Annotated in this window: 48 protein-coding genes (1 of these 48 only partly in view); 33 read left to right on the top strand and 15 right to left on the bottom strand. The window is 73.3% G+C overall.

The genetic code is table 11. The features are described from left to right. Positions 1-401 precede the first annotated feature (401 nt). The 3 genes from HCN08_RS22655 (at position 402) to HCN08_RS22665 (ending at position 6215) form a co-directional block, all read left to right on the top strand. Entirely contained in the window at positions 402-1001 is a 600-nt protein-coding gene (locus HCN08_RS22655) for a TetR/AcrR family transcriptional regulator (RefSeq protein WP_167985046.1), read from the top strand. Positions 1002-1193: 192 nt separating this feature from the next. Continuing rightward, a complete protein-coding gene (locus tag HCN08_RS22660; RefSeq protein ID WP_167985047.1) occupies positions 1194-3398 on the top strand; it encodes an MMPL family transporter in 2205 nt (734 codons plus the stop codon). A 219-nt stretch (positions 3399-3617) separates the two neighbouring features. Further along, on the top strand, positions 3618-6215 hold the full coding sequence (locus tag HCN08_RS22665) for a YfhO family protein (RefSeq protein ID WP_240970350.1): 2598 nt from the start codon (positions 3618-3620) through the stop codon (positions 6213-6215). Positions 6216-6281: 66 nt separating this feature from the next. On the opposite strand, the gene HCN08_RS22670 is transcribed toward HCN08_RS22665, so the two are convergent. The 5 genes from HCN08_RS22670 to HCN08_RS22690 form a co-directional block, all read right to left on the bottom strand. Further along, positions 6282-6827, bottom strand: coding sequence for a methylated-DNA--[protein]-cysteine S-methyltransferase (locus HCN08_RS22670; RefSeq protein WP_167985049.1), 546 nt, complete (start codon positions 6825-6827; stop codon positions 6282-6284). Beyond that, on the bottom strand, positions 6824-8323 hold the full coding sequence (locus HCN08_RS22675) for an AlkA N-terminal domain-containing protein (RefSeq protein ID WP_167985050.1): 1500 nt from the start codon (positions 8321-8323) through the stop codon (positions 6824-6826). The genes HCN08_RS22670 and HCN08_RS22675 overlap by 4 nt, the downstream gene beginning before the upstream one ends. Before the next feature lie 105 nt (positions 8324-8428). Then, on the bottom strand, positions 8429-8761 hold the full coding sequence (locus HCN08_RS22680; RefSeq protein WP_322974619.1) for a GNAT family N-acetyltransferase: 333 nt from the start codon (positions 8759-8761) through the stop codon (positions 8429-8431). Beyond that, positions 8758-9024 (bottom strand): DUF2630 family protein, encoded by a 267-nt coding sequence (locus HCN08_RS22685; protein WP_322974620.1) that lies wholly within the window; start codon positions 9022-9024, stop codon positions 8758-8760. The genes HCN08_RS22680 and HCN08_RS22685 overlap by 4 nt, the downstream gene beginning before the upstream one ends. Positions 9025-9102: 78 nt before the next feature. Next, positions 9103-9969 (bottom strand): MerR family transcriptional regulator, encoded by an 867-nt coding sequence (locus tag HCN08_RS22690; protein WP_407648862.1) that lies wholly within the window; start codon positions 9967-9969, stop codon positions 9103-9105. A gap of 339 nt (positions 9970-10308) precedes the next feature. Here HCN08_RS22690 and HCN08_RS22695 point away from each other — a divergent pair, with 339 nt between their 5' ends. The 4 genes from HCN08_RS22695 (at position 10309) to HCN08_RS22710 (ending at position 14054) form a co-directional block, all read left to right on the top strand. Continuing rightward, positions 10309-11838: a flavin-containing monooxygenase gene (locus HCN08_RS22695; protein ID WP_167985051.1), complete on the top strand. Its 1530-nt coding sequence runs from the start codon at positions 10309-10311 to the stop codon at positions 11836-11838. Then, positions 11835-12806: an alpha/beta fold hydrolase gene (locus HCN08_RS22700; protein ID WP_167985052.1), complete on the top strand. Its 972-nt coding sequence runs from the start codon at positions 11835-11837 to the stop codon at positions 12804-12806. The genes HCN08_RS22695 and HCN08_RS22700 overlap by 4 nt, the downstream gene beginning before the upstream one ends. Then, on the top strand, positions 12803-13705 hold the full coding sequence (locus HCN08_RS22705) for an SDR family oxidoreductase (protein ID WP_167985053.1): 903 nt from the start codon (positions 12803-12805) through the stop codon (positions 13703-13705). Before HCN08_RS22700 ends, HCN08_RS22705 begins: the two co-directional genes overlap by 4 nt. Before the next feature lie 127 nt (positions 13706-13832). Further along, on the top strand, positions 13833-14054 hold the full coding sequence (locus HCN08_RS22710; protein ID WP_167985054.1) for a hypothetical protein: 222 nt from the start codon (positions 13833-13835) through the stop codon (positions 14052-14054). A 125-nt stretch (positions 14055-14179) separates the two neighbouring features. Here HCN08_RS22710 and HCN08_RS22715 read toward each other — a convergent pair whose 3' ends face one another. Further along, positions 14180-14884 carry an endonuclease V gene (locus HCN08_RS22715; protein WP_167985055.1) on the bottom strand — a complete coding sequence of 235 codons (705 nt, stop codon included), beginning with the start codon at positions 14882-14884 and terminating at the stop codon, positions 14180-14182. Positions 14885-14952: 68 nt separating this feature from the next. Next, positions 14953-18570, bottom strand: coding sequence for a S41 family peptidase (locus HCN08_RS22720; RefSeq protein WP_206319127.1), 3618 nt, complete (start codon positions 18568-18570; stop codon positions 14953-14955). A gap of 240 nt (positions 18571-18810) precedes the next feature. Between HCN08_RS22720 and HCN08_RS22725 the strand changes: the two genes are divergently transcribed. From HCN08_RS22725 to HCN08_RS22750, 6 genes are all read left to right on the top strand, one after another. After that, a complete protein-coding gene (locus tag HCN08_RS22725; protein ID WP_322974621.1) occupies positions 18811-19308 on the top strand; it encodes a GNAT family N-acetyltransferase in 498 nt (165 codons plus the stop codon). Positions 19309-19524: 216 nt separating this feature from the next. Beyond that, positions 19525-21213 carry an FAD-binding dehydrogenase gene (locus HCN08_RS22730; RefSeq protein WP_167985057.1) on the top strand — a complete coding sequence of 563 codons (1689 nt, stop codon included), beginning with the start codon at positions 19525-19527 and terminating at the stop codon, positions 21211-21213. A 589-nt stretch (positions 21214-21802) separates the two neighbouring features. Further along, a complete protein-coding gene (locus tag HCN08_RS22735) occupies positions 21803-23608 on the top strand; it encodes a glycoside hydrolase family 6 protein (protein ID WP_206319117.1) in 1806 nt (601 codons plus the stop codon). 182 nt (positions 23609-23790) lie between these two features. After that, positions 23791-24966 carry a serine hydrolase domain-containing protein gene (locus HCN08_RS22740; RefSeq protein ID WP_167985058.1) on the top strand — a complete coding sequence of 392 codons (1176 nt, stop codon included), beginning with the start codon at positions 23791-23793 and terminating at the stop codon, positions 24964-24966. Between the two features lie 4 nt (positions 24967-24970). Then, positions 24971-25780 carry an SDR family NAD(P)-dependent oxidoreductase gene (locus tag HCN08_RS22745; protein WP_167985059.1) on the top strand — a complete coding sequence of 270 codons (810 nt, stop codon included), beginning with the start codon at positions 24971-24973 and terminating at the stop codon, positions 25778-25780. Between the two features lie 258 nt (positions 25781-26038). After that, positions 26039-27151 carry an NAD(P)/FAD-dependent oxidoreductase gene (locus HCN08_RS22750; RefSeq protein WP_167985060.1) on the top strand — a complete coding sequence of 371 codons (1113 nt, stop codon included), beginning with the start codon at positions 26039-26041 and terminating at the stop codon, positions 27149-27151. A gap of 109 nt (positions 27152-27260) precedes the next feature. Here the strand turns inward: HCN08_RS22750 and HCN08_RS22755 are convergent, their stop codons facing one another. Beyond that, positions 27261-27719, bottom strand: a complete 459-nt coding sequence (locus HCN08_RS22755; protein ID WP_167985168.1) for a MarR family winged helix-turn-helix transcriptional regulator — start codon at positions 27717-27719, stop codon at positions 27261-27263. Between the two features lie 681 nt (positions 27720-28400). Here HCN08_RS22755 and HCN08_RS22760 point away from each other — a divergent pair. From HCN08_RS22760 to HCN08_RS22785, 6 genes are read left to right on the top strand one after another with little or no spacing between them, the layout of a single operon-like run. Then, complete coding sequence (locus tag HCN08_RS22760) at positions 28401-29996, top strand: ATP-binding protein (protein ID WP_167985061.1); 1596 nt, start codon at positions 28401-28403, stop codon at positions 29994-29996. Further along, the gene (locus HCN08_RS22765; RefSeq protein ID WP_167985062.1) at positions 29993-30430 is read left to right on the top strand and encodes a roadblock/LC7 domain-containing protein; all 438 of its coding nucleotides are present in this window, start codon (positions 29993-29995) and stop codon (positions 30428-30430) included. The genes HCN08_RS22760 and HCN08_RS22765 overlap by 4 nt, the downstream gene beginning before the upstream one ends. Then, positions 30427-30786 carry a DUF742 domain-containing protein gene (locus HCN08_RS22770; protein ID WP_167985063.1) on the top strand — a complete coding sequence of 120 codons (360 nt, stop codon included), beginning with the start codon at positions 30427-30429 and terminating at the stop codon, positions 30784-30786. Before HCN08_RS22765 ends, HCN08_RS22770 begins: the two co-directional genes overlap by 4 nt. Beyond that, on the top strand, positions 30764-31435 hold the full coding sequence (locus tag HCN08_RS22775; protein WP_167985064.1) for a GTP-binding protein: 672 nt from the start codon (positions 30764-30766) through the stop codon (positions 31433-31435). Before HCN08_RS22770 ends, HCN08_RS22775 begins: the two co-directional genes overlap by 23 nt. A gap of 6 nt (positions 31436-31441) precedes the next feature. After that, positions 31442-32917, top strand: a complete 1476-nt coding sequence (locus tag HCN08_RS22780; protein WP_240970351.1) for a cytochrome P450 — start codon at positions 31442-31444, stop codon at positions 32915-32917. A gap of 41 nt (positions 32918-32958) precedes the next feature. Further along, positions 32959-34011, top strand: coding sequence for a cytochrome P450 family protein (locus tag HCN08_RS22785; protein WP_322974630.1), 1053 nt, complete (start codon positions 32959-32961; stop codon positions 34009-34011). A gap of 102 nt (positions 34012-34113) precedes the next feature. Here HCN08_RS22785 and HCN08_RS36690 read toward each other — a convergent pair whose 3' ends face one another. Then, entirely contained in the window at positions 34114-35772 is a 1659-nt protein-coding gene (locus HCN08_RS36690) for a penicillin-binding transpeptidase domain-containing protein (RefSeq protein ID WP_167985066.1), read from the bottom strand. A 98-nt stretch (positions 35773-35870) separates the two neighbouring features. Then, positions 35871-37592, bottom strand: coding sequence for a dolichyl-phosphate-mannose--protein mannosyltransferase (locus HCN08_RS22795; protein ID WP_167985169.1), 1722 nt, complete (start codon positions 37590-37592; stop codon positions 35871-35873). Positions 37593-37678: 86 nt separating this feature from the next. Here HCN08_RS22795 and rsmI point away from each other — a divergent pair, with 86 nt between their 5' ends. From rsmI to HCN08_RS22855, 12 genes are all read left to right on the top strand, one after another. Beyond that, positions 37679-38542, top strand: coding sequence for a 16S rRNA (cytidine(1402)-2'-O)-methyltransferase (gene rsmI, locus HCN08_RS22800; protein ID WP_167985067.1), 864 nt, complete (start codon positions 37679-37681; stop codon positions 38540-38542). Between the two features lie 29 nt (positions 38543-38571). Beyond that, a complete protein-coding gene (locus HCN08_RS22805) occupies positions 38572-39417 on the top strand; it encodes a TatD family hydrolase (protein ID WP_167985068.1) in 846 nt (281 codons plus the stop codon). 57 nt (positions 39418-39474) lie between these two features. After that, entirely contained in the window at positions 39475-40608 is a 1134-nt protein-coding gene (locus HCN08_RS22810; RefSeq protein WP_322974622.1) for a ubiquitin-like domain-containing protein, read from the top strand. Between the two features lie 61 nt (positions 40609-40669). Beyond that, positions 40670-41524, top strand: a complete 855-nt coding sequence (rsmA, locus tag HCN08_RS22815; protein ID WP_167985069.1) for a 16S rRNA (adenine(1518)-N(6)/adenine(1519)-N(6))-dimethyltransferase RsmA — start codon at positions 40670-40672, stop codon at positions 41522-41524. A gap of 33 nt (positions 41525-41557) precedes the next feature. Then, positions 41558-42502 (top strand): 4-(cytidine 5'-diphospho)-2-C-methyl-D-erythritol kinase, encoded by a 945-nt coding sequence (locus HCN08_RS22820; RefSeq protein WP_167985171.1) that lies wholly within the window; start codon positions 41558-41560, stop codon positions 42500-42502. Positions 42503-43028: 526 nt separating this feature from the next. Then, positions 43029-44834 (top strand): ABC-F family ATP-binding cassette domain-containing protein, encoded by a 1806-nt coding sequence (locus HCN08_RS22825; protein WP_167985070.1) that lies wholly within the window; start codon positions 43029-43031, stop codon positions 44832-44834. 148 nt (positions 44835-44982) lie between these two features. After that, positions 44983-46764 carry a PQQ-binding-like beta-propeller repeat protein gene (locus HCN08_RS22830; protein WP_167985071.1) on the top strand — a complete coding sequence of 594 codons (1782 nt, stop codon included), beginning with the start codon at positions 44983-44985 and terminating at the stop codon, positions 46762-46764. A 259-nt stretch (positions 46765-47023) separates the two neighbouring features. Next, positions 47024-47701: a helix-turn-helix transcriptional regulator gene (locus HCN08_RS22835; RefSeq protein WP_167985072.1), complete on the top strand. Its 678-nt coding sequence runs from the start codon at positions 47024-47026 to the stop codon at positions 47699-47701. Positions 47702-47987: 286 nt separating this feature from the next. Then, positions 47988-49052 (top strand): galactose-1-phosphate uridylyltransferase, encoded by a 1065-nt coding sequence (gene galT / locus HCN08_RS22840; RefSeq protein WP_167985073.1) that lies wholly within the window; start codon positions 47988-47990, stop codon positions 49050-49052. Further along, positions 49049-50038, top strand: a complete 990-nt coding sequence (galE, locus tag HCN08_RS22845) for a UDP-glucose 4-epimerase GalE (RefSeq protein WP_167985074.1) — start codon at positions 49049-49051, stop codon at positions 50036-50038. The genes galT and galE overlap by 4 nt, the downstream gene beginning before the upstream one ends. Beyond that, the gene (gene galK, locus HCN08_RS22850) at positions 50035-51192 is read left to right on the top strand and encodes a galactokinase (protein WP_167985075.1); all 1158 of its coding nucleotides are present in this window, start codon (positions 50035-50037) and stop codon (positions 51190-51192) included. The genes galE and galK overlap by 4 nt, the downstream gene beginning before the upstream one ends. A 274-nt stretch (positions 51193-51466) precedes the next feature. Then, positions 51467-52267: a LuxR C-terminal-related transcriptional regulator gene (locus tag HCN08_RS22855; protein ID WP_167985172.1), complete on the top strand. Its 801-nt coding sequence runs from the start codon at positions 51467-51469 to the stop codon at positions 52265-52267. Here HCN08_RS22855 and HCN08_RS22860 read toward each other — a convergent pair. Continuing rightward, positions 52226-52723 carry a MarR family winged helix-turn-helix transcriptional regulator gene (locus HCN08_RS22860; protein WP_167985076.1) on the bottom strand — a complete coding sequence of 166 codons (498 nt, stop codon included), beginning with the start codon at positions 52721-52723 and terminating at the stop codon, positions 52226-52228. The two genes, HCN08_RS22855 and HCN08_RS22860, sit on opposite strands and share 42 nt — an antisense overlap. Positions 52724-52916: 193 nt before the next feature. Between HCN08_RS22860 and HCN08_RS22865 the strand changes: the two genes are divergently transcribed. Together HCN08_RS22865 and HCN08_RS22870 are read left to right on the top strand one after the other, a co-directional pair. After that, a complete protein-coding gene (locus tag HCN08_RS22865) occupies positions 52917-53747 on the top strand; it encodes a trans-aconitate 2-methyltransferase (RefSeq protein ID WP_167985077.1) in 831 nt (276 codons plus the stop codon). 108 nt (positions 53748-53855) lie between these two features. Further along, complete coding sequence (locus HCN08_RS22870) at positions 53856-54350, top strand: hypothetical protein (protein ID WP_206319119.1); 495 nt, start codon at positions 53856-53858, stop codon at positions 54348-54350. 47 nt (positions 54351-54397) lie between these two features. Here HCN08_RS22870 and pth read toward each other — a convergent pair whose 3' ends face one another. From pth to glmU, 4 genes are all read right to left on the bottom strand, one after another. Next, complete coding sequence (pth, locus tag HCN08_RS22875) at positions 54398-54991, bottom strand: aminoacyl-tRNA hydrolase (protein ID WP_167985078.1); 594 nt, start codon at positions 54989-54991, stop codon at positions 54398-54400. A 141-nt stretch (positions 54992-55132) separates the two neighbouring features. Then, a complete protein-coding gene (locus HCN08_RS22880) occupies positions 55133-55756 on the bottom strand; it encodes a 50S ribosomal protein L25/general stress protein Ctc (RefSeq protein WP_167985079.1) in 624 nt (207 codons plus the stop codon). A gap of 248 nt (positions 55757-56004) precedes the next feature. Then, on the bottom strand, positions 56005-56982 hold the full coding sequence (locus HCN08_RS22885) for a ribose-phosphate diphosphokinase (RefSeq protein WP_167985080.1): 978 nt from the start codon (positions 56980-56982) through the stop codon (positions 56005-56007). 144 nt (positions 56983-57126) lie between these two features. Further along, positions 57127-57390, bottom strand: the 3' portion of a protein-coding gene (gene glmU, locus HCN08_RS22890) for a bifunctional UDP-N-acetylglucosamine diphosphorylase/glucosamine-1-phosphate N-acetyltransferase GlmU (protein WP_167985081.1). 1188 nt of this gene lie beyond the right edge of the window; 264 of the gene's 1452 nt are visible here — the last part of the coding sequence; the start codon falls outside the window, past its right edge; it ends in the stop codon at positions 57127-57129.

Here is a 57390-nt window from a genome sequence, read left to right on the forward strand (position 1 = left end):
ACAAGGCGCGGCAGCTGGCCGCCCTCGGCACGGAGGTGACCGAGCGGGTGCCGACCGGGGTGCATGTGTCCGACGCGAACGTCCGCTATCTGCGCGCCAAGGTCGAGCACACCGGCCACACTCTTGCGCTGCCGGCCTGAGCCGGCCGTGTGAGCGCGATGTGCGCGGGACCGGCGGGCGGCTGGGCAATATGCGCAGGAAAACGGGCGGTCCCGCCCATGGCCGAGTTCCCGCGCGGCGAGTGATACGACCCACGATCGAAACGGTGGCGTTTCGATCGTGGGTCGTCTACGCTCTAGGTGTACGACATCGTTTCGATGACGGTGGCCGCGCGGTCGCTGCGATACGGAACGAGGCCGTACGCTATGGCGGCCCGTACCAGAGGATTCGGAGGACAGGACATGACAGCTCAGGCATCCGCCGGGCGTCGTACCCGCCTGACCCCCGAACGCGAGCGGGAGCTGTTCGAGGCGGTCGTCGAGCTGCTGCGCGAGGTCGGCTACGAGGCGCTGACCATGGACGCGGTCGCTGCCCGTACGCGGTCCAGCAAGGCCACCCTCTACCGCCAGTGGAACGGCAAGCCCGAGATGGTCGCCACCGCGCTGCGCCACCTCAAGCCGGTGTCCCCCTCGGACATCGACACCGGGTCGCTCGCCGGTGACCTGCACGAGCTCGTGCGGTGCCACGACGAGGACGAGTCCAAGCGCGACCAGGAGCTCATGCGCGGCCTCGCGCATGCCGCCTTCCGGAACGAGGACCTTTTCCGCGCCCTGCGGGAACTGCTCATCGAGCCGGAACTGGACAGCTTCCGTGTCCTGGTGCAGCGGGCCGTCGACCGCGGTGAGCTGTCGGCCGACAACCCGGCGGGGCACTTCATCCCGCACATGCTCTTCGGCGGCGCAATGGCGCGTCCGATTCTCGAGGGCCTCGACGCCGACCCCGAGTACAGCCACAGATACATCGACGCCGTGGTGATCCCCGCACTCGGCCTGTCGTCATAAGTCGTCACACGAGGTAAGCCGATCATCGCCTGAGCCGATCGTCAGGTCGGGCAGCCATGCCCTGACACCGTCGTTCACCCGTCCCAGTCACCCACCGATACGCCCCACCCTTTCCACCTGACACGCCGCTCTCGTCGTCGGGCTGGTTCCTTACGCCCTTTTTCCATATTTCCTGACGGGAGCCCTGCCCCCATGGCCACGTTCCTCTACAAACTGGGCCGGTTCGCCTTCCGGCGACGGCGCTACGTCGTCCTTGTCTGGATCGCGCTGCTGGCCCTCGCGGGAGTCGGCGCGGCGACCGCGCCGACCGCGCCCGCCGACAACTTCACCGTCCCGGGGACCGAGGCGCAGAAGGCGTTCGACCTGCTGCACGAGCGTTTCCCCGGCAGCAACGCCGACGGCGCGAGCACCCGCATGGTGTTCAAGGCGCCCGGCGGGCAGAAGGTCACCGCGGGTGAGAACAAGGCCGCCGTGGAAAAGGTCGTCGGCGAACTGCGGCACACACCGCAACGTGCGACGGTCGCCGACCCGTACACCGCGGGCACCGTGAGCAAGGACGGATCGACCGCTTATACGACGGTCACTTTCCAGGTGAAATCAACGGAGATCACCGACGCCACCCACACGGCGATCGAGACCGCCGCCCAGCACGGCCGCGACGCGGGACTGGACGTCGAAGCCGGCGGCACCGCCCTGCAGGCCTCGCCGTCGACGGGCAACAGCGAGGCAATAGGCATCGGCATCGCCGCCGTCGTCCTTCTGCTGACGTTCGGCTCGCTCGTCGCCGCGGGGCTGCCGCTGCTGACCGCGATCATGGGGGTGGGCGTCGGCATCGCGTCGATCACCGCGCTCGCGAGCACGCTCGGCCTGTCCAGCACGTCGTCGACACTCGCGTCGATGATCGGACTGGCGGTCGGCATCGACTACGCGCTGTTCATCGTCTCGCGCCACCGGCACGAACTCATGGAGGGCCGCGACGGCGAGGAAGCAGCCGGCCGCGCCGTCGGCACCGCGGGCTCGGCCGTCGTCTTCGCCGGGCTCACGGTGCTCATCGCGCTCGCCGGCCTGTCGGTCGTCAACATCCCGATGCTCACCAAGATGGGCCTGGCCGCAGCCGCCACCGTGGCGGTCGCCGTGCTGATCGCGCTCACGCTCATCCCGGCGCTCCTCGGCTTCGCCGGCCCCAAGGTCCTCACCCGCAAGGTGCGCAAGGGCCGGGCCGCAGCGCACGGGAAACCCTCCATGGGGACGCGGTGGGCGCGCCTGGTAGTGCGGCGGCGGGTTCCGTTCCTGGTGGCCGCGGTGGTCGCCCTGGGGCTCGCGGCGGTGCCCGTGACGGGCATGCAGCTGGGCCTGCCGGACGACGGCTCGCAGCCGGTCAGCACCACGCAGCGCAAGGCCTACGACATGCTGTCGGACGGCTTCGGGCCGGGCTTCAACGGTCCCCTCATGGTCGTGGTCGACGGCGCCCACAGCGACAGCCCCAAGGCCGCGGCGCAGGAGGTCAAGCAGAAGATCTCCGCCTTCGCCGATGTCAAGACGGTGACCGAGCCGTCGTTCAACGCCACGGCGGACACCGCCACCCTGACCGTCGTGCCGGCCTCCAAGCCGAGCAGTGCGCAGACCGAGGACCTGGTCCACGTCATCCGCGGCCATTCGGGTGACTTCGAGAAGACCACGGGCGCCGAGGTGCTGGTCACCGGCACCACCGCCATGAACATCGACGTCTCCCAGCGGCTCGACGACGCCCTGGTGCCCTACCTGGTGCTGGTCGTCGGGCTCGCCTTCCTGCTGCTGATGGTCGTCTTCCGCTCCGTCCTGGTGCCGCTGAAGGCCGCGCTCGGCTTCCTGCTGTCGGTGCTCGCCGCCCTGGGCGCGGTCGTGGCGGTCTTCCAGTGGGGCTGGCTGTCCGGCCTGCTCGGCGTGGAGCAGACCGGTCCGATCATGAGCATGATGCCGATCTTCCTGATCGGCGTGGTGTTCGGCCTCGCCATGGACTACGAGGTCTTCCTGGTCACCCGGATGCGCGAGGCATACGTCCACGGCGAGACGCCGGGGCAGGCGGTCGTCACCGGCTTCACCCATGGCGCACGGGTGGTGTCGGCGGCGGCGGTCATCATGATCAGTGTCTTCGCCGGATTCATCGGATCGTCGGAATCGATGATCAAGATGATGGGCTTCGGTCTGGCCATCGCGGTGGCATTCGATGCGTTCATCGTCCGTATGACCATCGTGCCCGCGGTGCTCGCACTGCTCGGCCGCTCCGCCTGGTGGCTGCCGCGCCGGCTGGACCGTGCGCTGCCGAACGTCGACGTGGAGGGCGAGCAGCTGCGCAAGAACCTCGCCCCCTCGCCGCGTGCGGCCGACGAGGGGGAACGGGAGCCCGTCGTCGTCTGACCGGTTCCACCCCCTCGAAAGGGTGACTGTCCCGGTCGGCCGGCCGATGCCTCGCGCGTCGGTCGGCCGATCGGGCTTTCTGTTCACCCTATGGCCCGATGGTCGCCATCATTCCGATGCCCGTGTCTGCCTACCATCTGCCGAAAATCACAGGATCGGTCGTGTGTGGGGGTCAAACCGTTGGAAGCCAGGCAGGGCCCCTCAGGTGCTGCGGTCCGATTGCGCGCCGCACTGCTCGGCGCCTTCGCGGCGGCCGTCGCCTTCTGCGCCGGGGACGCCTTCTCGCACACGTATCCCTTCGGGTCGCGCACGCGCAACGTCAATGACCTCGGCAACCAGTTCGTGCCGTTCCACGCCCACCTGTGGGACCTGCTGCACGGCAAGGCCGACGGCGGCATCCTGCTGAACTGGCAGTCCGGGTACGGCACCAGCTTCCTGCCGGACCTGGGCACCTACGTCTCCAGCCCGTTCGCCCTGCTGGTGGCGCTCTTCCCGCGCGACCGCATCGACCTGGCCGTCTACGCCATCACCGTGCTGAAGATCGGCGCCGCCGCCGCGGCCATGGCGTGCCTGCTGCTGATGCTGCGCCCGGGGCGCTGGTGGGGCGCGGGGCTGCTCGGCGCGTCGTACGCGATGTGCGGGTGGACCATCACCACCGCCGAGTACAACACCATGTGGCTGGACGGCCTGATCGCCTTCCCGCTCTTCTGCATGGTCGTGGAATGGGCGCGGACGGGGCGGCGCCCGGTCCTGGCCGTCGTGATCGTCGCACTCGGCTGGACCGCGAACTTCTACACCGCGTACATGGCCACGATCGCCTCGGCCATCGTCCTCGTCGCCCGGCTGCTGATGGAACCGGGCACCACGCGCCGGCAGGCCCTCAAGGCGATGGGGCGGGCGTCCCTGTCGATGGTCCTCGGCATCGGGCTGTCGGCGCCGCTGCTGCTCACCATCGTCAAGGCCACCAAGCTCGCCTATCCCGGCCGTGACGGGGACTTCGCCGCCGCACCCTGGCCGGACGTCTTCGGGCGGCTCCTGCCGGGCACGTTCGGCTCCGCCAGCCCCGCGCTGTACCTCGACTCGGCGGCGCTCCTGCTGGCGCTCCTGCTGCCCTTCCACGGGGTCGTACCGCGCCGTACGCGCGTGGTGTGGACCGGTGCCATGCTGGCCGTCCTGCTGTCGTTCCAGTGGCAGCCGACGCACCTGGCGTGGCACGCGTTCGCGACGCCCAACGGAAGCCCCTACCGCCAGACGTTCGTGCTGAGCGGTGTGATGATCATCGCCGCCTGGTTCGCGCTCGCCCACGGCCTGCCGACGTGGCGTCAGATCGGCTTCGGTGCCGCAGTGATGGCCGCCCTGGCGGCGGTCGCCGCGATCGGGTCGGACGCCGGCGTCACGGGACGCGGCACCTATGCGCTGTTCGCCGTCGGCCTGGGATGCGTGGTCGGCGCCCTGATACTCCTCGGGCGCGCGGAAACGCAGCGCAGCAGGGCGCTGGTCCTGGTCGCCGTCAGCGTGCTGGTCGCGGTGCAGTTCGCGCAGTCGTCGCTGTCCACGGCGTGGGCCGACCGCAAGCGCATCGAGCTCCTCGACGACTACGCCCCCTGGGGCCACCGGGAGAGTTCGCAGGCCGCGGCTGTCGCGTCGGCGGACGACTGGCCCGACTACCGCACCGACCCGGGGCGTGAGCAGACCGTCGGCAACGACCCGCTGATGGTCGGCGGGCAGGGCGCGGCCTATTACAGCAGCCTGACGCCCGAGGTCTGGACGCAGACACTGGCCGCGCTCGGCGGCGGCTGGACGTCGCACGGCCGGTCGTTGCAGAGCCTCGACAACCCCGTGACCGACGTGATCTTCTCCGTCGGCGCACGGTCGCACCAGGCCCTGGACCCGCACCAGCGCGGAAACCCGGCACCAAAGGCGCCGTCGTTCATCACCCGGCAGAAGGTGCCGCCGCTGGTGACCGTTCGCGGCCCCGGCACCACCGGCGCCTACGGCGCCTCGCCGTACCGCAACCAGGAGATGCTGCTCGGCCACCGGGTCTACGACGCGTCCGGACCGATCACCTTGCGGGACGGGAACGGGAAGCAGGTGCTGCCGAGCGGCGACCAGTTCCAGGTGCACGGCGGTGCCACGCTGGCGAACGACGACAAGTACACGCTGGAGACGTCCTGCCCGGCCGGTGACCAGGTGTATCTGAACGCACCGGACCTGAACAGCCGGATCGGGGTGCCGGGCGGGCAGAGCTTCTCCCTCACCGGCGACATGCCGGCCCGCCGCGCCGCAATGGTGCACGTCGCCGACGCACCCGCGGACGGGCGGGTGACGCTGAAGGTACGGGTCTTCGCGACGACGACGCTGGGCACCGACGCCATCGGATGCCTGGACCCGAAGAAGCTCGCCGACGCCGAGCAGCAGCTTGCGGCATCGGCGGCGACCTCCGTGCATGTGGGCGACGACGGATTCTCCGCACAGTTGCCGAGCGGTTCGCGCGGATACGCCGTGTTCGCGGCGCCCGCCATCACCGGGTGGCAGTGCTCGGCAGGTGGCGGCGGCAAGAGCACCGCGCAGTCCTGGCTCGGGCTGCTGGCCGTGAAGCTGCCGGCCGACGGCGCCGCGACCACCGTGTCGTGCTCCTTCACGCCGCCGGGCCTGCGCCAGGGCGAACTCGTCGGCGGCGCGTCGCTGGTGGGGCTCGCCGTGCTGGCCGGTTACGGCTGGTGGCGCAGGCGCCGTACGGACGGCTCGGGAGCTTCCGGCGGCGACGGCGACTCCGGCGCACCGGTGCAGGCGGAGGGGGCGCTGGCCGGGACGTGAGCCGCAGGGCGCCGCAGGGCGCCCCAGGGCTCCGTCGCAGCGGCTTTCCGGCCGGACCGCAGGGTGTCAGCCCAGGACGGGCTGCTGCAGGCCGCGTTCGAAGCCCAGCAGCCAGCGCTTGCGCTCCACTCCGCCGCCGTAGCCGGTCATGCTGCCGTCGGCGCCGACGACGCGGTGGCAGGGCACGATGATGCTGACCGGGTTCTTGCCGTTGGCGAGCCCGACCGCGCGGGAGGCGGTCGGCTGGCCGAGGACGCCGGCGAGCTCGCCGTACGAGACGGTCTCGCCGTACGGGATGTCCCGCAGCGCCGCCCATACGCGGCGTTGGAACGGCGTGCCGGACGTCGACAGGCCGATGTCGAAGGTGGGTGCCTCGCCGGCGAAGTACGCCGCCAATTGCTCGGCGGTGCGGGCGAGGACCGGGTGGCCGGTCACCGTGACGCGCGGGCCGAAGGTCTCCTGCGGCGGGATGTGCCGGTGCTCCGTCATGTAGATGCCCGCGAGGCCACCCTCACGGGTGACAAGCGTCAGTGGGCCGATCGGACTGTCGATCGTCGTATGGGCCGACGTGCCGGCCGCGGTGGCCGTCGCGCGGGTGGTCGTGGTCGTCATCGTGACGTGCCTTCCGGGTGAGGGTGGTCGGTGGGCAGGATGTTGATCGGATGATCGCCCGTCGCCCACAGGTATTGCGTGGCGTACGCACGCCACGGCTGCCAGGCGGCGGCGTGCCGGGTGAGGGCCGCAGGTGTGGCCGGCAGGCCGAGGTCGCGGGCGGCGTGGCGGACGCCGAGGTCGGTCGGCAGGAAGGCGTCGGGGTCGCCGAGCGCCCGCATGGCGATCGTCTCGACCGTCCACGGGCCGAAGCCCGGCAAGGCCCCCAGCCGGGCGCGTGCGCGCTGCCAGTCGCTGCCGACGTCCAGGTCCAGGTCGCCGTCCTCCAGGGCCCGCAGCAGGCCCGCCAGGGTGTCCCTGCGGCTCTGCGGCATCGCCAGCTCCGCCGGGTCGTGCCCGGCCAGCGCGGCGGTGGACGGGAAGAGGTGGGTGAGGCCGCCGCCGGGGTCGTCGACGGTCTCGCCGTATGCCGCGACCAGCCGGCCGGCGTGGGTACGGGCCGCGGCTGTGGAGATCTGCTGGCCGAGGACCGCGCGGACGGCGAACTCCGGGCCGTCGGTGACCCGCGGGACCCGTCGGCCGGGCGACTTGGCGACGAGCGGCGCCAGGAGCGGGTCGGCGGACAGCAGCGCGTCGACCGCCAGCGGGTCGGCGTCCAGGTCGAGCAGCCGCCGGCAGCGGCTGATGGCCTGCGACAGGTCGCGCCAGTCGGTGAGCCACAGCCGGCAGCCGATGTGGTCCGGGTGCGGCCTCAGCTCGACGATGCCGGTGCCGTACGGCAGCCGCAGGGTCCTGCGGTAGGCCCCGTCCCGCCATTCCTCGACCCCCGGGACGGCGGTCGCCGCCAGGTGGCCGAACAGGTTGTCCGGGGTGAGCGGGCGGCGGAAAGGCAGCCGCAGCGCGAGCGAGCCCGGCGTGGCGGCGGGGCGGCCCTTGGCCACCCGCGCGCGCAGTTCTCCCGGCGCGAAGGCGAAGACGTCGCGGACGGTGTCGTTGAAGGTGCGGATACTGGCGAAGCCGGCCGCGAAAGCGACCTCGCCCATCGGCATGGACGTGGTCTCTATGAGCAGCCGCGCGGTCTGGGCGCGCTGCGCGCGGGCCAGGGCGAGCGGTCCCGCGCCGAGTTCCGCGATCAGTTGGCGCTGCACCTGGCGGGTGCTGTAGCCGAGCCGGGCGGCGAGGCCCGGGACACCGTCGCGGTCCACCACGCCGTCGGCGATGAGCCGCATGGCGCGGGCGACCAGGTCGGCGCGCTCGTTCCATTGGGGCGAGCCGGGGCTGGCGTCGGGGCGGCACCTCTTGCAGGCGCGGAACCCCGCCTGCTGCGCGGCGGCGGCGCTCGGGTAGAAGGTCATGTTGACGACCTTCGGCGGGTTGGCGGGGCAACTGGGCCGGCAGTAGATGCGGGTGGTCAGCACCGCGGTGAAGAACCACCCGTCGAACCGGGCGTCCTTGGACCGGACGGCGCGGACGCAAGCGTCGAAGTCCGTATGCACCTGTCCAGCATCGCTCCTCGTCACGGTGCCGGTCCGGCGGAAAAACGACATCAATGTGCGCCGGGCGCCGCGAGCCCCGGGCCGGTCAACCGGACGTGCCGCCGGTCAGTCGGAGACGCTGCTTTCCGGCACGTACTGCAGGTCCGCGTATTCCGGGTGCCGGTCCAGCCACCCGGCGATGAACGGGCAGATGGCCAGGACGCGCAGGCCCTGTGCGCGGGCGTCGTCCATGGCCCTGCGGGCCAGGGTGGACCCGACGCCGCGGCCTTCGTAGGCGTCGCCCACCTCGGTGTGCACGAAGGCGATCATCTCGGGGGTGCGCATATAGGACGCGGTGCCGGCGAGATCGCCGCCGATCCTGGCCTCGTAGCGGCCGGCCTGCGGGGCGTCGACGACGCTGATGTCGGGGGCGCCGCCCTTCGTCGACGAATCGGTCACGACCGGTAACCCTCCACGGTGGAGGAGGGGCGGACCTTGGCGGCGCCCGGGTCCTCGCCGGCCTCCGACAGTGCGCGGCGCTGGCGCAGCAGGTCCCAGCACTGGTCGAGTTCGTGTTCCAGGGCGGTCAGGCGGCCACGCTCCTCGGCGCCGTCCGAGTCGGAGCCGGCGAGCATGTCGCGCAGCGCCTTCTCGTCGGCGACCATCTGGCTGATGCGGCTGAGTATGGCCTGCTCCGCGCCGGCGTCATGGGGCTGTTGCACGGGGGACACCTCCCAATCGGGTCGCTGTTCTCCACTCTTGCAGGTTGCCGGGTCCGGCGCTCGCCCTGCGGGGCGCCCTCACAGGCCCTCTGCGGGCCGCTGAGGGGGCGCCGCGCCGTCCAGGGACTCCTCGCCCGGGGCGGCGGTCCCGGGGGCCGGGGAGGGCTGCCTGCGGCGCAGCCACGCGTCGACCTCGGCGCGGATCCGGCGCTCCATGGCCAGCGACATCTCGGCGTCCACGATGTCCTTGGCCAGCGGGCGCAGGCGCTGCATGGTGTCGGACACCCGCTGCATCTGCTCGGGCGGCAGGTCGTCCAGGGGGCCCAGCACGTGGGTCTTGACCACGTCGGTGAAGAGCGCGGCGAGGGCGTCGACGTGGGTGCGCACCCGGCGGCCGGCTTCGAGGACGGCGGCCAGCGGCACGCCTTCGCGTACCAGTGCGGCCGAGACGTCCAGCAGGCGGCGGCTGGTGTGCAGGGCGTTCTCGCCCGCGACGGAGATGTAGCCGATCTCCAGGGCGGTCGTCAGGTTCTCGGGGCTGACGTCGTCGCCGAAGTAGTCGGCCAGTTCCTGCGGGGTCAGGACCACCGGGGTCTCGTCGGACCAGGAGGCGGCGAGGGTGTCGCTGAGGCCGAGGAGTTCGGCGACGCCGCCGAGGGTGCGGCCCTTTTCCCACGCGGTGATCAGCTCGGCGATGCCGCCGAGGGTGTGGCCGCGCTCCAGCAGCGCGGCGATGGTGCGCAGCCGGGCGAGATGGCTTTCCGAATACCAGGCGATACGACCGTCGCGCCGCGGGGGCGGCAGCAGGCGCCGCTCGCGGTAGAAGCGCAGGGTTCTGACCGGTATGCCGGCGGCCTCCGCGAGTTCCTCCACGCGGTATTCGCGTGCGCGGGGGTGCTCGGCGGGGTGAGCGCCGACGGCACCCGGTGTGCCTGTCTGGTCCACGCGGTCGTTCACCCGCCCAGCCTATGCGGTGGTGTGACGGGCTTCATCCTTGTGCGGCGGTCCTCGGCGGACGTTTCTCGGCCGGGTCGCCGGGCGGGCGTACATTCCCACGTCGGCGGGCTCGGCGGCATCCCTGTGCCGAGGATGCGCCGGCACGGGTGCCGCGGCGTCGTACATCGCCGGGCGAAACGAATCCCGTCCGCCCCCTACCGGTGGTAACCCCGGTGTTCTACAGTCCTGATGGTGCCAGTGATTGATGGCATGGTGTGCTGGCTGCGGTCGGCGGGACCGGTCCACGGCCGCGGCCGTGGACGGGCGGCGGGAAGGAAGGGCGGTGCCATGGGCGACGACAACCGCGAACACGTGCGGGTGGCGGTCATCGGATCCGGATTCGGCGGGCTGGGGGCCGCCGTACGGCTGCGGCGCGAGGGGATCACCGACTTCGTGATCCTGGAGCGCGCCGACGCCGTCGGCGGCACATGGCGCGACAACAGCTACCCGGGGTGCGCCTGCGACGTGCCCTCGCACCTGTACTCGTTCTCCTTCGCGCCGAACCCGGACTGGCCGCGGGCCTTCTCCGGGCAGCAGCACATCCGCGACTACCTGGAACGCGTCACGGACACCTTCGGGCTGCGCCCGCACCTGCGCTTCGGCGCCGAGGTGCTGCAGGCCCGCTGGGACGCCGCCAGGAGGCGCTGGGAGCTCACCACGGCGGCCGGGGAACTGACCGCCGACGTCGTGGTCTCGGCGACCGGCCCGCTGTCCGACCCGAAGGTCCCCGACATCCCCGGCATCGAGGACTTCCCCGGCCGGGTCTTCCACTCCGCGCGGTGGGACCACGACTTCGACCTCGCGGGCAAGCGCGTCGCCATGGTCGGCACGGGGGCGTCGGCGATCCAGATCGTGCCGGCGATCCAGCCCGAGGTCGGCCGGCTCACGGTGATCCAGCGCACGCCGCCGTGGGTGCTGCCTCGGGTGGACCGCCCGGTCAGCGGCGCCGAACGCTGGCTGCACGGCAAAGTGCCGAGCACCGCCAAAGCGCGGCGCGGACTGCTGTGGCTCATCAGGGAGTTCCAGGTCGGCGCCTTCGTCCGGCATCCACGGCTGATGAAGGCCGCCGAGCGGATGGCACGCGGCCATCTGCGCCGGTCGGTCAAGGACCCGGCGCTGCGGGCCCGCCTCACTCCCGACTACACCATCGGGTGCAAGCGGATCCTGCTGTCCAACACCTATTACCCGGCGCTCGCGCAGCCCAACACCGACGTGGTGACCTCCGCCCTCACCGAGGTGCGCGGCTCGTCGGTGGTCACCGCGGACGGCACCGAGCGCGAGGTCGACGCGATCATCTTCGGCACCGGCTTCCACGTCACCGACATGCCGATCGGCGACCGCGTCGTCGGGGCGGACGGGCGCACCCTGAGCGAGCACTGGAAGGGCGGCATGGCGGCGCTGCGCGGCTGCACCGTCGACGGCTTCCCCAACCTGCTGTTCATCATCGGGCCCAACACCGGGCTCGGGAACAGCTCGATGATCCTGATGATCGAATCGTCGCTCAACTACGTCGCCGACTACCTGCGCACCCTCGCCCGCACCGGCGCCGCCGCGCTCGACGCCAAACCCGGCGCGGTGGCCGCGTGGAACGCCGAGGTCCAGCGGCGTGCCGCCCGCACCGTCTGGAACACCGGCGGCTGCAAGAGCTGGTACCTGGACGCCGACGGCCGCAACACGACGGCTTGGCCGGGCACCACGGCGGAGTTCCGGCGGGCGACCAGGCAGCTGATCGTGTCGGAATACGAGCTGATCCCACCCGCGGGTGACCGGGCCGCGGCGGGCGATGATCGCACGGTACGGGCGGAGGTCGCGTCATGACGCTTCCCTACGAGGCGGTGGCCGCGCGGCGCACGCACGACGTCGTGTCGGCGGACGGAACCCGTATCCACGTCGAGGAGTTCGGCCGCCCGGACGGTCCGGCGGTGGTGCTCGCGCACGGCTGGACGTGCTCGATCCTGTTCTGGGCGCCGGTGGTGCGGCTGCTCTCGTCGGATTTCCGGGTCATCGCCTACGACCAGCGCGGTCACGGCCGCAGCGCCGCGCCGGCCACCCGGCGGGGTTACGGCACGGGCGTACTGGCCGATGATCTGGAAGCCGTACTGGAGGCGGTCGTACCGGAGGATGAACGGGCGGTGCTGGTCGGCCACTCCATGGGCGGTATGACCATCATGGCGGCGTCCGGACGGGCAGCGGTCAGCCGGCGGACCGCCGCGGTGCTGCTGGCCAGTACGGGCAGTGGGCGGCTGCTCGGGGCGACCGAGGTGCTGCCGCCGCGGTTGTTGTCGCGGTGGTTGCGCCGGGCGCTGCACCGGCAGTTGCTGGTCTCCCGCCTGCCGCTCGGGCCGGTCACCCGGCTGTCGCGCGCCGCGTTCGCCTACGGCGTGCTGGGGCAGCGGCCGACCCGGGAGCAGGCGGCCTTCACCGCGCGGATCGTGCACGCCTGCAAGGCCCGGCAGCGCGGCGCGTGGGGGCGGGTGCTGTCGGTGCTCGACCTGGACGCGGAGATCGCGGCGCTGACCGCGCCGACCGCCGTCCTCGTCGGCACCCACGACAAGCTCACGCCCAAGGTCCACGCCCGCGGCATGGCGCAGGCGCTGCCGAACTGCGTGGGGCTGACCGAACTGCCGGGGCTCGGCCATATGACGCCGATCGAGGACCCGGCCGCCGTCGAGTCCGTCATACGGTCGCTGGCCGCCGCGCACATGGTGCCGCCCGTCGCGGGTGACGCGGCGGACGGGGCGCAGGGCCGGACGGGTGACCCGCATCTGGAGGAGAAGAGCGCATGAGCCGATCATCGGTGCACGGCAAGGTCGTGGTGGTCACCGGCGCCGCCCGCGGGGTGGGTGAACTGCTGGCCCGCAAACTCGCCGCGCGCGGCGCCCGGTTGGCGCTGGTGGGCCTGGAGCCGGCCGAACTCGACCGGGTGAGGCAGTCGTTGCCCGGTGACGCGGCCTGCTGGACGGCGGACGTCACCGACCGGGCGGCGATGGCCGGCGTCGCGGGCGAGGTGCTGGCGCACTTCGGGCGGATCGACATCGTCGTCGCCAACGCCGGTGTGGCGACCGGCGGTCCGTTCCTGGACGCCGACCCGGACGCCTTCGACCGCGTCATCCACGTCAATCTGCTGGGCAGTATCGCCACTGCCCGCGCCTTCTTGCCGGCGCTGATCGCCTCGCGCGGCTATCTGCTGCAGATCGCCTCGCTGGCCGCGATCACGCCGGCGCCGATGATGGCGGCGTACTGTGCGAGCAAATCGGGGGTGGAGGCGTTCGCGCACTGCCTGCGGGCGGAGGTCGGCAACCAGGGCGTGGCAGTTGGTGTCGGATATCTCAGCTGGACCGACACCGACATGGTGCGCGGCGCCGACGAGGACGACGCCCTGCGGGAGTTGCGGGGACGGCTGCCGTGGCCGGCGAACCGCACGTATCCGCTGGAGCCGGCCGTGGAGCGTCTCGTGGCGGGTATCGGGCGGCGAGCGCCGCACGTCTATGCGCAGTGGTGGCTGCGCGGCATGCAGTCGGTCCGCGGATACCTGCCGGCGGTCATCGGCGGGCCGCTGGGGCGGCGGGAGATGCGCCGCGCGGCGCCGGCGCTGGCCCGCAGCGCCGGGGTACGGCGGGGCCTGGTGGGCAGGGGAGGGGCCGCCGACGAGGCCGCCAGGACCGTCGAACATCACGTTCCGTGACCACAAAACGCCGCTGACCTGGGGCGATTGGCGAATGATCGACCCGGGATGCGCCGGTTGTCCGCCCGTGTAAGTCTGATCGAGGCCGCTTCCCCACACACTCCAGGAGGAGTTCATCATGGGCGGTATGGACGACATCAGGAACAAGGCGGGCGAGTACGCCGACAAGGCCAAGGGGGCCCGCCGCCAGGGTTCCGAGCAGGCCGAGCAGGGCATGCAGCGCCCCGGCCAGGAGGACTCGGAGCGTTCCGGCGGTCGCCGTGACGAGCAGGCCCAGCGGGGCCAGGAGCAGGCTCGCCGGCGCATGGGCGAGGACTCGATGGACGAGCCCCAGGACGACTGGAGCTGACGTCACGCCTTGAGCCGGCGCTGATGCCGTGACCGAGGAAAGGGGTGCCCCGCGGGGCACCCCTTTTCTGTGCTCTGTCCTGGCTCTTTTCCTGCGCCATGTGCCGCGTCGTCGCGACCGCCGGGTCAGGCGCCGCTTGTCGCGCGCAGGCGCTCGCGGCTGAGGTGGTCGGCCAGGCGGGTCGTCTCCGGGAGGCGGTAGCGCGGCGCGAACCGCAACGTATGGGCGCAGGCGTTGTCCAGCCCGATGCCGTGCCCCACGGACACGTACACCGGCCGGACGCCCTTCTGGGTGCGCAGCGCGCGGCCCACCACCTCGCCGTCGTCCGACGTCAGCGGGGATCCGGCGCCGCGCTCCGCACCCGGCGGGCCGCTGCGGAAGACGAACGGCGTCTTGGCGACGCCGAAGCACGGCAGCCCGGTCAGCACGCCCAGGTGCACCGCCAGGCCCGCCCGGCGCGGATGGGCGATGCCGTAGCCGTCGCACACCAGCAGCTGCGGTGTGCGCGTGAGCTTGTCCAAGGCGGCCATCACCGACGGCAGTTCCCGGAAGGCCAGCAGACCGGGGACGTACGGGAAGGTCGCCCGGCCCTCCACCAGGGCGGACTCCACCGGCTCCAACGTCACCGCGTCCAGGACCACCGCCGCCGCGACCAGCGCGTCGCTGCCGGTGGCGTACGAGACGTCCACGCCCGCGACCAGACGTACCGCGCCCGGCGCCGGCCCCGGGGAATCCAGGTCCGCGAGGGCCGCGACGCGTTCCTGCTCGGCCAGCGCCTCGTCCGGCACCCGCGGCCACACCGCGGGCGCCCCGCTGCTGTGAGTGTCCATGGAGCGAGGCTGCCACGCCCCGGGGCGGCCGTGCCCGCGAGGGGGCGGCAACGGCCCTCAGCGGGCCCTCAGGGGCTCATGGCGGGGCTGCGCGGGGGGAGCGGGGGGCGGGAGCGGTCGGGGCGCTCGGAGAGGTCGGGAGGGCAGGCCGCGGGGTGCTGGGACAGCAGCGCCAGCGCGGTGCGCACGGCGACGTCGAGCTGGCCGTGGCGGCCCTCGGCCCAGTCCAGCGGGGTGCGCAGGCACTCGATGTCGGGGGCGACGCCCTGGTTCTCGACCGACCAGCCGTACGCGTCGAACCACGCGGCGTTCATCGGCACGGTGATCACGGTGCCGTCGCCGAGCCGGTGGCGGCCGGTCATGCCGACGACGCCGCCCCAGGTGCGCAGGCCCACCACCGGCCCGATGCCGAGGAGCTTGAACGCGGCGGTGATCATGTCGCCGTCGGAGGACGTCGCCTCGTCGGCGATGGCGACGATCGGGCCGCGCGGGGCGTTGCCGGTGTACGAGACGGGCTGGGCGTTGCGGGTGAGGTCCCAGCCCAGGACGGTGCGGGTCAGTTTCTCGATGACCAGTTCGCTGATGTTGCCGCCGGCGTTGCCGCGGACGTCCACCAGCAGGGCGTCGTAGGCGACCTCGCTGCGCAGGTCGCGGTTGAACTGCGCCCAGCCGGAGCCGCCGAGATCCGGGATGTGCAGATAGCCGCACCGGCCGCCGCTGAGGCGGCGGACGACCTTGCGGCGCCGCGCGACCCAGTGCTGGTAGCGCAACGGCCGGTCGTCGATGAGCGGGACGACGGCGACGCGGCGCGGCGGGCCCCCGCCGGGCGGCCGGAAGGTCAGCTCCACGGTGGTGCCGCCGGCGCCCGCCAGCAGCGGGAACGGCCCCGCCTCGGGATCGACGGGACGGCCGTCGACGTGGGTGAGGACCGCGCCCTCGCGGATGCCGGTGCCGGCCAGCGGGGAGCGGGCCTTGGAGTCCGACGACTCGCCCGGCAGGATGCGGACGACCGTCCATGTGCCGTCCTTGTTGTGCTGGAAGTCGGCACCGAGCAGGCCGATGGGGCGCTGGTAGTGCGGCGGGCCCTCGTTGCGGCGGGCGGCTGCGACATAGGCGTGGGACGTGCCCAGTTCGCCCAGCACTTCGCGCAGCAGGTCGGCGAACTCGTCGGGCGTGGCGACGCGGTCCACGAGCGGCCGGTACTGGTCGAGGACGGCGGTCCAGTCCACGCCGCACATGTCGGGCGCCCAGAAGTAGTCGCGGATCAGCCGGCCCGCCTCGGCATAGGACTGCCGCCATTCGGCACCCGGGTCGACCTCGTGCAGGATGCGCCGCAGGTCGACGTAGACAGTGGTCTCGTCGTCGCCGCGCTCGTTGGACGGCAGGACGGAGAGTTCACCCTCGTCGTAGACCGCCAGCCGCCGGCCGTCGCCGCTGACGGCATACCAGTCCATGTGGCGGACCAGCTCGGTCTTCTTGGACTTGCCGAGGTTGAAGAACTCCAGGGTGGGGCGGGCGGAGGGGTCGGTGGGGTTGACGAACGTCTCGCCCAGGGCGCCGGAGATGGGCCAGCGCAGCCAGACCACGCCGCCTTGTACCGGTTCGAGCGAGGAGTACTTCGACGCCGGTACGGGGAACGGCGTCACTCGGCTGGGCAGGCCCTCGGCCTCGACGACGACGGGGCCGTCGCTGTCGCCGCCGCTCTCGCCGGGGTCCAGGCCGCTGGCGGTGGCGCTGCCGATCGGGCCGCCGTCGATGGGCAGCGCAAAGGGCGACGGCGTCGCCGAGTTGAGCGGGACGAGGTACGGGCGGCAGCCGAGCGGGAACGACAGGTCGCCGGTGTGGACGTCGTACACCGGGTCGAAGCCGCGCCAGGACAGGAACGCCAGGTAGCGGCCGTCACGGGTGAAGACCGGCTGCTCGTCCTCGAAGCGGCCGTTGGTGACGTCGATGATCGTGTGGTCGGACAGCCGGGCGATCTTGATGGAGCGCAGTGAGCGGCCGATGCCGGGGTGCGACCAGGTGAGCCACGCGGAGTCGGGGGAGAAGGCGAGGTCGCGGACGGGGCCGTTGGTGGAGCGGATGAGCTCGGTGACCGTGCCGGGCGGCTGCGGGGGAGCCGGGTCGGCGCCGGTGCCGGCGTCGTCGTACGGGGGCGCGCTCTCGCCGGCGGCCGGGTCGGCGGCGCCGGTGGTCACCAGCAGCAGCCGGCCGTCGTGGGAGGCGACCGCCAGGGTGCCGCCGTCCGGAGACGACACCAGGGCCAGGACGCGGCCGAGGCGGCCGACGGCCAGGCGGGTGACCGTGTCCGGGGCGTCGCCGGGCGGCGGTCCCGCCGAGGCGGCGCCATCGATGCCGGGGACGAGGACGTCGCCGACGTAGGCCATGCGGGTGGAGCCGGTTCTGACGGTACGACCATCGCCCGGCGGAGTGTGATCATCGCCCGCCGGAATACGATGATCGCCCGCATTCGTCGGATCATCGCCGTCCGCCGGCCGTGACCGTACGGCGCCCACCGGCACCGTGTCCGGTGCGGCGTCGGCCGGCTCCGGGGCGGCGTCCAGCGCGGCGAGGGCCTCCGCCGCCGACTCCGGGCCGCGGCTGAGGGCGCGGGAGGCGCGGCCCGGCAGAGGGGCGAGTTCGATGCCGTCCTCGCCCTCGGCGTCGGTGACGTAGCCGACCAGGCCGGTGTCGCCGAGCATCTCCGGGAGCCGGACGCGGGCGCCGGGGGAGTCGGAGACGGTGCGGGCCGGGCCGTCGCGGTGGGTGAGCCAGTACAGGCCGCCGCGGACGCACACCGCGCTGGCGCGGCCGGCGGTGTCGACGGCGATGCCGTCGAGGTTGGTGGCGGCGGGCACCTGGTACGGGCGGCGACCGCTGCGGGCACCGCCGAGGCGGACGTCCAGGCGGCGCGGCTGCGCGCCCGGGGACAGGTCCTCCACGAGCCACAACTCGCCCGCGCAGTGGTAGACGACGCGTTCGCCGTCCGTGGCGGCGTTGCGGGCGTAGAAGTCGGCGTGGTCGGTGTGGCGGCGCAGGTCGGTGCCGTCGGGCAGGCACGAGTACAGGTTGCCGACGCCCTCGTGGTCGGACAGGAAGGCGACGCGGCCCGCGACGAACATGGGCGAGGCGAGGTGGCCGTCGATGTCCTCCACCAGGCGCTCGCCGTGCAGCCACAGCCGGCCGGTGGCGCCGCCGCGGTAGCGCTTCCAGGCGTGCGGCTCGTGCGGTGGCGTGCCGGTCAGCAGCAGGGTGCGGCGCTCGGTGCCGTCGCCGTCGTCGGCGGGCTCGTCGCGCACCGCGATGTCGGAGACCGGCCCCCAGGGCAGCGGGCCGCCGGGGCCGCCCGCGACGGGGACGCTGTACGCCCAGGTGAAGTACGAGAACGCCTGGCCGTGGGACGACACCGCCAGGACGTGGCCGTCGGGCGTCCAGGAGCACACCCGGGTGTCGGAGCTGCCCCAATAGGTCAGGCGGCGGGCGGTGCCGCCGTCGGACGGCACCACGTACACCTCGGGGTCGAGGCTGCGCCATGTGGTGAAGGCGATTGTCGACCCGTCGGGTGAGAAGCGGGGCGGGCCGACGCGGGTGCGGTCGGCGGTCACCCGCCACGCCCGGCCAGGCGGACCGCCGGCCGGGCCCAGCGGGGCGACCCAGATGTCGTCCTCCGCGGCGAAGCAGAGCATGTCGCCGTGCAGATGCGGAAACCGTAGGTACGCGCCGTCGCTCACCTCATCTATGGTTCGGGGCTGCCAGGCGGCCAGCAACTTTTCCCGGGAGTGCGCCCCCGCGGTGCGTCACCGCGCCGGGTGACCGCCGGTCGTACGACCCCGGGGGCGTACGGTCCGGTCGTCGGATGATCCGTGGTCGGGTGGTCGGGTGGTCGGCCTGTCCGACGGTCGGATGGTCGGATGGAGTGACGGGAGGTGGGCGTGGAGGCGGAGGTCATCGTCACGCGGCGGCTGACGCTGCTGCCGTTGGCGCCGCACTATGCGGAGGAAATGGCCGTCGTGCTGGGCGATCCGGCGCTGCACCGGTACATCGGTGGCGCACCGCTGGGCGTCGAGGAGTTGCGGGCGCGGTACGTGCGGCTGGCCGCGGGGTCGGGGCAGGCGGACGTGGCGTGGTGCAACTGGGTCGTGCGGCTGGACGCGGAGGACCGGCTGGCCGGGACGGTGCAGGCGACGGTCACCGGGGCGCGGGCGGAGGTCGCGTGGGTGGTCGGTGCGGCGTGGCAGGGGCGGGGGATCGCGACCGAGGCGGCTCGCGGGATGGTCGGATGGCTGCGCGCGGCCGGGGTGTCGACGGTGGTCGCGCATGTGCACCCCGACCATGGCGCGTCCGCCGCGGTGGCCGCCGCGGTCGGCCTGGTGGCCACGCGGGAGTGGCAGGACGGCGAGGTGAGATGGCGGTCGGGCGGGTGAGCACACTGTCGTACGGGCGGATTGTCGGCCTGGGGCGGCCGGTCGCGCGGCCGGCGCCGTTGGTGCGATCAGCGGACGGTCGGCGGGCCTATCGGCGGGACATCGGATGAACGCCGGGGTTGCGCCCGGGCGCTGACCCGGTGGGGGTGGCTCGCGTACCGTGCATTACCACCGAGTAGGTCGGTGGGTGCGGCACGTGGAGCAGGAGGCGGGCGGATGGCGCTGGACGCGGACGTCGTAGTGGTGGGCGCGGGTCTCGCGGGGCTGGTCGCCACCGCCGAGCTGGCCGACGCCGGGCGGAAGGTGATCCTGGTCGACCAGGAGCCGGAGGCGTCGCTGGGCGGGCAGGCGTTCTGGTCGTTCGGCGGGCTCTTCCTCGTGGACTCCCCCGAGCAGCGCCGGATGCGCATCAAGGACAGCGCGGACCTCGCGCTGCAGGACTGGCTGGGCACGGCCGGGTTCGACCGCCCCGAGGACTACTGGCCGCGCAAATGGGCGCAGGAGTACGTCGCGTTCGCCGCCGGCGAGAAGCGGGCGTGGCTGCACGCGCAGGGGCTGCGCATCTTCCCCGTCGTCGGGTGGGCCGAGCGCGGCGGTTTCCTGGCGACCGGCCCGGGCAATTCGGTGCCGCGCTTCCACATCACGTGGGGCACGGGTCCGGGCGTCGTCGCGCCGTTCGAGCGGCGGGTGCGGGAGGCGGTGGCCCGCGGGCGGGTGGAGCTGCGGTTCCGGCACCGGGTGACGGGCCTGACCACGACCGGCGGCGCGGTGGACGGCGTGACCGGCGAGGTGCTCGTGCCCAGCGACGCCGAGCGCGGCACGGCGAGCTCGCGCGAGGTCGCCGGGGAGTTCGCGCTGCGGGCGCAGGCGGTGGTCGTCACCAGCGGCGGTATCGGCGGCAACCACGACCTGGTGCGCGCGGCGTGGCCGGCCCGGCTCGGTACGCCCCCGAAGAAGCTGCTGTCGGGCGTTCCGGCGCATGTGGACGGCCTGATGCTGGGCGTCACGGAATCGGCGGGCGCCTCGCGCATCAACGGCGACCGCATGTGGCACTACACCGAGGGCATCGAGAACTGGAACCCGATCTGGGCCCGGCACGGCATCCGCATCCTGCCGGGGCCGTCGTCGCTGTGGCTCGACGCGACGGGCCGGCGGCTTCCCGTGCCCTATTTCCCCGGGTTCGACACGCTCGGGACGCTGGAGCACATTATGCGCACCGGGTACGAATACACGTGGTTCGTGCTCACCCAGAAGATCATCGAGAAGGAGTTCGCGCTGTCGGGCTCCGAGCAGAATCCGGACCTGACCGGGCGCAGTGTGCGGCAGGTGCTGAAGCGGGCGCTGCCGGGGGCTCCGGGGCCGGTCGAGGCGTTCAAGCGGAACGGTGCGGATTTCGTGGTGGAGCGCGAGCTGGGGGCTCTTGTGCGGGGGATGAACGCGCTCACCGGGGAGGGCCTGGTCGAGGAGGCGGCGCTGCGGCGGGAGATCGAGGCGCGGGACCGGGAGATCGCGAACACGTACACGAAGGATTTGCAGGTCACGGCGATTCGGGGGGCGCGCAACTATATCGGCGACAAGCTGGTGCGGACGGCGGCGCCGCATCGGTTGCTGGATCCGAAGGCGGGGCCGCTCATTGCTGTGCGGCTGAACATTTTGACCAGGAAGTCGCTCGGGGGGCTGGAGACGGATCTGGAGGGGCGTGTGCTCGTGCCGGCGGGGGTCGGGGCGGCCGGGGGGGTTGGGGGGCGTGGGGGGCCACTGGAGGGGCTTTACGCGGCTGGGGAGGCGGCGGGGTTCGGTGGGGGAGGGGTGCATGGGTATCGGTCGCTGGAGGGGACGTTCTTGGGCGGGTGCATATTTTCCGGGCGTCAGGCGGGGCGGGCGGCTGCGGCGGCCACCGCGTAGGCCTGACGCTCGCGCGGCGCGGGCCAAGTGGGGCGCCGGTGCTTCTGGTGGCGTCCGCGCCTGCGCCCCGGGGGTGCGCCTTCTGTCGGTGGGTGGGGTGGTCGGGGGCGCTCCGGGGGGTACCTCCTCGGACTGCGCACATTGACCTTTTCGCGCATCCGGTGCCGCCCTGTCGTGCGCAGTCCTGCGGGGGCACCCCCCGGATCACCCCCGCCCGTACGTCCGTCGGCGTCTGACCGCCGGGGGGTCAACTGCTGTCCGTTCAAGGAGGGTTGGGTGGGCGGGGTCTCCCGTACGTCGGTTGGCGGCCGTTCGTTCGTCCGGGTTGGGGCGGGCGTCTGTGGGGTGGCTGCCGTTGTTGCGCGGGGAGGGGTTTGACCTGGGGGGAGGGTGGGGGTGGGGGGCAACTCGTGGGGAGGGGCTGGGCCTTGTCGTGCTTCAAGCATTGACAGGAGCAGAAGGGCTCCGCACTATGGGAGCGCTCCCACGTTAAGAGCGTGTAACCGATACAGGAACCACCGCACCACCTCCCATGGCCTTTCGAAGCCGTTTCGACAAGGCCCATCCCCCCTATGGAGGTTGTTCGCACATGGCAGTCCCGATAGTACGACGCAGAACCGCGGCGTTGGCCGCAGGTCTGATGGTCGTGGCGTCCGGCGGAGTCGCCGCCGCGCTCAGTTCCCCGTCCGCCTCGGCGGCCACGGCCGGCTGCTCGGTCAACTACAGCGTGAACCAGTGGGACAGCGGGTTCACCGCGAACGTGACCATCACCAACACCGGCCCCGCGCTGACCAGCTGGAACCTGGGCTGGACCTTCGCCGGCAACCAGAAGGTCACCCAGGGCTGGAACGCCACCATCACCCAGACGGGTGCCTCCGTCTCCGCGGCGAGCCTGTCGTACAACGGGGCGATCGCCACCGGCGGCACGACGAGCTTCGGCTTCAACGGAAGCTACAGCGGCACCAACACCTCGCCGACGTCGTTCACGCTGAACGGCGTGGCCTGTGGCGGCGGCGGCACGTCCGGCGGTTCGACGGGCGGCACCACGCCTCCCACCACCCCGCCGACGACTCCGCCCACCACGCCGCCGACGACCCCGCCGACGACGCCTCCGACCACGCCGCCCACCTCCCCGCCGCCCGGCCAGAAGGTGGACAACCCGTACGTCGGTGCCAAGGGCTACGTCAACTCCGAGTGGTCCGCGGAGGCCGCGGCCGACGGCGGCCAGGCGATCGCCAACTCCTCCACCGCCGTGTGGCTGGACCGGATCGCCGCCATCAACGGCGTCAACGGCGGGATGGGCCTGAAGGCGCACCTGGACGCCGCGGTGCAGCAGGCCGCGGGGCAGCCGCTGACGATCGAGCTCGTGATCTACGACCTGCCGGGTCGTGACTGCGCCGCGCTCGCCTCCAACGGTGAGCTCGGCCCGACGGAGATCGGCCGCTACCAGACCGACTACATCGACCCGATCGCGGCGCTGGAGGGCAACTCCGCCTACTCCAAGCTGCGGATCGTCAACATCATCGAGCCCGACTCGCTGCCGAACCTGGTCACCAACGCCGGCGGCACCGACGGCTCGACGGACGCCTGCGCGACCATGAAGGCCAACGGCAACTACGAGAAGGGCGTCAGCTACGCCCTGTCGAAGCTGGGTGCCCTCGGCAACACGTACAACTACATCGACGCCGGCCACCACGCCTGGCTCGGCTGGGACAGCAACCTCGCCCCCGCCGCGCAGGAGTTCTACAAGGTCGCCACGAGCAACGGCGCCAGCCTGGCGGACGTCCAGGGCTTCATCACCAACACGGCGAACTACAGCGCCACCGTGGAGCCCAACTTCAAGGTCACGGACAACGTCAACGGCACCAGCGTGCGGCAGTCGAAGTGGGTCGACTGGAACAACTACGTGGACGAGCAGTCGTTCGCGCTCGGCCTGCGCAACCAGCTGATCTCCGACGGCTTCCCGTCGAGCATCGGCATGCTGATCGACACCGGCCGCAACGGCTGGGGCGGCAGCTCCCGGCCGACCGGCCCGGGTGCCACCACCAGCGTGGACACCTACGTCGACGGTGGCCGTATCGACCGCCGTATCCACGCCGGCAACTGGTGCAACCAGTCCGGTGCGGGCATCGGAGCGCGGCCGACGGCCGCTCCCTCGGCCAACATCGACGCCTACGTGTGGATCAAGCCGCCGGGTGAGTCCGACGGCGCGAGCCAGGCCATCAGCAACGATGAGGGCAAGGGCTTTGACCAGATGTGCGACCCGACCTACGGCGGCAACGCACGCAACGGCAACAACGCGACGGGCGCACTGCCGAACTCCCCGCTGGCGGGCCACTGGTTCTCGGCCCAGTTCCACCAGCTGATCGCCAACGCATACCCGCCGCTCTCGTAAGCACCAGCAACCGATAGCGGATCCCCCCACCGGGCCCGTAACGGGGCCGCACCCGGGTCGTCAGACCCGGGGTCGCGGTCCCGGGACGGGCCCGCCGCCGTGTTGTCGGACCCCTCGTGCACCATGGAGGAAGGCGAGCCGCGCACGGGCCGGCGGCCTGGTCGGTCAGGAGGCGGTCGGGGATGGGCGGCACCGAGGTGCACGGGGTGGCGGAGCCCGGTTACGAGCCGGTCCGCGCCGCCTTCGCGGGCAACTTCGCCCGCCGCGGGGACCGCGGTGCGGCGGTCGCGGTCTACCGGCACGGCCGCAAGGTCGTCGACCTGTGGGGCGGTACGGCGGCCCCGGACGGCGGCGGCCCGTGGCGCGAGGAGACCGCGCAGACGGTGCGGTCGGCGACCAAGGGCGTGGCCGCGGCCTGCCTGCTGCTGCTCCACCAGCGCGGCCAGCTGGACCTGGACGCGCCCGTCGGCGCCTACTGGCCGCAGTTCAAGGCCCGCGGCAAGGAGCGGGTGACGGTACGGGACGTGCTCGCGCACCGGGCAGGGGTGCCCGCGCTGGACGAGCCGCTCACCCCCGGGCAGGCCCTCGACGGGGTGTCGGGGCCGCGCGCGGTGGCGGCGCAGCAGCCGCTCTTCCCGCCCGGGCAGGCGCACGGCTACCACGCGCAGACCTTCAGCTGGCTCACCGGCGAGCTGGTGCTGCGCGCCTCGGGGCGGACGATCGGGCGGTTCACCGCCGAGGAGATCGCCCGGCCGCTGGGCCTGGACCTGTGGATCGGGCTGCCGGACGGCGAGGCGGGCCGGGTCGGCCGGATCGGTGACGTGGAGGTGCCGGCGCCGGCGGTGTCGGGGGCCTTGCGCAGCCGGCCCAAGCAGGCCGTGCACGAGGCGTACGCGGACGCCGGCTCGCTCACCCGGCGGGCCTTCGCCGCCATCACGCCGCTGCCGGACGAGAACGACCCGGCATATCGCGCCGGGGAGCTGGCGGCCTCCGGCGGCATCGCCACCGCCCGGTCGCTGGCCCGCTTCTACGCCGCGCTCATCGGCGAGGTGGCGGACGGCCCGCGGCTGTTCGCGCCGGCGACGGTGACGGCGGCCAGGACGCCGGAGTCGGACGGGCCGGACCGGGTGCTGGTGGTCGGCACACTGTTCGGGCTCGGCTATATGCTGCACGGTTCGTCCGCCCCGATGCTCGGCCCCGGCTCCTTCGGCCACCCGGGGCGCGGCGGCAGCCTCGCCTTCGCCGACCCGGAGATGGGCGTCGGCTTTGGCTACGTCACCAACGGCATGCAGCGCAACGTCACCGCCGACCCCCGCGCACAGGCTCTGGTCAGGGCGCTTCGGGAGTGCATACGCTGACCCGATGCGAGGACGCTTCGGGTCGTACGGTGTGATCGTCACGGGCGGCGCGCGGGGCATCGGGGAGGCGATCGCGCGGCGGTTCGCCGCCGAAGGCGCCGCCGTACTCATCGCCGACCGGGACGCGGCCGGCGCCGAGGCGACCGCGGCCTCGATCCGCGCCGGCGGCGGGAGCGCCGAGGCGTGCGCCTGCGACGTGGCCGACACCGCGTCGGTGGACGCGGCGGTGGCGCGGGCGGTCGACGCCTTCGGGACGCTGGACGTGCTCGTCAACAACGCCTACCGGTGCGCGGAGGACAAGGGGCGGTTCGCCGCTGAGGACGACGAGGAGTGGCGGCTCGACCTCGACGTCACCCTGGTCGGCGCCATGCGCTGCACACGGGCCGCGCTGCCGCACCTGGCCGCCGCGCCCGGGCGGCGCGGGGCGGTGGTCAACATCGGCTCCGTCAACGGCATCGCGTCCTTCGGCAACCACTCCTACAGCGCCGCCAAGGCCGGCCTGATGTCGCTGACCCGCACGCTCGCGGTGCAGGCCGCGCCGAGCGGGGTGCGGGTCAACCTGGTGGCGCCGGGCACGATCCGCACGCCCGCCTGGGACGGGCGGGAGGCGGCGCTGGAGACGGCGGCGGCCCTCTACCCGCTGGGCAGGGTCGGCGAACCCGCCGACATCGCCGGCGCGGTGACCTTCCTCGCCTCGGCCGACGCGGCCTGGATCACCGGGGTGACGCTCCCGGTGGACGGCGGGATCCTCATCAGCAACCCGGGATTCTCCGCGGCGATGGACGCCGTGCCCGGCTCCGCCGCGCAAGGCTGAGCGGGCGGCCGGGCGGCCGGGCAGTCGGGTGACCCGGCGCCGCGGCCGTAAGCGTGCTGATGTACCGATGAACGGCGGGTGCTGACGGGCGGTCAGCGGTTCCGCTGCACCCTTCTGCTTATTCCCGCTTCTGGGGTGCGGTTCTTCACACGGTAGGACCGGAGATAATCGCCCCTGCATATTGTCGCCGTTCGTAGTGCGAACTAATCTCGTTCGTAGTACGAATGACAATGTCACATCGCATCATGGGGTGGAATCATGAGCAGCACGGTCGTGGTCGTCGGCGGCGGATACGGTGGCGCCGCCGTGGCAAAGGCGCTGGACGTGCGGGACGGGGTGGATGTCGTCCTGGTGGAGCCGAAGGACGCGTTCGTGCACGCGGCCGGGTCGCTGCGGGCGTTGGTACGACCGGAGTGGGCCGGGAACATCTTCTTCCCGTACGACAAGCTGATGGCGCGCGGACGGGTGGTACGCGACCGGGCGGTGGGTGTGGATGCCGGCGGGGTCACCCTTGCGGGTGGCGGGCGGGTCGCGGCGGAGTATGTCGTACTGGCCACCGGGTCGGATTATCCGTTCCCGGCGAAGGCCGACAGTGATGTCGCCGCCGAGGCGCTGGAGCAGCTGCGCCGGGCGCACAAGGAGCTGTCGGCGGCCGTCCGGGTGCTGATCACCGGGGCTGGGCCGGTCGGGCTGGAGCTGGCCGGCGAGATCGCGGCCGTATGGCCGGACAAGCGGATCACCGTACTGGACCCGGCCGCCGAGATCATGCCGTCGTTCACGCCCGAGCTGCGCGCCGAGCTGCACCGGCAGCTGGCCGGCCTCGGCGTGGAGCTGCGGCTCGGCACCGCGCTCGCCGCCGAGCCGGCGGTGCCGGCGGCGACGGCCGGGGCGTTCACCGCGCTCACCGCCACGGGGGAGGAGGTCGGCGGCGACATCTGGTTCCGCTGCCACGGCGTGCGGGTCAACGGCGGTTCCCTCGCCGGGAGCCTGCGCCCGGGGGCGGTGACCGCGCAGGGCCAGGTGCGGGTGGGGGAGACGCTCCAGGTCCGCGGATACGACCGTATGTACGCGCTCGGCGACCTCACCGACCTGGCCGAGGCGAAAATGGCGGGTTATGCGATGAAACACGCGGCGGTCGTCGCCGAGAACATCGCCGCCCAGGTGCGCGGTGAGCGGCCCACCGCGGTCTACACGCCCTCGCCGGTGCCGTCAGTGCTGCTGCCGCTCGGGCCGAACGGCGGGGTCGGGCAGGTCCCGGCGGAGGAGCCCGGCACGCCCCCGACGCTGCTGCCGGCCTCGGCGGTCGCGCAGTACAAGGGCGCGGACCTGTTCGTCGGCCGCTTCACCGAGCTGTTCGGCACCTCCGCCTGACCGGAGCGATGACGCGTGCCGCGCGCCGCCCGCCCGCAGAAGCCGCACCCCGCAGGGGCCGAGCCCCCGCACAGGCCGCGGCCCGTACGGGCCGAAGCCCCGCCGGGCGTCAGCGGCGGGCGGTGCGCGGCGGCGCCTCGTCGGCGTCCATGAAGACCACCGGCACGTCGTTGTCCGTCACGACCCGGCTGAGCAGCAGCGCCATCGCGTCCCGATCGCCCGGCGCCAGCCCCGAGGGCAGCAGCTCCACGCGCCGGCACGTCTCGGCGTAGAAGGCGTCGACCAGCTCCGTGCCCTGCTCGGTGAGCGCGACCCGCACCGCCCGCCCGTCCTCCGGGTCCGGCTCGCGCCGCACCAGGCCGCGCTGCGCGGTGCGGTCGACCAGCCCGGTCAGGCTCGACTTGGCCAGCCCCAGCATCGCCCCGAGGTCGGCCATGCCGTACGGCCGCGGCATCAGCACGCACATGAGCTGGCCCTGCTGCGCGGTGATGCCGTACTCCCGGGCGGTCTCGGCGTAGACGGCGTTGACGAGGAACGAGGCGCGCACCAGCGCGGTGGCGATGCTCATGCGTCCTGCGTCGGCCCTGCCCATGCCGTCCAGCCTACTGAAGCGCCCCGCGAGCCGGACCTGGCCGGCCCGGCCCGGCCCGGCGGCGTTGTCAGACCCCGCCCCTACTGTGTGGGCGACGAAGGGGCAGGTCACGCGCTGCCTCGGGTCCGCCGTGCCGCGGCCGGTGCGTCCCGCCCCTGGAGGGGGGTGGCGGGACCACCGCGCCGCACCGTTCCCGCCAGCCGCCAGCCGCCAGCCGCCAGCCGCCAGCCGCCAGCCGCCAGCCGCCAGCACCCGGCCCCACCCGACTGCGCCCATTGCCGCGCCCCGCCCCCGCCCGGCAGCCGCCCGGCCGGCCCCGCGGCCCCCGCTCGCCGCCGCCCCGGCCGTACCTCCGACCTTCCCCCGACCGTACGACTTTCGTACGTGTGCACGACACACCATGTCATCAGATGACGCCCCCTCAGGGTTTCCCCGTGCAACCTGAGGATTTGTCACAACTCCCTCACCAGTTGGCACTTGAACCCCACGCCCAGTGATTAGGATGATCGGGCAATCCGCCGCCACCGGCGGATGCGGGCATCGGATGTCATCACCGCCGACCACCGCGTGCCCGCCGGCGCGTGCGCCCCCGTGTGCCCCTCGACAAAACCGGTGGGCTGCTCCGGTCCGATCGACCCCCCAGTGCACAAGGATCTGATGAGTACTCACATATCGGGAACGGTGTTCTGGCCTGTCGCCGTCGTCGCGGTCGCCCTGCTCGCCCTGTGGATACGGCAGGCCGTCGTGTCCGCGGCGCTGCGGCGGCGCCTCGCGCAGGCCGTGGAGGACGTACGGGCCAGGGAGGCGGAGCTCGGGCACCTGGTCGACGTCCGGCTGCCGGCCGTGGAGATGGCCGGGCGGCGTCCGCCGCAGGGGCTGCGCGACCAGCGGCTGGCCGGAAGCGCTTACGCCGACCGGCTCGACCAGGTCGTGCACCGCTTCGTCGGGGCCTCGGAGAAGGCCCGGGTCCGGGCCGACCACGCGGCGAAGTCCACCCTGATGGCCGCCATGAAGTCCGTGCAGGCGCTCGCCAACGAGCAGCAGCTGGCGATCACCGAGATGCAGAACCGCCACCACAGTGCGCATGTGCTGCAGGACCTGATGGAGATCGACCACGCCAACTCGCAGTTCGCCCGGCGCGCCCAGGCCGTCGCCGTGCTGTGCGGGTCGTGGCCGGGCCGGCAGCGCGCCGCCTCGCCGCTCATCGACGTGCTGCGCGGCGCGAAGTCCCGCATCCGCGACTACCAGCGGGTCGAGATCTACCCCGGCCCCGAGGTGGACGTCATCAGCCGGGCCGTGGAGCCGGTCGTGCTCACCGTCGCCGAGCTGCTGGACAACGCCACTCGGCACTCGCAGCCCAACACCAGCGTCGAGGTGACGATCCGGCCCGCGCACAACGGGACGACGATCGTGATCGACGACGCGGGCGTCGGCATGGACGAGCTGGAGATCTCCACCGCGGTCGAGCGGCTCACCCGCGGCCAGCACCTGGACATCAACGCCCTCGGCGACCCGCCGCAGTTCGGCTTCGCCGCGGTCGGCGTGCTCGCCGCGCGCTACGGCTTCACCGTCTCGGTGGACACCCAGTCGCCGTACGGCGGTGTCCGCGCGGTGATCTTCCTGCCCAAGGCGCTGCTGGTCGCCGCGGGCCAGGGCGCGGTGCCGGTGGTGGCCCGCGCCGCCGCGCACGACCGGGCCGTGGCGCAGGCCCGGCAGCAGGGCGGCGCCACCCCGATGCCGGTACGCACCCCCGGCGCGGCCCGCCCCACCGCGGCCCCGGACCCGCAGCCGGCCCAGGCCGCGGCCCCGGCAGCCCCCGCGGCCCCCGCGCCCGCAGCGACGCCCCCCGCCGCAGCGCCCGCCGCCGGCCCCGTCCCGCTGCACGCACCGGCGCCCGAACCCGCCCCCGTGCCCGCGCCGCTGCGCCCCCTCACCCCGGTCGCCACCCCCGCCACCCCCACCGCCCCCGCCGACGCCGACCTGCCGGCGCACGAGCGCGACGACGGCTACGAGGTGCCCGAGACCCCCATCACCGGGATAACCGCCGGCGGCCTGCCCAAGCGGCGCCGCCGGGAGATCAGCGAGGAACAGCTCGCGGCACGGTACGCAAGCGCTTCCGGCCCGGCGGTCGGCGAGGACACAGGTCCGGTCCGCACCGCGCAAGAGACCGCATCCCGTATGGGTGCATTCGCCCGTGGTACGCGCTCCGGGCGCGCGGAATCCGCCGACGTCGAAGGGACGGCTCAGCAATGAACGACCATATGGCCAACGAGCTTGGCTGGATGCTCGACGAGGTCCTGAAGGTCCCCGAGGCACGGCACGCGATCCTGCTGTCCGCCGACGGGATGCTGCGCGCCCACTCCCAGGGCGTCGCGCGCGACGAGGCGGAACGCCAGGCCGCCGCGCTGTCGGGGCTGCAGTCCATCAGCCGCAGCACCGCGGAGTTCACCGGCGACCACGCCTCGCCGTGGCAGCAGACCCTGGTGGAGTTCGCCGGCGGCTACGTCTTCCTGGTCGCCGCGGGCGCCGGCGCGTACCTCGCGGTGTCCGCGACGAGCCAGGTGGACATGGAGATGGTGACGTACCGCATGCAGAAGCTGGTCGACCGGCTCGGCAAGGAGCTGACCAGCCCGCCGCGGCGGGACGCCGGCGCCACGCTGCCTGGCGGCACCACCGTACGGTCATGACCCCGGCGCGCAGGCGGGAGCAGGGGCTCGTCCGGGCGTATGTCGTCACCGACGGGCGCGCCCACCCGACGCGCAACACCCTGGACATCGTCACGCTGGTGAACGCCGTGACCAGCCGCCCGCTGACCGGCCTGTCGCCGGAGAAACGCGGCGTGATGGAGCTGTGCAGGGGAGGTGCCCTGTCGGTCGCCGAGGTGGCGGGGCACCTCGGCCTTCCGATCAGCGTCGTCAAGGTGCTGATCAGCGACCTCATCGACAGCGGCCACATCTTCGCCAGGGCCGCCGTCCCCAAGGCCCAACTCCCCGACGTCCAGCTTCTCCAGGAGGTGCTCGATGGGCTCCGCGCCCGCCTCTGACCACGCCCCCGCGCCCTCGTACCCCGCGCCCTCGTACCCCACGGGCGCCCCCAGTTACGTGGCCGACACGGTGCGGACGGCGGCCAAGATCCTGGTCGTCGGGCACTTCGCGGTCGGCAAGACCACCTTCGTCGGGACGCTGTCGGAGATCACCCCGCTGCGCACCGAGGAGCCGCTGTCGCAGGCCGGCGCGCACGTCGACGACCTGGCGGGGGTGCCCGACAAGACCACCACCACCGTCGCCATGGACTTCGGCCGGCTCACCCTCAGCGAGTCGCTCGTGCTGTACCTGTTCGGCGCGCCCGGCCAGAAGCGGTTCGCGCAGCTGTGGACCGACATGCTCCAGGGCGCCCTCGGCGCGGTGATCCTCGCCGACACCCGGCGGCTCGACCAGTCCTTCGACGTCATGGGCCTGCTGGAGGAGTACGGGATGCCGTACGCCGTCGCCGTCAACCAGTTCGACGGCGCCCCGCTCTTCCCCGAGGAGGAGGTGCGCGAGGCCCTCGACCTGCTGCCCGAGACGCCGCTGGTCACCTGCGACGCGCGGGACGCCGCCTCGTCCACCAAGGCGCTCATCGCCCTCGTGGAGTACCTGCAGACCCGCCCCATACCCGACGACGCCTCCGCCGCACCCTCCCAGGAGTCCTGAACCCCCATGACCCCCGCCCCCGACGCCTCCGGCGCCCCCGGCGCGCCCGCGCCCGACGCCTCCGGTCACGGGCCGGCCGCCGTCCCGCCCCCCGGCTGCCCCGCCCACGTCCACGCCTCCGAAGGTACCGGCCGGGTCCGGCTCTACGGCCCCGACTACGCCGCCGACCCCAAGGCGACCTTCGCGTACCTGCGCACCCAGGGCAGCGTCGCCCCGGTGGAGATCGCCCCCGGCGTGGACGCCTGGCTGGCGCTGGGCTACCGCAGCGCGCTGGAGGTGCTGCGCAGCCCCGAGCGCTTCTCCAAGGACCCACGCAACTGGCGGGCGCTGGCCGACGGCACGGTGCCGGCCGACAGCCCGGTGGTGCCGATGATGATGTACCGGCCCAACGCGCTGTGGTCCGACGGCGAGGCGCACGCCCGCTACCGCGGGGTCATCACCGACAGCCTCGGCCAGGTCGACCCGGTCGCGCTGCGCGGCTACGTCGAGGAGAGCGCCGACATCCTCATCGACCGGATCGGCCCGCGCGGCGGCGCCGACCTGCTCGGCGAGTACGGGGCGCTGCTGCCGCTGCTGGTGTTCAACCGGATGTTCGGCTGCCCGGAGGACATCGGCGAGAAGCTCGTCGTCGGCATGTCCGGCATCTTCGACGCCGACGCGGACGCCGAGAAGGCCAACCAGATGCTCACCGAGGGCGTCGCCGAACTCGTCGCGCTCAAGCGGCGCGAGCCCGGCGCGGACGTCACCTCGTGGATGATGGCGCACCCGGCGCAGCTCGCCGACGAGGAGATGATGCACCAGCTCATCCTGCTGATGGGCGCGGGCACCGAGCCGGAGCAGAACCTGATCTGCAACGCGCTGCTCCTGCTGCTGTCCGACGACCGCTTCGCCGGCGACCTGGCCGGCGGCAGCATGCCGGTCGACGACGCGCTGGACGAGGTGCTGTGGTCGGACCCGCCGCTGGCCAACTACGCCGTGCACTACGCGTTGCAGGACGACGAGGTCGAGGGTGTCGCGGTGCCCGCGGGGCAGCCGGTCCTGGTGGGCTTCACCGCCGCCAACACCGACCCCGTGCTCAGCGGCGAGCGCCGCGGCGGCAACCGCGCCCACCTGTCGTGGAGCGCCGGCCCGCACACCTGCCCGGCCAAGAGCCCGGCGCGGCTCATCGCGTCGGTCGCCGTGGAAAAGCTGCTCGACAGGCTCCCGGATATCGAACTCACCACCGGGGTAGATCAGCTGGCGTGGCGTCAGGGACCGTTCCACCGGGCCCTGGTCTCGCTGCCCGTACGTTTCCCGCCGATCACCGTCCAAGGCCCGCCCGCCGCGGACGAGACCACTGGAGCCACCGCATGGAACCCGAAGACGGCCCCCTCGTCATCGACCCCGCAGGACACGACATCCACGGCGAGGCAGCCCGCATCCGCGAGCGCGGCCCCGCGACACTGGTGGAGCTTCCTGGCCAGGTCCAGGCGTGGGCGGTAAGCGACCAGACGCTGCTGAAGGAGCTGCTGACCTCCCCGCGGGTGTCCAAGGACCCGCGGCAGCACTGGTCGGCGTGGGCCAATGGCGAGATCACCCCGGAGTGGCCGCTGTTCACCTGGGTCGCGGTCACCAACATGTTCACCGCGTACGGCGGCGACCACCGGCGGCTGCGCAAGCTGGTGTCGACGGCCTTCACCGCCCGCCGCGTCGAGGCGATGCGGCCGTGGATCGAGCAGCTGGTCACCGACCTGCTGGACGGCCTGGCGGCGCTGCCGGCCGGTGAGCCGGTGGACCTGCGCGAGGCGTACTGCTACCCGATACCGATCCAGGTCATCTCGCAGCTGTTCGGCGTGCAGGACGAGGCGACGGCCAAGGAGCTGCGGCGGCTGGTCGACAACATCTTCAACACCGCCATCAGCGCCGAGGACGCGGTCGCGACCTTCACCGACATGCACCGGGTGCTGTCGGAGCTGGTGGCGCTCAAGCGGGAGCGGCCCGGCGACGACATGACCAGCGTGCTGATCTCCGCGCGGGAGGAGGACGGCTCGCGGCTGACCGAGGGCGAGCTCGTCGACACGCTGCTGCTGATGATCAGCGCGGGCCACGAGACCACCGTCAACCTGCTCGACAACGCTGTCCACGCCCTGCTGACCCACCCCGACCAGCTGGGACTGGTCCGGGAGGGCCGGGCGACCTGGAACGACGTCATCGAGGAGACGCTGCGCGCCGAGGCGCCCGTCGCGAGCCTTCCGCTGCGCTACGCGGTGGACGACATCGAGGCGGGCGAGGTGCGGATCAAGAAGGGCGAGGCGATCCTCGCCGCGTACGCCGCCGCGGGCCGCGACCCCGGCTACCACGGGCCGACGGCCGACCAGTTCGATGTGCTGCGGCCCACCAAGGAGCACCTGGCCTTCGGGCACGGGGTGCACTTCTGCCTGGGCGCGCCGCTGGCCCGGCTGGAGGCGGAGATCGCGCTGCCGGCGCTGTTCGCCCGCTTCCCTGAGCTGGCGCTCGCGGTGCCGCAGGAGGAGCTGGCGCCGGTGGAGTCGTTCATCTCGCACGGCCACCGCAGCCTGCCGGTCCGGCTGGGCTGAGCAGCCGTCCGGGCCCAGGACCCGGTCGTACGGCGCCCCCGTCCGCGGTGTGCGGGCGGGGGCGCGGTGTGCGTACGTACGCGGGGCCCGGGCCCCGTACCGTCAGGAGGCCGCGCGCAGCACCTGGTCGACGATCGGGCCGGCCGAGGCGTTGCCGTGGCCGCCGCTGACGACCATGCCGGCGGCGGCGACATGGTCGGCGTAGGCGGTGAACCAGCCGTTGGGCTGGCCCTCGTTCTCCTCCGCCGAGCCGGTTTTGGCGCCGTACGGGCTTGCCACCCCGGTCAGCACGCCGGTGGCGGTGCCGTTGGTGACGGTCTGGTGCATCATCGCCATCAGGTTCAGGTGCACCGCCGAGGGCAGCGGGGTCGTCGGGATCGTGGTGCGGTTGTCGATCAGGTGGGTGTCGTCGAGGATCGACGGCTGGTGGAACCGGCCGGAGCGGGCGGTCGCGGCGACCGAGGCCATGTTCAGGGTGTTCATCAGCACCTGCCCCTGGCCGATCATCTCCGAGGTGAACTCGTCGCCCGTGCCGCCGGGGACGCTGCCGTCGGGGGTGCCGGTGCCGACGTACCAGGGGTTGTCGGAGCCGTCGAGGCCGAAGTACTTGCGGGCGACCTTCGCCACCGCGTCGGGCTGGTCCATGTACTGCGACAGCCGGATGAAGCCGGTGTTGCAGGACTTGGCGAAGTCCCAGGCGAGGGTCGCCTTGGTGTTGTCGGGCGTGACGTTCTTGTACGGCCGGCCGCCGACGGCCGCGTAACCGCTGACGCACTGGGAGACGGACGAGGGGCGGATGCCGTTCGGGTAGTCCTTGGAGGGCGGGAGCATCATCAGCGCCGCGGCGGTGACGATCTTGAAGGTGGAGCCCGGTGCCTTCAGCGACAGTGCGTAGTTCTCGCCCGTTCCGGAGCTGGCCATCGCCAGGATGTCGCCGTTGTCGGTGTCGACCGCGGTGACGCCGGCGTCGGCGCCGGCGCTGCGTACCGCCTTCTCCGCCGCCGCCTGGATCTTGGCGTCCAGGGTGGTCTTGAGCTGGGCGTTCTTGCCGGGCTTGAGCACCATCAGGGTCTTGACGGTGTCGTCGGCGGCGTCCGCGACGTAGGTCTCGATGCCGGGCGTGCCGCCGGCGCCGGGGTAGCGCTTGCGCAGGTCGGCGAAGACGTCGGTCAGGCCCGGGTACTTGTCCGCCGTCATGACGGTGCCGTGCCGGTCCACCAGGTCCAGCTGCGGTGACGTGGCCTGGCCGGTGACGATCTTCTGGCCGTTCTTCAGGTCCGGTTCCAGCACGCCGGGCAGCCACTTCACGACCGGCTGCCCGCTGAGGTTGCGGTCGACGGTCAGCGACGAGGTGTAGTCCCACTCCTTGGGCGGCAGGCCCTGGTAGCTGATCGTCGCCTGCACGCTGAAGGGCACGGTGGTGCCGCTGATCGGCAGCGGCGTGGCGACGACCTTGCTGACGGCGCCGTCGGTGCGCAGCGACGTCATCGCGCTCGTGGCGGTCTGCACCGAGTCGGTCTGCAAGGCCGCCTTGCCGATGTCGCCGGACGACCAGGCGGCCAGGAACGCCTTCGCGGTGTCCGTGATGTCGTCGGCCTCGACCGGCTTGTTCACGTCGGCGGTCGACGCGGTCGTGCCGCTGCCGCCCCCGCCGGAACCGCCGTCGAGGCTGTCGTAGATGTTGTAGGCGCCGTATCCGGCGACGCCCACCATGACCGCCAGGACCGTGCCGACGATCCCGAACTTCACTCCCCTTGCCACGGGCATCGAGGTTCCCCCCCTCGTTCGTCCCTTGAACGCGTTCAAACGAAAGCGCTGCCGGGCACTCTACGGGACGAGTGAGAGTACCGGTGTGCGTGTCAGACCCAGGAGTCGAACCACATTCTGGCCTGCCAACCTGTGTAAGGGATGGTCATACCTGTGTAGATCGGGAAGAAGTAGATGAAGTTCCAGATGATGAGCAGCACCAGCGTGCCCGCGCCGACCGCGCCCCACATCCGGCGGCTCTCGGTCGCGCCGGGCGGGCCGAGGAAGGCGCCCACCATCATCGCCACCGCCAGGCACAGGTACGGCACGAACGAGACGGCGTAGAAGTAGAAGATCGTACGGTCCTGGTAGTGCAGCCACGGCAGCAGGCCCGCGCCGACCGCGCACAGGATCGCACCGGCGCGCCAGTCGCGGCGCAGCACCCAGCGGTAGAGCAGGTAGAGCAGCGCGAAGCACGCCGACCACCACAGCAGCGGGGTGCCGAGCGCCAGGATCTCCTTGGAGCAGCCGCCGCTGCTGTGGCAGCCGTCCTGGCCGAGCTTGGGCGACTCGAAGTAGTACGACACCGGCCGCCCCAGCACCAGCCAGCTCCACGGGTTGGACTGGTACGGGTGCGGTGTGTGCAAGGTCACGTTGAACTGGTAGACCTCGTACTCGTAATGCCACAGGCTGCGCAGCGGCGCCGGGATCCACGACCAGGTGCCGCCGCGGTGGTCGGCCCAGTGCCGGTTGTAGGCGTTGTCCGACAGGAACCAGCCGGTCCAGGTCGCCAGGTACGTCAGCACGGTGACCGGGATCATCGTCAGCAGCGACCAGCCGGCGTCCTTGCGCAGCACCGCCAGCCACGGGCGGCGGGCGCCGGCCACCCGGCGCGAGCCGAGGTCCCAGGCGAGCGTGAGGACGACGAAGAAGGCCAGGAAGTACAGGCCGTTCCACTTGCTCGCCGCGGCGAGCCCCAGGCACACCGCGGCGGCGATCCGCCACGGGCGCCAGCCCATGCCCTGCCGGTCGCCGACGGTGCGGTCCGGGCCCGCCCAGCCCTCCTCGTCCACCGGCAGCGCCCGGGCCAGCCGGGCGCGCGACCAGTCGCGGTCCACCAGCAGGCAGCCGAACGCGGCCAGCGCGAAGAACATGATGACCAGGTCCAGCAGCGCGATGCGGCTCATCACGAACTGCAGGCCGTCCACCGCCATCAGCAGCCCGGCCAGGCAGCCCAGCGCGGTCGAGCGGAACAGCCGGCGGCCGATGCGGCACAGCATCAGCACCGACAAGGTGCCCAGCACCGCCATCATGAACCGCCAGCCGAAGGGGTTCATGCCGAACATCCACTCGCCGGCCGCGATGACCCACTTGCCGGCCGGCGGGTGCACCACATAGCCCGGGTCGTGGGACAGCGGGATCGTCTGCGGGTGGGCGAGGATGTCGGAGTTGGCGATCTTGGCGTCCGGCCAGGTGCCCTCGTAGCCCAGTTTCAGCAGCGAGTAGGCGTCCTTGGCGTAGTACGTCTCGTCGAAGACGACCTCGCGCGGGGTGCCCAGGTGCCAGAACCGCAGGCCGCCGGCGAGCACCGCGACCATGACCGGGCCGAGCCAGCCGCTCGCCCTGGCCAGCAGCCGGGACAGCTCCGGCCCCAGGCCCAGCATCTGCCACAGCTTCGTGCCCGGCTCCGGGAAGGCCGGCACCAGGCGCTCGCGGGTGTCCGTACGCGGCCGTTCCGCATAGCCGAACCTGCGCAGCCGCTGCGCCCACGGGCTCGGCTGCGGCTCGGCCGGAACATCCTCGGCGGCCCGGTCCTGCGTCGCGGTCTCACTCATCACCGGCCCATCGTAGGGAACGCCTCTGAAAATGTGATGAGGTCGGCGCCCGCCGCCCCTGTTTGTCCGGATGGGAAGCTTGGACGGTGACCACGCAAGCCGCAGGCGTCCTCGTCCTGGCCGCAACCCCCATCGGCGACCCCGCCGACGCCCCGCCCCGCCTCGGGGCCGAACTCGCCCGCGCGGACATCGTCGCCGCCGAGGACACCCGGCGGCTGCGCCGGCTGACCGGGGCGCTCGGCGTCGAGCTCACCGGCCGCGTCGTGTCGTACTTCGAGGGCAACGAGGCCGGGCGCACGTTCGAGCTGGTCGAGGCGCTCGCCGGCGGGGCGCGGGTGGTGCTCGTCACGGACGCCGGCATGCCGTCGGTGTCCGACCCGGGCTACCGGCTGGTCGCCGCGGCCGTCGAGCGCGGCATCACCGTGACCGCGGTGCCCGGTCCCTCGGCGGTGCTCACCGCGCTCGCGGTGTCGGGGCTGCCGGTGGACCGCTTCTGCTTCGAGGGGTTCCTGCCGCGCAAGGCCGGCGAGCGCAGGGCGCGGCTGCGGGAGGTCGCGGCGGACCGCCGCACGCTGGTGTACTTCGAGGCCACGCACCGCATCGACGACACGCTCGCGGCGATGGCCGAGGTGTTCGGGCCCGAGCGGCGGGCCGCGGTGTGCCGCGAGCTCACCAAGACCTACGAGGAGGTCCGCCGCGGCCCGCTGGCCGAGCTCGCCCGCTGGGCGGCGCAGGAGGGCGTCCGCGGCGAGATCACGGTGGTCGTCGAGGGCGCGCCGGCCCCGGGTCCCGCCCAGGCCGACCCGGCCGAGCTCGCCCGCCGCGTGGCCGAGCGCGAGGCGGCCGGCGAGCGGCGCAAGGAGGCGATCTCCTCGGTGGCCTCGGAGTCCGGGCTCGCCAAGAGGGTCGTCTTCGACGCGGTGGTGGCGGCGAAGCACTCCGCGGGGTGAGCCCCGGGGCGCTCTCTAGGATCAGGACCATGGGAGACACGGGCAGGAGAGGGACGTTGCCGCCGGCGCCGGAGGGGTTGCGGGTGGCGGTGGCGGACAGCCATACGCATCTGGACATGCAGGGCGGGGACGTCGCCGGGGCGGTGGCGCAGGCGGCGGCGGTCGGGGTGGACACGCTCGTGCAGGTCGGGTGCGACCTGGCCGGGTCGCGGTGGGCGGCGGAGACGGCCGCGGGGTGGGAGCGGATCTGGGCCACCGTGGCGCTGCACCCGAACGAGGCGCCGCGGGTCGCGGGGCGGGGCGGGCGGCAGGGGCTGGACGCCGAGCTGGAGGCCATCGCGGCGCTCGCCGCGCTGCCGCAGGTGCTCGGGGTCGGCGAGACCGGCCTCGACTACTTCCGCACCGGGGCCGAGGGCGTCGCCGACCAGCAGTACGCCTTCCGCCGGCACATCGACATCGCCAAGCGGCACGGCAAGGCGCTGGTCATCCACGACCGGGACGCGCACGCCGACGTGCTGCGCATCCTGCGGGAGGAGGGCGCGCCCGAGCGGGTGGTCTTCCACTGCTACTCCGGCGACGCGGAGATGGCCCGGGTGTGCGCCGACCGCGGCTACTACATGTCCTTCGCCGGGACGGTCACGTACAAGTCCGCGCAGAACCTGCGGGACGCCGTCGCCGTCGCCCCCCGGGAGCTGCTGCTGGTGGAGACCGACGCGCCGTTCCTGCCGCCGGTGCCGTACCGCGGGCAGCCCAACGCGCCCTACCTGATCCCGCTCACGCTGCGGGCGATGGCCGCGGCCCGGGGCGAGGAGGAGGACCTGCTCGCGGCGGCCGTCGCCGCCAACACCGCACGGGCGTTCGGCTACAACACGTGAGGCGATAAGGGGCCAAATGCCGTGATGTGCGGCTTTTAGGCTTTAAGGTCCGACCTCGTGACGATTCACCTCGCCGGAGGCGCCCGCAGGCTCGTACCGCAGGCTCTCGTCGTGGCGATGGTCGCCGGCGGCACGGGCGCCGGCGCCGTCGGCGACAAGACGGTGCGGCTCAGCGTGGACGGCAGGACCAGGACCGTACGCACGTCCGCCGAGGACGTCGCGGGCGTGCTGCACGCGCAGCACCTGGCCGTGGGGCCGCACGACCTCGTCGCGCCCGACCCCGACCGGCCGCTGCACGACGGCGACACCGTGGCCGTACGGTACGGGCGCCCGCTGTCGCTGACCCTCGACGGCCGCCCGCGCCGGGTGTGGACCACCGCGACCACCGTCGCCGCCGCCCTGCGCCAGCTCGGCGTACGGGCGGACGGCGCGCTGCTGGACGCCTCCCGGGGCGCGGCCATCGGCCGCCGGGGGCTGGCCCTGGACGTGCGGACGCTGCGCCGGGTCACCGTCGTGGCCGACGGGCGGGCGCACCTGGTGCGTACCCACGCGGTCACCGCGCGGGCCGCGGCGGTCGAGGCCGGGGTGCTGATCGCCGCCGAGGACACCTTCACGCCCGCGCCCGACGCCTTCCCGGCCGACGGCTCGACCGTCACCGTGCGCCGGGTGCGCACGACCACCGCGGTACGCCGGGAGTCCGTGCCGTACCGCGTCGTACGCCGCCGGGACGCGCACCTGCCGCGCGGCACCAGCGTCGTGGCGACCGCCGGGCGGGCCGGGGTGCGCGAGAGGTACTACGCCGTCCGCACCGTCGACGGGGAGCCGGGCCGGACCAGCCCGGCGGGCAGCCGGGTGACCCGGGAGCCGGTCGCGGAGGTGGTACGGGTCGGCACCGGGCCCGCGGTGACCCGCCGGCCCCGCAAAGCCCCGGCCGCGGCGCCCGCGGCGGGCGGCGGGCTGGACTGGGCCGCGCTCGCCGCGTGCGAGTCCGGCGGCCGGCCGGACGCCGTGGACCCCTCGGGGCGCTACGGCGGGCTCTACCAGTTCGACGTCAGGACCTGGCACAGCGTCGGCGGCAGCGGACGCCCGCAGGACGCCGGCGCCGCCGAGCAGACCCGCCGCGCCCAGCGCCTCTACGCCGCCCGCGGCACCGCCCCCTGGCCGGTCTGCGGCTCCCGGCTGCGCCACTGAGCCCGGCCGCCGCCCCCGCGCCCGGCAGGGCAGGGCCCCGCGGGGCATTAGCCTAGGTCGGGTGACGAGTGAGGACGGCGCGCTGCTGGGGCCCGCGGACGTGCGGGAACTGGCCGCGGCACTGGGCGTCAGGCCCACCAAGCAGCGGGGCCAGAACTTCGTCATCGACGCGAACACCGTGCGGCGCATCGTCAGGACCGCGGGCGTCGGGCCCGCCGACACCGTCGTCGAGGTCGGCCCCGGCCTCGGATCGCTCACGCTCGCGCTGCTGGAGGCCGCCGCGCACGTCACGGCGATCGAGATCGACGACGTCCTGGCCGCCGCGCTGCCCGCGACGGTCGCCGCCCGGCTGCCGGAGCGCACCGGCCGCTTCGACCTCGTCCACAGCGACGCCATGGCCGTCACCGAACTGCCCGGGCCGCCGCCGACCGCGCTGGTGGCCAACCTGCCCTACAACGTCGCCGTGCCCGTCCTGCTGCACATGCTCGCGACCTTCCCCACCATCGAGCGCACCCTGGTCATGGTGCAGGCCGAGGTCGCCGACCGGCTCGCGGCCCGGCCCGGCAGCAAGGTCTACGGCGTGCCGTCGGTCAAGGCCAATTGGTACGCCGAGGTCAGGCGGGCCGGCGCGATCGGGCGCAACGTCTTCTGGCCTGCGCCCAACGTCGACTCCGGGCTGGTCTCGCTCGTGCGGCGCGACCCGCCGCGCACCACCGCCAGCCGCCGGGACGTCTTCGCCGCGGTCGACGCGGCCTTCGCGCAGCGCCGCAAGACGCTGCGGGCCGCGCTCGCCGGATGGGCCGGCTCGCCCGCCGCCGCGGAGGCCGCGCTGATCGCCGCGGGGGTGTCGCCGCAGGCGCGGGGCGAGGCGCTGACCGTCGAGGAGTTCGCCGCCATCGCCGAGCACAAGCCGTAGCCCGTGGTCCGTAGTAGCGTGCCGTCGTCCGCCATGGGGCCCGCCGCCGGGCCCGTACCGAGGAGCCGCAAGCCCGTGTCCGCCGTCACCGTCCGCGTGCCCGCCAAGGTCAACGTCCAGCTCACCGTCGGCGGCCGGCGCCCCGACGGCTTCCACGACCTGGCCAACGTCTTCCTCGCGGTCGGGTTGTACGACCATGTCACCGCCGCGCCCGCGGAGGGGCTGCGGCTCACCGCGGAGGGGCGGGACGTGGCGGGCGTGCCGCTCGACGGCACGAACCTGGCCGCCCGCGCGGCCGTCGCGCTCGCCAAGCGGTACGGGATCGAGCCGGACGTGCACCTGCACATCGCCAAGGCGATCCCCGTCGCCGGGGGCATGGCCGGCGGGTCCGCCGACGCGGCCGGCGCGCTCGTGGCGTGCGACGCGCTGTGGGGGATCGGGGCGCCCCGCGAGGAGCTGCTCGCGCTGTGCGCGGAACTGGGCAGCGATGTGCCGTTCAGCCTGGTGGGGGGCGCGGCGCTGGGCCTCGGGCGGGGGGAGCGGCTGACGCCGCTGGAGGTCGGGGGGGAGTTCCACTGGGTCTTCGCCCTCGCGGAGGGCGGGCTGTCGACGCCCGAGGTGTACCGGGAGTGCGATCGCCTGCGGCGGGCCGGTGGGGGGAGTGACCTCGCGGCGGACCTGCCGGTGCCGGTGGCGGACCCGGCGCTTGTCGCGGCGCTCGCCGCGGGGGATGCGGTGGCGCTCGGCGCCGCGCTGTCCAACGACCTCCAGGCCGCGGCGGTGGGCCTGCGGCCCGGGCTTGCGGCGACGCTCGCCGCGGGGCGGGCGGGCGGCGCCCTCGCCGGCATCGTCTCGGGCTCGGGCCCGACCGTGGCGTTCCTCTGCGCATCGGCTTCCGCCGCGAGTGCCTTGGCGGCGGCCCTCCCGACCCGTGCGCACCCGGCTTCCTCCCCGGCCCCGGGCGCCACGCCCCTCTGACCCCGGGCCCTGCCCCGCCCCGCCGTCCCGGGACCTCCCGCCCGGTGGGTGCCTTGTCGCTCCGTTCTCCCCCACGGCTTCGCGTGGGGGTACCCCCACGCGCCCCTTACCGCACGGGCTGCCCCCTTCTGCCGCCCCCGGACCTTCGGCCGGTACGTGGCTTGTCGCGCAGTTCCCCGCGCCCCTGCGCTACGGGGTGCCCCTTCCTGTGACGACCGCGGCCTTCCCGCCGCTGTGGCTGATCGCGCAGTTCCCCGCGCCCCTGAAATGCAACGGCCTCCGCAGCCGTACCCACCCGGGCCAAAACCCGCCACCCCACCCGGCAGGGAGCCGCCTCTGCGCCGCGGGGCAACAACCCAGGGGCGCGGGGAACTGCGCGAGAAACCCACCACCGGCGGATGGTCCGGGGGCGGCAGGACGGGGCAGCCCGTGCGGTAGAGGGGGGGCCGCCGTGCGGGGCGGGGGGAGGTCGCCGGGCGCTTAGGCTAAAGAGGGGGGTACCGGACTGCGCTGGGAGAAAAGATTCGTGGCCGTCAACCTGGTCAACGTCGAAGCCGTCGGCAAGACGTATGGCACGCGGACGTTGTTGGACTCCGTGTCGCTGGGGGTGTCCGAGGGAGACCGGATCGGGGTCGTCGGGCGGAACGGCGACGGCAAGACGACCCTCGTGCGGATGCTCGCCCGGCTGGAGGAGCCGGACTCCGGGCGGGTCACGCACCAGGGCGGGCTGCGGCTCGGCGTGCTGACGCAGCACGACAGCCTGGACCCGGCCGCGACCGTGCGGCACGAGGTCGTCGGGGACCGGGCGGACCACGAGTGGGCCGGCGACGCCCGGATCAGGGACGTGCTGACCGGGCTGTTCGGCGGGCTGGACCTGCCGGGCTTCCCGGCGGGCCTGGACACCGTGATCGGCCCGCTGTCCGGCGGGGAGCGCCGCCGTATCGCCCTGGCGAAACTGCTCATCGACGAGCAGGACCTCATCGTGCTGGACGAGCCCACCAACCACCTCGACGTCGAGGGCATCGCCTGGCTCGCCGGCCACCTCCAGGCCCGCAGGTCCGCGCTGGTCGTCGTGACCCACGACCGCTGGTTCCTGGACCAGGTGTGCAGCCGGATGTGGGACGTGCAGCGCGGCACCGTCCACGAGTACGAGGGCGGCTACAGCGACTACGTCTTCGCCCGCGCCGAGCGCGAGCGCATCGCCGCGACCGAGGAGGTCAAGCGGCAGAACCTGGTCCGCAAGGAGCTGGCGTGGCTGCGCCGGGGCGCCCCGGCCCGTACGTCCAAGCCGCGCTTCCGGATCGAGGCGGCCAACGCCCTGATCGAGGACGTGCCGCCGCCGCGCGACACCGCGGAGCTGATGCGCTTCGCCAACTCCCGCCTGGGCAAGACCGTGTTCGACCTGGAGGACGTGACGGTCACCGCCGGGCCCAAGCAGCTGCTGCGGCACATCACCTGGCAGCTCGGCCCCGGCGACCGCGTCGGCCTGGTCGGGGTGAACGGCGCCGGCAAGACCTCGCTGCTGCGCGCCCTCGCCGACGCGGCGACGAGCGGCGGCGACGTCCAGCCGGCGGCCGGCCGGGTCGTGGTCGGCAAGACGGTGAAGCTCGCCTACCTGTCGCAGGAGGTCGCCGAACTTGACCCCGCGTGGCGGGTGCTGCAGGCCGTGGAGTCGGTGCGGCAGCGCGTCGACCTCGGCAAGGGCCGGGAGATGACCGCGGGCCAGCTGTGCGAGAAGTTCGGCTTCACCAAGGAGAAGCAGTGGACGCCGGTCGGCGACCTGTCCGGCGGTGAGCGGCGCCGCCTCCAGGTGCTGCGGCTGCTGATGGACGAGCCCAACGTGCTGTTCCTGGACGAGCCCACCAACGACCTCGACATCGAGACGCTGACCCAGCTGGAGGACCTGCTCGACGGCTGGCCCGGCTCGATGGTGGTGATCAGCCACGACCGCTACTTCCTGGAGCGCACCACCGACCGGGTCTTCGCGCTGCTGGGCGACCAGACCCTGCGGATGCTGCCGCGCGGCGTCGACGAGTACCTGGAGCGGCGCCGCGCGATGGAGGAGGCCGCGGCCCCCGCCGCCCCCGCGCAGGCCCGGCCCAAGGAGAGGGCCGCCGCCGACACCCGGGCGGCGAAGAAGGAACTCCAGCGCATCGAGCGGCAGTTGGACAAGGCCGCGGAGAAGGAGAAGGCGCTGCACGCCCGGATCGCCGAGCACGCCACGGATTTCGCCAAGGTCGCCGAGATCGACGCCGAGCTGCGGGCGCTGCGCGAGGAGCGCGAGGACCTGGAGATGCGCTGGCTCGAACTCGCCGACGACGCCGAGCAGTAGCCGGCCGCCGGCGGCCGGGCGGCGGCTCGCGGAGAACGTGTAGCAGGGCGGTAACGGAACAGCCGGTGAGCGGCAGGGGCAACAGTGCCGGGTGATAGAAAGAATTTCCGCCACCCGACCGCGACTTGTGTACGAAGAGGTCCCGCCGATGTCCCAGCCGCCCCCGCCGCCCGGCAACCCGCCCGAGTTCGGGAAGTCCGAGGCAGCGGTACCGCCACCGCCGGGACCCCCGCAGACCCCGCCCCCGCCGCCGCCCGGCGGGGGCTACGGCTACCCCGCCCCGCAGACGCCGCCGGCCGGCGGCGGTTACGGCTACCCGGCGCCGCCCGCGCCCCCCGGGCAGCCGGTCGCCGACAACCCGTACGCGCAGCCCGTCCCCGCGGCGCAGAATCCTTACGCGCAGGCCCCGACCCAGCCGGCCTTCCCGTCGCCCCAGCCCCCGCCGCCGGGCGCCTTCCCGGCGCAGCAGCCGCCGCCCCCGCCGTACCCGGGCCAGGGGCAGGGCCAGCAGCCGTACGGCCAACCGCCCTACGGCCAGGTGCCGCCGCAGGGCCCGTACGGCTACCAGCAGCCGCCCTACCAGGGCGGCCCCGGCGGCCCCGGTCGCTCCCAGGGCAAGCTCATAGCCATCATCGCCGGCGCCGTGGCGGTGCTGCTGGTGATCGCCGGCGGCGTCTACCTCGCCACCAAGGGCGGCGGCGACGACCCCGGGCCCAAGCCGACCGCGCAGTCCAGCAGCGGCAGCCCGACCAAGGCGCCGCACGCCACCGAGCTGACGTACGCCTGGAGCAAGCCGGCCGACAAGGTCGCCGAGAAGGACAACCTCAAGAACGCCTACGGCATCTGGTTCACCGACAAGTACGTCGTCAAGGAGCAGATCGGCAAGGTCGTCGCCTACGACGAGGCCACCGGCAACCCGGCGTGGACGCTGGCCGCCCCCTCGCGCGGCGACTGCGCGGCGGCCCGGGACACGTACCAGAACCTCGCGGCGATCCAGTACGGCGCCACCTGCAACCAGATCATGGTCTTCGACCTGACCACCGGCACGATGAAGTGGACGGCGAACCTGCCGGCCGCCGCCGGCGGGGACTTCGACTACTCGCAGATGGCGATCAGCGGCGACACCGTCGGCGTCGACTGGCTCAGCGGCTCCATCGCCTACCGGCTGTCGACGCAGAAGGTGCTGTGGCAGGGCGGCAACGGCAACTGCGAGGACGACGGCTACGCCGGCGGCGCGCAGTTCGTGGTCGTCGTCAACTGCGACTACAAGACGTACAAGGTCCAGGTCGTCGACCCGGACAACTCCGGCAAGGCCAAGTGGTCCTGGTCGGCGCCCTCGGGCTTCGAGGTCAAGGCGGTCGTGTCCACCGACCCGGTCGTCGTCCTGCTCGACACCGACAGCGGCACGGCGCTGGCGACCGACGTGGTGGTGCTCGACAACGGCCGTATGCAGTCCCGGATCTCGCTCGGCACCGACAAGTACGACATCGAGCTCGGCGACAACGGCGTCGAGGACGTGCACGACATGCTGGTCAGCAAGGACACCGTCTACCTGACGCTGCGCAGCCAGGGCGACAGCAAGGGCCAGGTGCTCAGCGGCATCGTCGCCTTCAACACCGCGGACGGCAAGCAGAAGTGGGTCGCCAAGCCCGCCGACAAGCAGGCGGTCGTGAGCCTGGACCTCATGCCCGACGGGCAGGTCCTCGCCCTCGAACCGCCGGACTACGAGGTGCAGGGCAAGCTCATCACGGTGGACCCGGCGACCGGCGCGATCAAGCCGTACGCGACCTTCGCCGAGGGCTCGGGCGACCACATGGACCTGGCCGACCTGGAGAACTACCCGTACTGGCACAACGGCCACTTCTACCTGGCCAGCCACACCATCTACGAGGGCAACGACGACGAGATGTACCTCGTCGACTTCCACTGACCTGCCCCCGACCCCGCACCGACGGCCCCGACCGCCGTCCCCGCCGTACCCGCGCGCCCCCGACCCGTACGCGACGGCCCGGATTTCCCGGGCCCTACCGCCGGGTTGGGGGCGCGCGGGCATGGGGCAAGCGTGTAACTTCACCGCCTGGGCTCATACCGCCCGGCCGGGCGGTTGGGAGCGGCCGGGGCGCGGTATGCGTAACGCAACGGGGGGCGGCGGTGGATCGGGCCTCCGCCGGCGGATGGGGGTGTCCTGGATGGGCGTACGGCTCGTGGTGGTCGACGACCACCGGCTGCTCGCGGAGGCGCTGGCGTCGGCGCTGAAGCTGCGCGGGCACCGGGTGCTGGCCGCGTCGGCCCCGGCGGGCGGGGCGGCGGAGCTGGTGCTGGGCCGCTCGCCCGAGGTGTGCCTGTTCGGCACCGCCGCGCCCTCCGCGCCCGGCGCCTTCGACCCGGTCGCGCGGATCCGCCGGGAGCGCCCGGCGGTCGCGGTGGTGGTGCTGGGCCCGGTGCCGGACCCGCGCGGCATCGCGGCGGCCTTCGCGGCCGGCGCCTCGGGCTACGTACGGCACGACGAGCGCATCGAGGGCGTGGAGCGGGCCATGGCCAAGGCGCGGGCCGGCGAGGTCGCGATCGCGCAGCCGCTGCTCCAGGGCGCCTTCGCCGAACTGCTCAACCCCGCGCGGCAGCCCGACGACGAGGGCACGCGGCTGCTGGAGCTGCTGACCCCGCGGGAGGTCGAGGTGCTGGTGCGGGTCGCCGAGGGCGAGGACACCCGGCTGATCGCGGCGGGCATGCGGATAGCCCCGAGCACCGCCCGCACCCATGTGCAGCGGGTGCTGATGAAGCTGGGCGTCGGCTCGCGCCTGGAGGCGGCGGCGCTGGCCGCCCGTACCGGCCTGCTGGACCGCGCCGCGGCCCCCGCCCGCCCCTGAGCCCCCCCTTGAGCCCGCCGCCCTGAGCCCGCCGTCCTGAACCCGGCCCCCTGAGCCCGGCGCCCTCAGCCCGCCGTCGAGCCCGTACGGCCGCGGGTGCGCACGTCTGCGCGTCCCGCCCCCCACTTATCTGTTCGGCTTTGTTTGTTTGTGCCCGAAAGGGAACCGCTGCCCTGTGCGGCCCAACGAGTCAACTTCGCCGACGCCCGCGCATTGACTGAACTGTTGTGTCATGATTCATTGTGTGCGGTTCTGTTGGGTGATTGTGGTGTGAGGGGTTGCCAGGGTGAAGAAGACGACGACCCGGCTCGCGGACGGCCGCGAACTCATCTATTACGACTCCGAGGAGGAGGCCGGCGCGGGCGGCGGCACTCCCGTCCGCGAAGCCGTCGACCGCCGTCCGCTGGAGCCCGTCGCCACCCACTCCGAACTGCGCCACGACCGCCTGCTCGGCGACACCGTGGCCGTCGCCTCGCACCGGCAGGGCCGCACCTACCACCCGCCCGCCGACGAGTGCCCGCTGTGCCCGTCCCGCGAGGGCCGGCTCAGCGAGATCCCCGACAGCGACTACCAGGTCGTCGTCTTCGAGAACCGCTTCCCCTCCCTCACCGGCGGCGACGGGCGCTGCGAGGTCGTGTGCTTCACCTCCGACCACGACGCCTCGTTCGCCGACCTCACCGAATCCCGCGCCCGGCTGGTGCTGGACGCCTGGACCGACCGCACCCGGGAGCTGTCCCAACTGCCCGGCGTCGTCCAGGTCTTCCCGTTCGAGAACCGCGGCAAGGAGATAGGCGTCACCCTCGGCCACCCGCACGGCCAGATCTACGGCTACCCGTTCGTCACCCCGCGCACCTCGCTGATGCTGCGCACCCTGGCCGAGCACCGCGAGCGCACCGGCCGCAACCTCTTCGACGACGTGCTCGCCGACGAGGCCGCCGACGGCCGCCGGGTCGTGCTGGACGGCGAGCACTGGACCGCGTTCGTGCCGCACGCCGCCCACTGGCCCTACGAGGTCCACCTCTTCCCGCGCCGCCGGGTGCCCGACCTGCCGGCCCTGGAGGAGGACGCGCGCGCGGAGTTCCCGAGCGTCTACCTGGAGCTGCTGCGCCGCTTCGACCGGATCTTCGGCCCGGACCAGCCGCCCACCCCGTACATCTCCGGATGGCATCAGGCGCCCTTCGGCACCCCGCAGCGGCGCGACTTCGCGCTGCATCTGGAGCTTTTCACGATTCGCCGCACGTCAGGCAAGCTGAAGTATCTTGCGGGGTCCGAGTCGGGCATGGGCGCGTTCATCAACGACGTCCCGCCCGAGGCCGCCGCACAGCGACTGCGAGAGGTAGCGAGCACGTGAGCCCCACGAGTAACGACAGCCCCAGGAAACTGCTGGTCACCGGCGGCGCCGGATACGTCGGCGGGGTCGTCGCCGCCCGGCTGCTGCGGGCCGGGCACCAGGTGACGGTGCTGGACGACCTGTCCACCGGCTTCCGCGAATCGGTCCCCGAGGGCGCCGAGTTCGTCGAGGGACGCGTCCAGGAGTCCGCGAAGGTCCTGGACGGCAGCTACGACGCGGTGCTGCACTTCGCCGCCTCCTCGCAGGTCGGCGAGTCGGTCGCGGACCCGGGCAAGTACTGGCGCAACAACGTCGGCGGCACCATGGACCTGCTGGACGCCATGCGCGAGGCCGGCGTGCGCACCCTGGTGTTCTCCTCCACCGCCGCCACCTACGGCGAGCCGTCCGCCGTCCCCATCACCGAGGACGCCGTCACCGCGCCCACCAACCCGTACGGCGCCACCAAGCTCGCCGTCGACCACATGATCGGCGCCGAGTGCGCCGCCCACGGCCTGGCCGCGGTGTCGCTGCGCTACTTCAACGTCGCCGGCGCCTACGGCGGCCAGGGCGAGCGGCACGACCCCGAGTCCCATCTGATCCCGCTCGTCCTCCAGGTCGCCCAGGGCCGCCGCGACGCCATCGCCGTCTACGGCGACGACTACCCCACGCCCGACGGCACATGCGTCCGCGACTACATCCACGTCGCCGACCTCGCCGAGGCCCACCTGCTCGCCCTGGACCACGCCGCCGTCGGCGAGCATCTGGTGTGCAACCTCGGCAACGGCAGCGGCTTCTCGGTGCGCGAGGTCGTCGACACCGCCCGGCAGGTCACCGGGCACCCCATCCCCGAGACGCCCCAGCCGCGCCGGGCCGGCGACCCCGCCGTGCTCGTCGCGTCCGCGCAGCGCGCCCGTGAACGCCTGGGCTGGCAGCCGGTGCGCACCGACCTCGCGGAGATCATCCGCGACGCCTGGACCTTCGCCCAACACCTGCGGGAGGACGCATGACCGATCTCGACGGCCTCGGCATAGCCTTCAAGGACGCCTTCGGGCGCTCCCCGGAAGGCTGCTGGGCGGCACCGGGCCGGGTGAACCTGATCGGCGAGCACACCGACTACAACGACGGCTTCGTGCTGCCCTTCGCCCTCGCGCAGACCACCCGCGCCGCGGTCGCCCGCCGCGACGACGGGCTGCTGCGGGTGCATTCGGCCGACATGGACGACGGTGTCGACGGCGTCGGCGGCGTCGTCGAACTGCGCGTCGACGACCTCGCCCCGGGCACCTCGGCCGGCTGGGCCACCTACCCCGCCGCGGTGCTGTGGACGCTGCGCGAGGCCGGCCACCCGGTCGGCGGCGCCGACATCCACTACACCAGCACCGTCCCGGTCGGCGGCGGCCTGTCGTCCTCGGCCGCGCTCCAGGTCGTCACCGCCCTCGCGCTCGCCGAGCTGCACGGCGCCGCCATCGCGCGGCAGGAGCTGGCGCTGCTGTGCCAGCGCTCGGAGAACGTGTACGTCGGCGCGCCGGTCGGCGTCATGGACCAGACCGCCTCGGCGTGCTGCACCGCCGGCCACGCGCTGCACCTGGACGTACGGGGCCTGACCCGCCGCCAGGTGCCGCTGGACCTCGCGGCGGCCGGCCTCACGCTGCTCGTCGCCGACACCCGCGTCAAGCACGCGCACTCCGACGGGGCGTACGCGAAGCTGCGCTCGGGCTGCGAGGCGGCAGCCGCGCAGCTGGGCCTGGCCGCGCTGCGGGACGTGCCCTTCGACGGCCTGGACGCGGCGCTGGAGGCGCTGCCGGACGAGCGGCTGCGCCGGCTCACCCGGCACGTCGTCACCGAGAACCGCCGGGTCGAGGAGGTCGTGGCGCTGCTGGACGCCGGGCGGGTCGGCGACATCGGCCCGCTGCTGACCGCCGGCCACGCCTCGCTGCGCGACGACTTCCAGGTCTCGTGCGCCGAGCTCGACCTGGTCGCCGGCACCGCGCTCGACGCGGGCGCGCTCGGCGCCCGGATGACCGGCGGCGGCTTCGGCGGCTCGGTCGTCGCCCTGGTCCCCGAGGAGCGCGCCGGCGCCGTCACGCAGGCCGTACGGGCCGCGCTGCCCCAGGTGCGGGTCTTCGAGGCCGCCCCGGCGCAGGGCGCGCACCGGCTGGGCTGAACCCGGCGGGCGGGCCCGCACCGGCCCGGCCGGAGCGCGCGGCGCCGGCGCGACGGCCTGCCCGGATGGGCAAGTTCCGTCAAGTCGGCGCCAATCGCGCGGCGAACCCCTACGCTTTTCCCACGACGCCGGTGGGGGCCGGCGTTCATCAGGGGGCGAGACGCACGGGGTCCGGCCCCCGTGCCCGGGGCGGCGGTCCCGGGGGCGGGGCCGGATCCCACGCGAGGAGGCTCGCTCCGCACTGGGGGAGTGCCGTACACCGGGAGTGGTGTCTGTGGGACGAATCCGCGTACTCGTCGTCGATGACCACCGCATCTTCGCCGAGTCGCTCGCCGCCGCGCTCGCGGCGGAATCCGACGTCGACGTCTCCGCGGCGGGCAGCGGCCCCGCCGCGCAGCGCTGCCTGGACCGGGCGGCCGTCGACGGCCGCCGCTACGACGTCCTGCTGGTCGACGCCGACCTGGGCACGGGCCCGCACGCCCGGCCCGCGCTGGCCGCCGTGCCGCCGGCCGGGTCGCGGGGCCCGGCGATCGAGGCGGGCGACCCGTTCATGGACGGGCTCGCGCTGGTGGAGAAGGTGCGCGCCGAGCACCAGGGCACGCGCACCGTGGTGCTGGCCGAACGGGACGACCCGGGGCGCGCCGCGTGCGCGCTGCAGGCCGGCGCGTCCGGGTGGGTCGCCAAGGACTGCTCGCTGCAGCGGCTGCTGGCCGTGGTGCGCGGGGTGCTGCGCGACGAGACGCATCTGCCGCCGGCGCTGCTGACCGGGGTGCTGCGGGAGCTGACCGCCGCCCGCCGGCACCGCACCGAGAGCGAGCAGCTGGTGGAGTCGCTGACGCCGCGCGAGCAGGAGGTGCTGCGCTGCATGGTGGCCGGGCTCGGCCGCAAGGCCGTCGCCGAGCGGCTGTACCTGTCCCCGCACACCGTCCGCACCCATATGCAGAACGTGCTGGGCAAGCTCGGGGTGCACTCCACGCTGGCCGCCGTGGCGCTGGCCCGGCGGGCCGGGGTCGGGCCGGTGGAACTGGCCGCCTCAGGTGGGGATGTTGTCGAACGGCGCGGTCAGCTGTCGTAGCAGATCGGCCAGTTCGGCCCGCTGCGCCGGGCTCAGCTCGCCCAGGATCGACCGCTCCTGGGCGAGCAGCCCGGCCAGCGCCCGGTCGGCCCGGTCCTGCCCCGCGGGCGTCAGCCGGACCAGCACCCCGCGCCGGTCGGAGGGGTCCGGCAGCCGCTCGACCAGCCGCTTCTCGGCGAGCCTGTCGATCCTGTTGGTCATCGTGCCGGACGTGACCAGCGTCTGGGTGAGCAGCTGCCCCGGCGAGAGCTGATATGGGGTGCCCGCCCGGCGCAGCGCCGTGAGCACGTCGAACTCCCACGGCTCCAGGCCCAGCTCGGCGAAGGCCAGCCGGCGGGCCCGGTCCAGGTGCCGGGCGAGCCTGCTGACCCGACTGAGCACTTCAAGCGGCTCGACGTCGAGGTCGGGGCGCTCTCGGCGCCATGCAGCGACCAGCCGGTCGACCTCGTCCTCCATGGCATCAGTGTAATAGGTCTGTCGATATGAAGTCTCTTGACATCAAGATATGCGGGGGAGGAGCCTGGTTGCCCGGGCCCGAACCCCGCACTCCGCTTCGGCAGGGCGGCCGACCGCCGCCGGCCCCCGCGTGCGCGGACCACCGGGCCCGTAGATCCGGCAGTGGCTCCGTACCACCCAGGGAGTACGCAACATGCACGCAAGCCCGACGTGGGACCCCCACCAGTATCTCCGGCACGCCACCCACCGCACCCGCCCGTTCCTCGACCTGCTCCAGCGGATTCCGGAACTGCCCGGCGGCGCGGCACCCCGCATCGCCGACATCGGCTGCGGACCGGGGAACGTCACCGCGCTGCTCGCCGACCGCTGGCCCGCCGCCCGTATCACCGGCTTCGACAGCTCCGCCGAGATGCTCGCCTCCGCCGCGCAGTACGCCGGGCCGACCCCCGGCGGCGGCAGCATGGACTTCCGGCAGGCCGACGCCGCCGTCTGGACGCCCGACGAGCCCTACGACCTGATCGTCTCCAACGCCGCCCTGCAATGGGTGCCCGGCCACGCCGAGCGCTTCGCCGACTGGCTGGCCCGCCTCACCCCCGGCGGCACCCTCGCCTTCCAGGTGCCCGGCAACTTCACCGCGCCCTCGCACGCGCTGCTCGCCGAGCTGTGCGACAGCCCGCAGTGGCGCGACCGGCTCGACGGCCACGGCCGGGCCTACGTCCACATCCTCAGCCCGGCCGGCTACCTGGAGCACCTGACCGAACTCGGCTGCCCGCAGGCCGACGTGTGGGAGACCACCTACGTGCAGCTGCTCCAGGGCGAGGACCCGGTCCTGGACTGGACCAAGGGCACCGCGCTGCGGCCGGTGCTGACCGCGCTCGACGGCGACGAGGCCGCCGCCCGCGAGTTCGTCGGGCAGTACCGCGACCTGCTGCGCAAGGCGTACCCGCCGGGCCCGCACGGCACCGTCTTCCCCTTCCGCCGGATCTTCGCCGTCGCCCGCACCCCGGAAGCCCCCGCGACCTGACCCGTACGCCGGCCCCGTATGCCGCCCGGACGGGCCTCCGCGCACGCCCGCGGGGGCCCGTGGCAGCGGAGTTGACCGGACGGCACGCGATGGCCAAAGATCGCCCGCATGGTCAAACGGAGCCGTTCCCGCCGGGTGGCGGAAGGGGCCTGGGGACTGGTGCTGCTGGCCCGGGTGGTCGGCGTGGTCCTGGTCGCCCTCCTGCTGCTGGTGTCCGGCACCTGGGACTCCTGGCGGACCGCGCAGCACGTGATGCTCACCAAGGGCCGCGAGCACGGCACGATGACCCTCGCCGACTGCGGCGACACCGTCTGCACCGGGCCCTTCGCGCCCGAGGGCAGCGCGGTCGCCCGCCCGCGGGTGACCATCAGCCTGCCGATCCGGCACACCACCGGCGCGACCGTACCGGTCGCCGTCGAGCCCGGCACCGACACCGTGGTGCGCGCCGGGTGGGGCGGTGTGCTGTGGGCGTGGGTGCCGCTGGGCGGCGCGCTGCTGCTGGCGGCCGTGGTCGTCGCGGGCGGCCTGCGCGCCTACCGCAGCGCCTGGGTCCTGGGCGGCCTGGGCGCGGCGCTGCTGGCGGGGGCGTTCCTCACGCTGTGACCGGCGGCGGGCCTGTCACTCCCCGGTCGGCGCCGGCCGCGTACCGCTCAGTCGTTGTACGTGTTCTGCGCCCGCTCCAGGCCCTCGGCCACCAGCGCCTCGACCGCGTCGGCCGCGCGGTCCACGAACCAGTCCAGCTCCTTGCGCTCGGCCGCGGAGAAGTCCTTGAGCACGAAGGCCGCCACGTCCATCCGCCCCGGCGGGCGCCCGATCCCGGCCCGCACCCGCAGGTAGTTGGCGCCCAGCGACTTGGTGAGGGACTTCAGCCCGTTGTGCCCGTTGTCGCCGCCGCCGAGCTTGAGCCGCAGCGCCGCGAACGGCAGGTCCAGCTCGTCGTGGACGGCGATGATCTGCTCGGTGGGCACCTTGTAGAAGACCTTGAGCGCGGTCACCGGCCCGCCGGACAGGTTCATGAACGAGCCCGGCTTGGCGAGGATCACCCGGCGGCTCGCCGGCCCGGGCGGGCCGATCCGGCCCTCGACGACCTGGGCCTGCGCCTTGCCGGAGCGCTTGAACGTGCCCCCCATGCGCCGGGCCAGCAGGTCGGCGACCATGAAGCCGATGTTGTGCCGGTTGCCGGCGTATTCGGGCCCGGGGTTGCCGAGACCGGCCACCAGCCAGGGCTGCGTGCTGTCGCTCATCGAGGTCTCCACATGTCGCGGGCGGGGCGGCGGCCGGGCGCGGCTCCGCCGCCGCACCCCGGGAAAGGGTACGGCGGCGGAGTCGTACGGCCACGGGTGGCCGCGGGGCGGGTACGGCCGCTGGGGGCGTACGGCGAGGGCTCAGGCCTCGGCGGCGGCTTCCTCGGCGGCGGCCTCGGCCGGCTCCTCGGCGCCCTCGCCGGCCTCTTCCTCCTCGGTGACCTCGACCTGCGCGGCCACGACCTGGATCACGGTGGCGTCCTCCTCGACGGCCAGCGTGACGCCCTTGGGCAGCGTGATGTCCTTGGCCAGGATCGACGCGCCGGCCTCCAGGCCCTCGACGCTGACGGTGACGGCCTCGGGGATGTGGGTGGCCTCGGCCTCGACCGGCAGGCTGCTCAGGACGTGCTCCAGCAGGTTGCCGCCGGGCGCGAGCTCGCCCTCGGCGGTCACCGGGATCTCGACGGTGACCTTCTCGCCGCGCTTGACCGACAGCAGGTCGACGTGCTCCAGGAAGCCCTTCAGCGGGTCGCGCTGCACGGCCTTGGGGATGACCAGCTCGGACCTGCCGTCGATCTCCAGCGAGATCAGGACGTTGGCGGTGCGCAGCGCCATCAGCAGCTCGTGGCCGGGCACGGACACGTGCTTGGGGTCGGCGCCGTGGCCGTAGATGACGGCGGGGACCTGGTCGGCGCGGCGGATCCGGCGGGCGGCGCCCTTGCCGAACTCGGTGCGCAGCGTTGCAGCGATCTTGACCTCGGACATGAGGTTCACTCCTCGTGGTGCGGTGGCGGCCCTGCTGGCCGGCGGTACGGTCGCCCGGCCCCGACGAGGCCGATCCACGGTGCACGAGGAGCGCGTCGATAACGGAGCCGCCGCGGGCCGCGTGCGAAACGCGTCCGGGGCCTCCCTCGCCGAGCAACGCGGACAGCGTAACCGGCGGGTGGGCCCCGGACGAAATCAGCAGGTCGGTACGGTCGGTGCGGCCGGTACCGCCGGCGTGGCGGGCGCGGTCAGTGCGCCTCTTCGAACAGGCTGGTGACCGAGCCGTCCTCGAAGACCTCGCGCACCGCGTTGGCGATGGTCGGCGCCATCGACAGCACGGTGATCTTGTCGAGGTCCAGCTCGGCCGGCGTCGGCAGGGTGTCGGTCAGGATGAACTCGCTGACCTTGGAATTCTTCAGCCGGTCGGCCGCCGGGCCGGACAGCACCCCGTGGGTGGCGGTCACGATGACGTCCTCGGCGCCGTTGGCGAACAGCGCGTCGGCCGCGGCGCAGATGGTGCCCGCGGTGTCGATCATGTCGTCGACCAGCACGCACACCCGGCCCTTGACGTCACCGACGACCTCATGGACCTTCACCTGGTTGGCGACGTCGGGGTCGCGGCGCTTGTGCACGATCGCCAGCGGCGCGCCCAGCCGGTCGCACCAGCGGTCGGCGACCCGGACCCGGCCGGCGTCCGGCGAGACCACGGTGAGCTTGTCCCGGTCGACCTTGGCGCCCACGTAGTCCGCCAGGATCGGCAGCGCGAACAGGTGGTCGACGGGGCCGTCGAAGAAGCCCTGGATCTGGTCGGTGTGCAGGTCGACGGTGAGGATCCGGTCGGCGCCCGCGGTCTTGAGCAGATCGGCCATCAGCCGGGCGGAGATCGGCTCACGGCCGCGGTGCTTCTTGTCCTGCCGGGCGTAGCCGTAGAAGGGGACGATCACGGTGACGCTGCGCGCGGAGGCCCGCTTGAGGGCGTCCAGCATGATCAGCTGCTCCATGATCCACTGGTTGATGGGGCGCGTGTGGCTCTGGATCAGGAAGCAGTCGGCGCCGCGCGCCGACTCCTCGAACCTCACGTAGATCTCACCGTTGGCGAAATCGAAAGCCTTGGTGGGGGTGAGCTCCACTCCGAGCTCCCGTGCCACCGCCTCCGCCAGATCGGGGTGGGCGCGGCCGGAGAAGAGCATCAGCTTCTTCTCACCGGTCGTCTTGATCCCGGTCACTGCACCGTCTCCTTGGTGTTCGACTGGTGTTCGACACAGCGACGCCCGGAAGCGGGCGTGCCGGCGGAATTGTGTGCACCCCACACGGTACGCCCCCTACGGCGCATCCGTGCACCTCGGAGAGGCCGATGAGACGGCCCTCACTCACTCCTTCGGCGAGCTCGCGGCACGCTCCGCGGCCTGCGCGGCAGCACTGCCCGGGCGCTTGCGGGCGACCCAGCCCTCAATGTTGCGCTGCTGGCCGCGGGCCACCGCGAGCGAGCCGGTCGGCACGTCCTTGGTGATCACCGAGCCGGCCGCCGTGTAGACCCCGTCGCCGACGACCACGGGCGCCACGAACATGTTGTCCGCGCCGGTCTTGCAGTAACTGCCGATGGTGGTGTGGTGCTTGTGCTCGCCGTCGTAGTT

The sequence above is a fragment of the Actinacidiphila epipremni genome (assembly GCF_012034175.1).
Taxonomy (GTDB): Bacteria; Actinomycetota; Actinomycetes; order Streptomycetales; family Streptomycetaceae; genus Actinacidiphila; species Actinacidiphila epipremni.

What these genes read in the sequence shown, in the direction of transcription:
- HCN08_RS22655 (WP_167985046.1), top strand. Translation starts at nt 402, where the DNA reads ATGACAGCTCAGGCATCCGCCGGGCGTCGTACCCGCCTGACCCCCGAA.
- HCN08_RS22660 (WP_167985047.1), top strand. Translation starts at nt 1,194, where the DNA reads ATGGCCACGTTCCTCTACAAACTGGGCCGGTTCGCCTTCCGGCGACGG.
- HCN08_RS22670 (WP_167985049.1), bottom strand. Translation starts at nt 6,827, where the DNA reads ATGACGACCACGACCACCCGCGCGACGGCCACCGCGGCCGGCACGTCG.
- HCN08_RS22695 (WP_167985051.1), top strand. Translation starts at nt 10,309, where the DNA reads ATGGGCGACGACAACCGCGAACACGTGCGGGTGGCGGTCATCGGATCC.
- HCN08_RS22700 (WP_167985052.1), top strand. Translation starts at nt 11,835, where the DNA reads ATGACGCTTCCCTACGAGGCGGTGGCCGCGCGGCGCACGCACGACGTC.
- HCN08_RS22705 (WP_167985053.1), top strand. Translation starts at nt 12,803, where the DNA reads ATGAGCCGATCATCGGTGCACGGCAAGGTCGTGGTGGTCACCGGCGCC.
- HCN08_RS22710 (WP_167985054.1), top strand. Translation starts at nt 13,833, where the DNA reads ATGGACGACATCAGGAACAAGGCGGGCGAGTACGCCGACAAGGCCAAG.
- HCN08_RS22715 (WP_167985055.1), bottom strand. Translation starts at nt 14,884, where the DNA reads ATGGACACTCACAGCAGCGGGGCGCCCGCGGTGTGGCCGCGGGTGCCG.
- HCN08_RS22720 (WP_206319127.1), bottom strand. Translation starts at nt 18,570, where the DNA reads ATGCTCTGCTTCGCCGCGGAGGACGACATCTGGGTCGCCCCGCTGGGC.
- HCN08_RS22730 (WP_167985057.1), top strand. Translation starts at nt 19,525, where the DNA reads ATGGCGCTGGACGCGGACGTCGTAGTGGTGGGCGCGGGTCTCGCGGGG.
- HCN08_RS22735 (WP_206319117.1), top strand. Translation starts at nt 21,803, where the DNA reads ATGGCAGTCCCGATAGTACGACGCAGAACCGCGGCGTTGGCCGCAGGT.
- HCN08_RS22740 (WP_167985058.1), top strand. Translation starts at nt 23,791, where the DNA reads ATGGGCGGCACCGAGGTGCACGGGGTGGCGGAGCCCGGTTACGAGCCG.
- HCN08_RS22745 (WP_167985059.1), top strand. Translation starts at nt 24,971, where the DNA reads ATGCGAGGACGCTTCGGGTCGTACGGTGTGATCGTCACGGGCGGCGCG.
- HCN08_RS22750 (WP_167985060.1), top strand. Translation starts at nt 26,039, where the DNA reads ATGAGCAGCACGGTCGTGGTCGTCGGCGGCGGATACGGTGGCGCCGCC.
- HCN08_RS22755 (WP_167985168.1), bottom strand. Translation starts at nt 27,719, where the DNA reads ATGAGCATCGCCACCGCGCTGGTGCGCGCCTCGTTCCTCGTCAACGCC.
- HCN08_RS22760 (WP_167985061.1), top strand. Translation starts at nt 28,401, where the DNA reads ATGAGTACTCACATATCGGGAACGGTGTTCTGGCCTGTCGCCGTCGTC.
- HCN08_RS22765 (WP_167985062.1), top strand. Translation starts at nt 29,993, where the DNA reads ATGAACGACCATATGGCCAACGAGCTTGGCTGGATGCTCGACGAGGTC.
- HCN08_RS22770 (WP_167985063.1), top strand. Translation starts at nt 30,427, where the DNA reads ATGACCCCGGCGCGCAGGCGGGAGCAGGGGCTCGTCCGGGCGTATGTC.
- HCN08_RS22775 (WP_167985064.1), top strand. Translation starts at nt 30,764, where the DNA reads ATGGGCTCCGCGCCCGCCTCTGACCACGCCCCCGCGCCCTCGTACCCC.
- HCN08_RS22780 (WP_240970351.1), top strand. Translation starts at nt 31,442, where the DNA reads ATGACCCCCGCCCCCGACGCCTCCGGCGCCCCCGGCGCGCCCGCGCCC.
- HCN08_RS22795 (WP_167985169.1), bottom strand. Translation starts at nt 37,592, where the DNA reads ATGAGTGAGACCGCGACGCAGGACCGGGCCGCCGAGGATGTTCCGGCC.
- HCN08_RS22805 (WP_167985068.1), top strand. Translation starts at nt 38,572, where the DNA reads ATGGGAGACACGGGCAGGAGAGGGACGTTGCCGCCGGCGCCGGAGGGG.
- HCN08_RS22820 (WP_167985171.1), top strand. Translation starts at nt 41,558, where the DNA reads ATGGGGCCCGCCGCCGGGCCCGTACCGAGGAGCCGCAAGCCCGTGTCC.
- HCN08_RS22830 (WP_167985071.1), top strand. Translation starts at nt 44,983, where the DNA reads ATGTCCCAGCCGCCCCCGCCGCCCGGCAACCCGCCCGAGTTCGGGAAG.
- HCN08_RS22835 (WP_167985072.1), top strand. Translation starts at nt 47,024, where the DNA reads ATGGGCGTACGGCTCGTGGTGGTCGACGACCACCGGCTGCTCGCGGAG.
- galK (WP_167985075.1), top strand. Translation starts at nt 50,035, where the DNA reads ATGACCGATCTCGACGGCCTCGGCATAGCCTTCAAGGACGCCTTCGGG.
- HCN08_RS22860 (WP_167985076.1), bottom strand. Translation starts at nt 52,723, where the DNA reads ATGGAGGACGAGGTCGACCGGCTGGTCGCTGCATGGCGCCGAGAGCGC.
- HCN08_RS22865 (WP_167985077.1), top strand. Translation starts at nt 52,917, where the DNA reads ATGCACGCAAGCCCGACGTGGGACCCCCACCAGTATCTCCGGCACGCC.
- HCN08_RS22870 (WP_206319119.1), top strand. Translation starts at nt 53,856, where the DNA reads ATGGTCAAACGGAGCCGTTCCCGCCGGGTGGCGGAAGGGGCCTGGGGA.
- pth (WP_167985078.1), bottom strand. Translation starts at nt 54,991, where the DNA reads ATGAGCGACAGCACGCAGCCCTGGCTGGTGGCCGGTCTCGGCAACCCC.
- HCN08_RS22880 (WP_167985079.1), bottom strand. Translation starts at nt 55,756, where the DNA reads ATGTCCGAGGTCAAGATCGCTGCAACGCTGCGCACCGAGTTCGGCAAG.